Origin of the sequence: aff. Roholtiella sp. LEGE 12411, from assembly GCF_015206995.1 — a bacterium.
Classification (GTDB): domain Bacteria; phylum Cyanobacteriota; class Cyanobacteriia; order Cyanobacteriales; family Nostocaceae; genus Komarekiella.
Window position 1 is genome coordinate 1 of the sequence record NZ_JADEXR010000017.1, and the last position, 57,671, is coordinate 57,671.

The following is a 57,671-nucleotide window of genomic DNA, read 5'->3' on the forward strand; positions in this document are numbered from 1 at the left end:
GCCCCATGCCCCATCCCCAAGATTTTGCATCGGCAACCACTAAGGTAGCCGCATTGTCAAGTAATTTGTTTAAACTAAGAACACATGCTCAGTCTGTACAGTTTACCCTGTGTTAGATTGAGCATACTGACTATAAATTTTCCCTCTGACGCAGCTGTCATTATGGTGATTACAAAAAGTAGGCTTGTTTTGGGTGCTACGGCAGTGACACTCTCCACAATTGCTGTTACTAGTCTTGGCATTCACTCGCGAGGTCAGGCTTTATTTAAAGAAAGTCCTAAAGCATTGGTGGATGATGTATGGCAAATTATATACCGAAATTACGTAGATGGCACTTTCAATCAGGTAGATTGGCAGGCTGTTCGTAAAGAATACTTGGGCAAGTCCTACAGTAATCAACAAGAAGCTTATAAGTCCATCCGGGAGATGCTTAAAAAGCTAGAAGACCCATACACTCGGTTTATGGATCCAGAAGAATTCAAGAATATGCAGGTTGATACCTCTGGAGAATTGACAGGGATTGGGATCACAATCAGTCAGGATGAAAAAACGAAACAGCTGGTTGTAATTGCGCCAATTGAGGATACGCCAGCCTTTAAAGCCGGGATTTTGTCCAAGGATGTCATCCTCAGCATCAACGGCAAAAGTACTAAGGGAATGGATACCAATCAAGCGGTATCACTAATTCGAGGTGAAGCAGGAACGCAAGTTAACTTGACTATTCAGCGTAATGGTCAGACAAAACAGTTTGACATCAAACGAGCGCGGATTGAAATTCATCCGGTACGCTACTCCCAAAAGCAAACTCCAGCGGGTAACATTGGCTACATTCGCCTAAATCAGTTTAGCGCTAATGCTGGTAAAGAAATGCAGAATGCTATCAAAGATTTAGAAGCCAAACAGGTATCTGCATATATTCTGGATCTGCGTGGTAATCCAGGCGGCTTGCTATTCTCTAGTGTAGAAATTGCTCGAATGTGGATGGATAGAGGCACAATTGTCTCTACTATTGACCGTCAGGGTGAGCAAGAGCGGGAAGAGGCTAACGGTAGGGCTTTGACGAATAGACCAATGGTGGTGCTGGTGGATAAAGGTTCAGCCAGTGCTAGCGAAATTCTCTCAGGAGCGTTGCAAGATAATAAACGTGCCACTGTTGTAGGGACTCAAACCTTTGGTAAGGGCTTGGTACAATCAGTGCGTCCCTTGGAAGATGGCTCAGGATTGGCAGTAACAATTGCTAAATACCATACCCCTAGTGGTAAAGATATTAATAAGCATGGCGTTGATCCAGATGTCAAGGTGGATTTAACCGATGCCCAGCGACAGGACTTGTGGCTTAATGAGCGTGAAAAACTCGGCACACTAGCAGATCCTCAATTCGCTAGAGCAGTGGAAATATTACGTCAAAAAACTGCTGTTAGGGACACTGCCACACCAGTAAAGAATTAAATTTAGCTAAATTTAGAATTAGGACTAGCCCTTTTGAAAAAATAGGTGTTTGAGTTACCTCGTCGGTCTACAACAAATTGAAAGGGTTAGTCCTATAGCCTTGAAAGGCTATTCCCTGCTATGCAACAATGACAGCAAATCAAATACGCGATCGCATTAATCTTCCACAAGTCAAATAGCGCAGAGAAAAAATAAATCCTCTGCGCTATTTTGTCTTGAAAAGTTTCCTACGCTGGGTTTCCCGGCTTTCCTTCGGAACGCTTATGCGAACGCGGAACTTTTCGCTGCATTAATCCCTGCGCTCCTTTGCGTTTAAATCATTCCCACTCAATAGTTCCAGGCGGCTTGGAAGTGATATCATAAACAACCCGATTCACACCTTTGACCTCATTCACAATCCGCGTGGAAATCACTTCCAGCACATCGTAAGGCACACGTGCCCAATCAGCAGTCATACCATCTTCACTGGTAACAATCCGCAAGACGATTGGATAAGCATAGGTACGTTTATCCCCCATAACCCCCACACTGCGAATCGGTAGCAATACAGCAAACGCTTGCCAAAAATCATGATACATGCCGCGTTGGTTAATTTCTTGCCGCACAATCAAATCTGCATCGCGCAAAATGTTTAACCGTTCAGCGGTTACTTCGCCTAGGATGCGAATCGCTAAACCAGGGCCGGGGAAAGGTTGCCGTTGAACAATTTCTTCTGGTAAACCAATAGAACGCCCTACTTTGCGGACTTCATCCTTAAACAGTTTCCGCAGCGGTTCTACTAGTTTAAATCGCAGGTCTTTGGGCAAACCGCCAACATTGTGATGACTCTTGATTTTCACTGCTACCCGTTCACCAGTTTGCGGATCAACATTGGTGTCAGCCGATTCGATCACATCTGGGTAAAGAGTGCCTTGAGCCAAATAGTCAAACTGACCGAGGCGTTTAGATGTTTCTTCAAACACACTAATGAATTCATGCCCGATGCGACGGCGTTTTTCTTCGGGATCTGTAACACCAGTGACCATCGCCAAGAAGCGATCGCGAGCATTTACATACTCTACCGGAATATGAAATTGTTCTTTAAATAGTTTCAGTAATCGTTCTGGCTCTAATTTACGCATAAAGCCTTGATCGATAAACACGCAAGTCAGCTGATCCCCGATTGCTTTATACAGCAAGAAGGCCAGGGTAGAAGAATCTACTCCCCCAGACAGTGCCAACAACACCCGCTTTTCGCCAACTCTAGCGCGAATTTCCCGAATTGCTTCTTCGACAAAAGCCGCTGTTGTCCAAGTTGGTTCACAGTCGCAGATGTGGTAGACAAAGTTACGGATTAATGCCAAACCACCAATCGAATGTACTACTTCTGGATGGAACTGAACGCCATAAAGTTTCCTTTCGTGGTCTGCAATGGCAGCACAAGGAGTATTTTCTGTATGTGCCAGCAATTCAAACCCTGGTGGCATTTGTGTAACTGAGTCTCCGTGACTCATCCACATGGTAGTGCCATCTTCAACATTAGTCAGCAAGTCTGTGGGATCATCAATATATAATGATGCTTTGCCATACTCGCCTCGCTCAGCCTTGGCCACTTCCCCGCCGAGTTGGCTGACCATCAGCTGCATACCGTAGCAGACACCTAAAATAGGTATTCCCAAGTTCCAGATTTCTGGGTCACAATGAGGAGCATTCTCACTATAAACTGAACTCGGCCCACCCGAAAAGATGATCCCTTTAGGATTGAGTTGGCGTAAATGTGCAGCTGTAGTACGATAGGACAAGACTTCTGAATATACTTGAGTTTCGCGGATGCGACGGGCAATCAGTTCGGAATATTGAGAACCGAAGTCCAGAATCACAACCAATTGGCGATCAAGTCGCCTAATGTTTTCTAGTGCTTGAGGCGCTTGTTCTGTTAGTAGAGTCACCGCTGTATTCATGACCGGTAGATGTATGTCTGTTAGGGATAAATCGTCGCTCTGGGGTCTAACGTGTCACCATTTCGCTGCCTGGTCAGGCTGATAATGGGATGAAGAATTTCTGCAAACGCAAACTTAAGTACGTCTGCTGAGCTTGTGAATCTGAGATGGTATTAAAACGATAAATTTACCCTAGAGTGGCTACTGCAAAAATTATTTATTTGGATTGTTTACGATTATTCATAATAAATTAACATAGTTTCCCCATCAGCAGGCCAGCAGTTTTACTCTTCACGATAATTTTGCGATCGCGGTCAAACAGAATAGAGCCACACACAATTACCTGTACATCCCGGTCACTATGGCTTTGGATGTATTCTTGGCAACGAGCATCAATGGTTGAAGCGATCGCACTATAAACTTGATTTACCCAATCGCTGCCAGTTGAAGCATCGAGCGATCGTAAGTATGTCAGTGCTGCTTCAGCAGTAGCACTATCAAATACTACTTGTATATCTGACGAATTTAACCCGGCTAGGGCACAATGCGCTGCCAGAATTTCCCGGCGTCCATCAGCAACGTGGTGATGAGTGTGAAAAATCCCCCCAGCCAGTTTCATCAGTTTGCCGTGATAGCCAAATAATAAGATTTCTTTAACTTTCAGTACATCAGCTTCTACCAACATTGGCCCAAGCCAGTTAGCAGTTTTTACTAATTGCTCTGGATTAATACCTAGTTTCCGCGCCAAATCTAGGCCATTCTCCCCAATACAGAATACCAAACTTTCAAAACGACTGGCTTTATTTTGTAACTCGGCCCGAAAAGCTGCAAGCTGATCAGGTGTACTCAAAGGCTGAGAAATGCCGCTTGTTCCCAAAAGAGAAAGTCCTTCAACAACACCGAAGGCTGCATTTGAGGTACGAACAGCAAGCGATCGCCCCTCCGGTAAAATAATCGTCACCGTGATTTTCTCTCCCGGTGTTAGTAAACGACGCAAATTCTCTTGTAATAGCCGATGAGCATAAGCATAAATAGCCGGCTGATCACCTGCATTCATCTGCCTACCAATTCCTTCCCCCCCTTGAATAATTACAGCTTCTTCCCCCTCTTCTCGCCATTCCACCATTGACCAAATCGGTGTATTTCTAGTCAAGTCAAGATTATCACCCGGCTCACTGCGAGTAATTGCCAAAGCCATGCTCTGGGATAGTCCTGCTACCTGTTCAATTGGTATTTCAGCGATTTGGGCTGGTTCAATCAAATCTACCGATACTACGCTTAAGGATTGGCGATCGCATAACCAATGTAAAGCTGCAACAGCAGAAGCACAAGCAAATACGGGGAGTGTGTATCCAGAACGGGACATTTTTTAAATTTAAACCACGAGTAGCCCATACGCGATATTTTGTCACACACAGGACTTACGCAACTGGCATATTATTTGAAGTTCGTAGTAAGGACTTTAGTCCTCACTACAAACAAAAAATTGAGATTTTTGTGACACTTGCGTAAGTCCTGACACAGATCACTGTTGGTCGGTCAGATCCAATGCAGTGTTAGCCTGCTGAGTACTGCTTACTGCTGCTTCTACCTTTTGGCGAATCGCTACTTGAACCTTCTCATCAAAATCGGGATCGTCGGGGCTTGCAACAATCCTACGCGGACGCTTCTCAACAAAATCTGGTTTTTTAGTTGCGATGCCTAGGTTGGGCTACGCCTACGCATCCTGAAACAAGCTATATACGTCCTAGATTTTAGCACCTCACTGTTAGAGCGTTGCTCCCGCTTAAGTGTTGGCGATCGCGTAACCAATGTAAAGCTGCGACGGCAGAAGCACAAGCAAATACGGTGTTAGTTTTCTTGGATAATTTATTTCTTGGAAGTCCCTAAACACCTACTTCTGATAATAGAGCCTGCATAGCTTCCCAAGAGAGTCCTTGTTGAATATAACGAGGTGCTTCAGGATTGTAAGGACTTGCTATGCGGTCAATGCTGAGAATTTTTGCTCCATCTGGCAGCACAGGCACATCTGCATCAAATGCTGTTGGGCGCATTAAAGAACTGGAAAAGCCTCTAAAAACAGCAATTTCATCCTGTTCATCAGCAATTTCTACCGTAACAATTAAGACTTCTTGCTGACGTTTGGCAGTGTATTGTTCCAGTCGCTTGCAAATAAAATTCATTTTTTGAATTTTGAATATTTCAGTAGTGCAGCGACGATTACTGTTGTGTAGCTGAGCGTCCCTGCTTGCCCAGCTTGATCAGGACAAAGTAGCTTAAGTATATTACATAAACTACTAAACTAATTATGGCAAGAAAGCCTAAGAAACCAGGCTTGGTATTAGGATGAAAATATTCTTTGAATAGTGATGGAGCCTCGAACCAGAGACGACAATAGGAAGCATTAATCACATTTTTGGAAAAAGCACAACCTAGAAAAGGTATAAAAGCTAGCGTGTTCAAAATACAATAAACACTCACAGCCCAGCGCCAAGAAGTAAAAACCAGTTTTAATGCTCCACTAGTTTGATACTCAATCTCATCGTTTAGATCCACCCAGAACCATAATGAAATGGGGATCAGTATCAGACCCATCAACCCAGAGATAAAGCTAACTGGATACTGGGCAATCATTAAATAAATCGTGATTGCTAGTAAGCTTGATACTCGCCAGTAAATACCTAATAAGCGTTGTATCACTTCCACTTTTTGCACAAACGCCCAAATCAAGAGAATTAGGGGAATAATCACGGCAAATAACACTGCCAGTCGGTAGTCAATCCAAACAAAAGGGCGAAGCCAAATATCATTCATAATTTTTCTCAGAAGATAAATAAAATATTTTTAATCAAAAGCGAGTATCAATAACCGAGATATCTGTCAGCTGTTAGCTAGCCAGTAGTTTATGTATCTTACATAACAGTTTAATCAAATCAAACAGCCCAGAAGCTATCCGCATTACTGGGACTATATCCAAGTTATAACCAGACAGAGGTAGTACAGTTGTTTACGCCGATGAAGGAGAATAATTTTCTGAAATTTCACCTTCGTCTTTCTATATAAATAAAAAACAAGCAACTAGAGATCCCCAACTTAAATCTTGCTGTTATCTCTAGTAGACTCAAGGAGAGTTTCAAAACCCAACCTAATCTGTTCTAGATTCGGCACTTCCGGACAAACTATCTCTATTTTCTAGGAGCTAGAGGATCCTCTTAGAGAACAAAGTCCTCAAATGAACAGGACTTAAATTTCTCCAACTCCAGATAAATCACTGAGTTTTCACCATTTGGGTGAAAATATTTCGGAGAAAGTAAGATTTTGCGTGGGAGTGGCGTGAAGGAGCAAGGTATCGGTCAATAGATCTTTGGTTGCTTGCCGACCAAAGGATGCGAAAGTTTACCAAATAAATTTCTAGTCTTCGTAAACCCGGCACTCAGCTGCATCTGGGTTGTCATCACAGTACTGTTCTAGAGAGTTTTTTGGTTTACCTTGGCGCTTGTGAGAAGCTTCGGCTTGTAATTCTTCTACTGCATCCCAAGCCGCAGCACACTCTGGTGAGGTACTACCTGCCGCATCACAGACAGCACGAGCTTCTTCCACTTCTTCTTGGATTTTTTCTTGAATGTCGCTGTTTGCTTTTTCTTGGATGTTAGTCATTGCTTTAGTCTCTTTGTGAGTTGTTAATACTAGTATAGAAAAACTTCAAAAATGGCTGTTTTTGGCTCTATGTCTCACCATTCTAATCACTTAGCTGATAAGTTAGTGTTTTAGCCTGATAATCCATATACTAATACAGGAAACTGCCGCATCTATACTGCATTCACTTTTATCTTTTAAGATTTTGTGGAGCCAGTACTACAGATGAATAATCATACAATATATTTTAGATGCATATATTTAGAGAATGACAACCCCAGCTTCCTGGGATTGGGAGATACAAAGGGCTGGCGTCAACTCTTGTTAAGATGCAATTCTTCTCAAAATTAAAGAATCAAAAACTACTAGTCTAAACAGAGAAAAAAGCCCAAAACTCATGGCAGACCAAATGCAGTGGGCAAATGCCCTATCAACCCGTCATTCTTTGGAAGCAGCTGTTACAGATGTGGTGGAACGAGCTGTCTCATCGTTAACAGCACCTCCAGATTTAGGGCTGGTATTCATTTCCTCTGCTTTTACGAGTGAATATTCCCGACTTTTACCCTTATTGGCTGAGAAACTTTCTGTACCAGTGCTAATTGGCTGTAGTGGTGGAGGTGTGATTGGAACAACAGTTAGTGGACAAACTCAAGAACTGGAAGCTGAACCAGCCATTAGCTTAACTTTGGCGCATCTTCCAGGGGTGAAGGTGCAAGTCTTTCATATTATTGCCGAAGAATTACCCGACTTAGATAGTCCGCCAGATGCTTGGTTAGATTTGCTTGGCGTACCACCATCACCGACACCCCAATTCATCTTGCTGTCAAGTTCTTTCTCTTCGGGAATTAACGACTTATTGCAGGGGCTGGATTTTGCTTATCCTGGATCGGTGATCGTGGGTGGACAAGCTAGCGGTGGGGGTATGGGTGGTCGTATTGCCCTATTTTGTAACGATCGCCTGTATCGTGACGGCACAGTTGGTATAGCTTTAAGTGGCAATATTGTGCTGGAAACAATTGTGGCACAAGGATGCCGACCAATTGGTAAACCGTTGCAGGTCACAAAAGCCGATCGCAATATTATCTTGGAGTTGGATGAGCAAGTACCTCTGGTGGTATTGCGAGATTTGATTGCGACTCTCAGCGAAAAAGAAAAGACTCTGGCACAACACTCTTTGTTTGTCGGTGTAGCAATGGATGAATTTAAAGTTTCTTTGCAACAAGGAGACTTTTTAATTCGCGGCATACTGGGAGTAGATCCGACAGCAGGGGCGATCGCAATTGGCGATCGCGTCCGTCCCGGCCAACGCCTGCAATTCCATCTGCGTGATGCCGAAGCCTCCGCCGAAGACTTAGAATTACTCTTAAAAAGCTATCAACACCAACGAGAGACTGAACCCTCTCCCTCTGCCGTAGCTGCTTTGATGTTTGCTTGTCTAGGGCGAGGTGAAGGACTATATGGAAAACCCAATTTTGATTCTGAGCTATTTAGACGCTACCTTCAAGATATTCCTGTTGGCGGCTTTTTCTGCGGCGGCGAAATTGGCCCAGTTGGTGGTAGAACTTTCCTACACGCCTACACTTCAGCATTTGGAATTTGCCGCCAAATCAGTGCTGAGTGCTGAGTGCCTTTGCATCAGTCTTTAATGATCAGCATTCAACCAAACACGTATGATTCAGCTGACACGCTCAAATGTTGACCTGAAAGCAAGTTTTCATTTCAAAACTCATAACTAAAAACTCCGGACTGGCCACGCCCCGCTACCGCTAACACAACTCACTACTCAGTAACAATGTGCTGTTGTTATCAATCAGAGTAGGAATTCCACTAGTAGCAATGCCTGTTGTGGGCTGCGTAAACGCACCATACGTCTGAATGTAGCGCCGCACTTCTAATGGAAAGTGAGGATAGTCAAAAACAGCATCGCCATCAGCAATAGTTGCCCAGAAGTCGCGTAAACCAGGAGCTAGTTCTTTTGCTTGGGACAATGGTAAGTTTAAGGGCGGATGAGTTAGCAGCTTAATTATAAAAGGAAAAGAGCGATCGCCCATCCACTGCCGCGATGACTGTTGTAAGTCGGGAAAATCAGGTATTGACTCTACCCTATGTGATAAGATTTGCAACCATTCCCTACCTTGGTTATTTTGATGAAACTCTAATACCCGATAAGGATGAGGATAGCTGACTAAAGAACCAGTGGTGATATCATATACGCCTTCTGAGCAGGCAACATCCTGAACATGTAAATGCCCGGTAAACACTAGCCTGACTCCATAGTGTCGTAGCATCTGCAATAGTTCCGGCGCATTTTCCAACATGTAGCGATTTCCGATTGGGTGACGCGATTGATTGGGCAAATGCTCAACAACATTGTGATGCACCATCACCAAGACTAATTCATCACCAGCCGCCGCTAGCACTTCTTCTAACCACCTTAGCTGCTTGGTATCCAAACGCCCCACCTGCTCACCCTCGTCATTAAAAGAGTTAGAATTCAATCCAATTAGCCTAACTCCAGGTAACAACTGATGAGTGTAGTAAATTTGCTGTGGATTGTCATAGCCAAATTTAGGGTAATAATAGGGAAAATCGGCAAAAGCAATTGATTGCTGATCTGCCATCAGCACAGGAACGTCATGATTACCAGGAATCACATAGACGGGAAAAGGTAGATGGGCTAATCTTTGTTGTAACCAAGCATGGTTTTCCGGTTCGCCGTGCTGAGTTAAATCTCCTGGAAGTAAGAGGAAATCTAAATCGAGTTGTGTTAAATGTTCTAGTACACTTTCAAAGGCGGGGATACTAACTTCCACCAAATGAAAACGGCTGGGATGATTCCAGATTGTGTGGGGAAGTGCGAGGTGTAAGTCACTGACTATCGCAAAGCGAAAATTGAGAACCATTGATTTAATAAAATGTTAAAAGCAGAGGGTAAAACTACTCTTTTCCAAAGAATATAACCTTTGCTTTGTTTCCCTGCTAAGGAACGCGTCCATTTAACATTTATATACATAAAGCTTCAATTACACGGCAAGTCCAATTCAAAATCAATAAAGTTCCGATCATTGGAAGCGGATGCTCAGACCTTTATCAAAATTAAAAATGTAAAATCCTATTTCTGAATTTTAAAAAACGTGTGTACACGTTAACTAATCAGAACTTATTGTTTGTAACCTTTTTGAAATTATATGAGTTACATAGAAAATTCTTAACTACTTCTAGACTTAAAAAACTTTTGAAAGCGAACTTTAATATTATTTACCTTCAAGTTAAAGTAACGGCGTTGCAAAAATATTTGGCGCTGCCAACTTGATGCACTCCGCCAGCGCTCATAGGTAGGAGTAGCTATGTCTGTTAAGAAGTTTTGCCACCTTGTAGTTAATTGTAAAACCCCACTATGAGAGGCTCGAATATGACCATTTTCTATCATTGCCTGACGCAATTTATGGTCGTCACGCAGACGTTTCAGTGATGTAATTATTTCTTCCACGGAAGAGACTTCGATATAATCTAGTTCACTTTTGCGCTCATATTGGTAAGCAGATTCATGACCAAGAATGATCGGAACTCCAGTGTGCCAAGCATTATACAACTTAGAGGCTGGCTTCTGATTATATGTATTGTTATTAAAGCTACGCACGGCAACTACCACATCAACATCACTGTAGTCGTGCCAGCGTTCAAAGTTAACAATATTCCAATTTAAACCCAAGGCATTGACTTGGCGTTTCCAAGCATCTGTTTGCATTTCCGAAACCAAGTTATCTACTTGACCAAAGTAGGCAACATTTTCAAATCGATCACCACGTATATCATCACGAGGAATTAGCCCCGACTGAGGCCAGTGGGGCATAAAGTAGGTTTGCCAAAGACTGGCTGAGCGTCTTGTAATTTCATCTTGAGTATTTTGTATAATATGAAGCTGTGCATAAGGGTGATGACTTCTATCTGCACGCAAACAAACAATCAATAATTCTGGTGTTGGTTGTAGGTTGTCTGGCAAAAAATCACGATGCGCCAAGATAATTCCTTCGTGAGGTAAAGTTCCTACCAGTTGACATGGGAATCCATGATGTTTGAGGTGAAGATAAGTTTGTAGAGTCCAGTTGTAGCGCCCTTGACCGTAACGCAGAGAATTTTGCCACTGCCAGTAAAGATCCGCATTCTCTAATATGCGATTATCAGGCCATTGGCTTTGGGGAATGTAAAAATAAATGGGTGGTAAATTGTCAGTCATGGGAGTATATAATCGATTTTCCGATTGAGTATAGCTTTTGCTTTGTCAAACTGATAAGGGAAAAAATCAGGGGACGAAACTCTATTTAAGCTCAAGGAAATCAGAGGGTATTTTTACGTAAAGGAGAGTAAATTTTGGCAACTGTCCGAGTCCGCCAACATGTTAACCCACTTGCCAACAAGTATCAAACACCAGCGAGTCCCCTTGAATGGGAAAAAGTTTATGCAAAGCCAAACCAACCGCTACATCTAGATATTGGCTGTGCTAAGGGACGGTTTTTGTTGGATATGGCAAAGATAGAACCCAACTGGAATTTTCTCGGTTTGGAAATTCGGGAACCGCTGGTGGTGGAAGCGCATAAGTTACGCTCGGAATTGGGTTTGACAAATTTGCACTATTTGTTTTGCAATGTGAATAATTCACTGCGATCGCTCTTATCTTCCCTCCCCACAGGAACTTTGCAGCGTCTTACCATTCAATTTCCCGATCCTTGGTTTAAAACTCGCCACGCCAAACGTCGTGTAGTACAACCAGAATTAGTAGCAGAATTAGCTAATTATCTTGTGGTTGGGGGAGTTGTATTGCTGCAATCCGATATAGAATTTGTCGCAGTGGAAATGCGCGATCGCTTTGCTGCTCACCCAGCTTTTCAGAAACTTGGCACAGAAGAATGGCTAGCAAAAAATCCGCTACCAGTCCCTACAGAAAGAGAAACAAGTGTCAGATCGCGGGGTGAACCTGTTTATCGAGCTTTGTTTGTCCGGCGAGAAATTGTCAAACAAGAGTAGTTACGCAATGCGTCTAGTTCTGATAGTGTATGATCAGTGAATACACGGGGTATTCTCTAGCAAAGCTGTTTCATTCCCTAAAAAGCGCTGATTTACAAGCGGCCAAGGCAAAAAATCAAATGAAACGGACGATTAAAAAAGCCCTAACTTTCTTATCAGTATACTATGCCTATATTGTTGAGTATCGGGCAGAATTGCTTTTATGGGTTTTGGCTGGGTCTTTGCCAATTATCTTCATGGGTATTTGGATAAAAGCAGCCCAAGGTGGAAAATTTGGCTTAACACCTGTGGATTTTGCTCGTTACTTTCTCACAGTTTTTGTTGTTAGGCAAATTACAATCGCCTGGGTAATTTGGGATTTTGAAAAGGAAGTAGTGGAAGGCAAGCTTTCACCAAAATTGTTACAACCGATAGATCCGGTATGGCATCATCTGGCATCCCATCTTTCAGAAAGAGTGGCTCGCATACCGTTTATCTTGTTACTAATTGTATTGTTTTTTTTACTATATCCCCAAGCTCTTTGGGTGCCAAGTTTAGAAAAATGGCCCCTGTTTACATTGGCAGTAGTGCTAGCTTTTATTTTACGCTTTCTAATTCAATACACTTTAGCTATGTTCGCCTTTTGGACGGAGCGGGCTAGCGCTTTAGAAAATTTCTGGTTATTATTTTATCTGTTTTTGTCTGGAGTTATTGCGCCTTTAAATGTCTTTCCAGAACCTATACGGACAATAGTGCTATTTACACCTTTTCCCTATTTAATTGATTTCCCTGCGAGCCTTTTGGTGGGGCTACCTGTGGATGTAGCCCAAGGATTTTGCTCAATGGTGGGTTGGATATTAATATTTTTAGGTGCGAATCGCTTACTGTGGCGTGCGGGATTGAAACGGTATTCTGGGATGGGAGCGTGAACAATTCCAAAATTGCGATGTCTATAACGGGAGTAGATGCAGCAATTTACTGCTTTCTATAGGATTCCTATTTAGTTTTTGAAAAAACTGCGTACACCTCTAACTCCGTTTTTTCCTATCCCCTATCCCCTATTCCCTATGCCCTATCCCCTATTCCCTATTCCCTATCTCTACAAGTCAGTTCACGAATCAAATCTGATTACTATATATGAAATGTAGACTACAAATTACTTGGTATTGTTTTAAATTTTTCAGCCGAACCCAAAGAATAATCTTCTAATCTAAAATCAGCAAAAGGCTTCTGTTCTAACCTATTCCGCAGTGCTTCATCCAGAATTACATTTGGTGATTTTTGTTTGACACCAATAATTATAATACTTTGCTGATATGCGGTTAAATCATGATTGTCCTGGCAATCACTACGCTGAAATTGACCAAGATTTAATAAGCGATAACCCTTAACACTTGGGCTATTACTAAATAATTTTTTAGCTACAAGTTGTAATTGTTTAGAACGCTCCAAAGCCATACGGTGTTCAACCACCAAATCACCTTTACAAGCAGTGCCTACAGAGATAATTTCACTGGGAGCCTCCATTATTTTATGAATATCTTCTTCTACATTCAATTTTAAAAGATCGAGGCTAATAATTTGATCCTTATATTTAATTTGAAAGCTGCTGCCTAAAAGCCATTTATATTCTACCGATAAAATGGCTATGTTAAATTTGGCAATTCTACCCTGGCTATCCCTACCTTTTTCATAAGGAAAATAATTAGTCTTACCTATTTTTATCGGAGATTGCCCATATTTTGAAGTTGAAGAGAGTTTTGTGTGCCACAGCGTTAAAGCCATAATACTAACTAATCCTAAAGTTACTAAAAGTGCTGTTAAAAGTGCCCTTGCGGATACTTTTTTCAGATATTTATGTTGTTGGGTTATAAAAGTTTTATTAGTACTTGGAAAAGTTAAATTTTCAGACTTTGGACTCTCGACTAAATTCACATTTGCAGCAGTTTTTGCTATTAATTGACGCTCAATTTCTTCTAGATGATGCAAAATCTGCTGGGCATTGGCGGGACGTTTTTCTATATCCGATACCATGAGCCAATCAATTAAATTCAAAAGTAAAGGTGAGATGCGAATAGTATGATTCCGCCAGTGCAACAAATTGTGGTGGATATCGTACATATCCAAGGGATGGCATCCCGTTAGTAAAAATACAAAAGTGCGTCCTAAAGCAAATAAATCTGATTCTGGCACAGCTTCACCGCTCATTTGTTCTGGAGCACTGTAGCCGGATGACATAATTGCTGTCATATCTTTGTAGTTGCTGAGTTGGGTTGAGCATGATTTGGCTATTTTTCTGGCTGTACCAAAGTCTATTAATACAAGCTCTCCCCAACTTTGTTTGGTATGGGAGGAGCGGATTATGACGTTAGATGGCTTAATATCTCGATGCAAGTACTGCTTGCTATGGACGGAATCCAGAATTTCTAGCAACTGTTTTAACCAGGCGATCGCTTGTTCTTGGGAAATGGAGTGATTTTGTTGCTGCTTTAGCCACTGTTCTAAGTTGGGGCCGTCGATTTTTTCCATTGCAATGCAGTGCAACACCAAACCATTTCGGGTTTGATAATGGAAGTAACTACCCTGGTGGGGAATGCTGGGATGATTCATCTTTTCCAGTACAGTTACCTCTTGTTGAAATAGTTCTACAACTTCAGCATTGTTTGATAATTCCTCCTTGAGTACCTTGAGGATTTTGGGCGTATCTTGTTCGTATGCCTCATAAACTTTACTAAAGCCTGTTTCTTCATTTAACAGACGCATTACCCGATAACGCCCCAGTAACTCTAGCTGGGAACCACAACTTAGACAAAAGCGGTTTTCATCATTATTTTGGTGATTTGGTTGAGGGCAAACAGGATTGATACAAAGGCTCATGACTGGCTTATCCGTACTTGAAGAGGAGCGTAGACGTATAGCGTCGCTAGACATCGCTCATCTTCATTCTTCTGTTCCCGTTCAATAATCCCGTCCAAATAATAATGAGATTTTTCTCACCTGTGTTCTGCCAAGAAAGTTGCTACAGTCTGGTTAAATGCTTCTGGTTGCGTCAAAAAGGGCCAGTGATTGCCGGGAACTTGGCAGAGGCGTAAATTTTTCAGATAGGCTTTATAGGGTTGGAGTTGCCAATTTTGGCGGTTCAAACCTTGTTCTGGCTGCACAAAGAGGGCAGGGGTGTTAAGGGGAATTGTCAAACCAGGCACTTGCATTACTTCGTCAAAAATGCGATCGCGGGCAGCAAAAGTAAATTTGCTACCCCAACTACCATCAGGTTTTTGTTCTATTCCTGCCTGAAAGACTTGCTTTTGTAAAAGACTCCATCCCTGATATTGCTTTAACTGCTGAGCTTGTTGTTCGGCTTCTTCTTGACTGGCAAACGGGCCCATACTTTTAAGAAAAGGTAACAAGCGATACAACATTGGAAAAGTTACCCTCAGAAAGCTGGGCATCTTCCAAATGAAAATCGGATCGACTAGAATTATACTCCGCAAGCGTTCTGGGTTTTCCCTTGCCCAGATAGCAGCTAATTTACCTGTCCATGAGTGACTCACAATATGGGCAAAAGACCATCCCAGATGATCCATTAATGCTTCGAGATCTGCGATCGCACTCTCAAAACTATAATCTTTTATTGGCTTACTACTTTCGCCATGACCACGCATATCTGGCGCAACTATGTGGTAATCTGCCGCCAGGTAATCTCCCAAGCTAGACCACACTAGGGCGTGATCACCTAAGCCGTGTAACAGTAGTAAAGGTTCTTTACCTTGGTTCCACTCTAAATAAGAAAGTTGGATATCAGGCTTTGATAAAGTTTGACGTACAGGCATCATTGCAAATCCACCCGTGGAGAGATAGCTTTGCGCTTATGGTACTGCGAAAAAACGTCTTCGCTGAACAGGAAGAAGGGCTACGCTTCGGCTACACTCAGCGCTAGCGCTCAAAAACCGGTGCAGAGGGGCAGAGGGTAAGGACTTTCCCCCAATCCCCCACTTCCCAGTTGATTCGTTACCAATTACCACTTTGTGAGTTTGAGGATTGTACTAATTAAGACGAAATAATGAGGCTGATGAATGCCAAGATCAAAAAAAAGGACATACCAAGGATATTGAAATTACTATGCCAGAAATATATCAATCAATTGCCCAGCATTATCACGAACGTACTAAGTATGATCCTGAGACTCTTGCCTCTAAAAATCAGAGGTTAGACTGGGCTAAGCAGCCAGTGCCTTTTAAAGAGTACAAAATTGGCTCTACTTTTGATCTCAAACCTTATATCCAAGAAAAATCAAAGGCATTTACTAATAACCCAGATGCTCAATGGTGGCAAAGATTATCGCAGCTGCTGTTTCGCAGTTATGGACTAACAGCAAAAATGCCTTCTATGGGAAGTGCGGTGTATTTACGAGCCGCACCAAGTGCAGGCGGGTTATATCCTGCCGAAATATATGTGGTTTCCCGTGGAACGCCGTTATTACCACCTGGACTGTATAACTACCAGTGTCGGACTCATTCCCTGATGCATTATTGGGAAAGTGATGTTTGGCAAACTTTACAAGCAGCCTGTTTCTGGCATCCCGCACTAGAAAACACCCAGTTGGCAATTATTGTGACTGCGGTTTTTTATCGTTCAGCGTGGCGCTATGAAGATCGGGCTTACCGCCGAATTTTTCTAGATACAGGACACCTGCTGGGTAATATCGAGTTAGCTGGTGCGATTACTGATTATCGCCCCCACTTAATTGGTGGTTTTGTAGATGAATCGGTAAACGATCTGCTTTATGTCGATCCGCAACAGGAAGGTGCGATCGCTGTCCTACCTCTGGCAGACTTGTTAGATATCAAACAAAATCTGCCACTGGGATGTACTGCTTTACCTTCTGTCACCCAAACCAATTATCCGCCAATCCCTGATGGTGAATTGCTGACATATTTTCATCAGCACACCCAGGTTCAACCAGGTATAACTGGTAATCTCAATTTACCAACGGTCAAACAAGAAAAATCTTTAGAGGATAAATACAATTTTCCTTTCTGTCTGAAAATTCCCACCGCTACCATGCCGATGTACTGGGGAGAAAAGCTTGCAGAACTGGAAATCAACATGTACAAGCGACGTTCTACCCGCGCTTATAATGGTGATGATTTAACCTTTGATGAACTGAAGTCTTTACTTGATTTTACCTACCAACCACAAAATTATATTGACCAAAGTTTAGATACTTCTCCAGATTATTTTGACCTAAATTTAATAGAGACATTTATTGCTGTTTGCGGAGTTAAAGGACTGGAGGCAGGTTGTTACTATTACGCACCCAAAGCCCAAGAGTTGCGCCAAATTCGGTTTAAAAACTTCCGCCGAGAGTTGCATTTCCTCTGCTTGGGGCAGGAATTAGGGCGGGATGCAGCAGCGGTACTATTTCATACAGCTGATCTCAAATCAGCGATCGCCCAGTACGGCGATCGCGTTTACCGTTACTTACACATGGATGCTGGTCATTTGGGTCAACGGCTGAATTTAGCTGCAATGCGCCTAAATATCGGCGTCAGTGGTATCGGTGGTTTTTTTGATGACCAAGTAAATGAAGTTTTGGGTATCCCTACAGATGAAGCAGTTATCTACATTACAACATTGGGACGACCAAGATGAAACTAACCACATAGTCACAACAAGCGCATAGATTCTTTGTATCTGTGCAGTTCAATTTATTACCTGAATCTCTGGGAAGGTAGAACAGCAAATATTTCCGTGCAATTTCTGCACCCCCAGCCCATATTAATTTTCCTGTCGCACACCACCCACAACTGGCTTAACTTCAGAAAATGGATCTGTGCCCCCACTCCAGTTAAAGTCACTAATGCGGATAATGAAGCCACCTAATTCCAGCACTGGATTGTATCGCAAAGTGATGCCATAGGTACGGCGGCTATATTCTAAAAAGTAGTCCGTGCTGCTTTCTCTACCTGTATCTAAGTTAACTGATGTCTGAAACCCTAAGCGAAATGGCCCATAAATTTGCTGCGAGATCCCAGCGCTCAGCACTTGGTTATCAACAGAGCGATCAAACAGAAAGGGCGATAATCCATTGTTGAAACCTTGAGAATAGCTGATATTAAAGGCGGTATAGTCTAAATACGGCCGGGAGAAATGACCAATCTGTCCTACCAAGCCAATTGTACCAATGAGGGTACTTTGGTTATCACCATTGGTGTAATAGCTACTCGTACCTGTGACACCGGCAACTGCTTGCAAATAAGGAACAACTGGAGTGGCTGTGTATCGTAATCCCTGTGTGGCGGTTGGTGCTAATGGTTTTCCCTGCCACAGCAACAGCCCACTATTGAGACTAACACTGGCTTGTACACGACCTAATGAAATGCGATCATTTTCCCGATTTGGTTCTAGCAAGTCGAGGCGATCGGTGTTGGCTTCAATGTACTGAGCGCCTCCCTGATAACTGAGGTTAATACCGCTGTTACCTAAAGGAATCACTGGAGAAGCAATTACGCCGCCAAGACTACTCTGGACTGTTTGAAAACCTAGAGTGCCATTGTAAAGGCGATCGCGGTAGCTATATTCCAGATTCAATATGTGGGGGTTGCGATCGCCTAATGTCTGGCGCAATCGCAAACTAGCTCTTAGGTTCTCGTCTACCTTGTTCAAGTCAAAGCTAGTTAATTCCCCAGAACCCTGAAGTGTAGCTGTTGGACTCAAAACAGCATTCAGCTTTGTTTTCGCACCCAAAAGCGCGGCTAAGTCACTAGTGCCTTCTTGCACAAGTTTTTGCACGAAAAACTGAGGCGTAATAGTCAAGCTTGCTTGGTCTGTATCTATCAGTGAAAAGCCACGCTCAACAAACAAACCACCCCGCTTATCTCCATCAAAACCGGGGGAGATGATTGCGGGGGTAACTTCCCGCTCCCGACGATCGATGGTTTGCTGATCCACTGGAATTGGTACAGTGAAATTTTGGTCAAATACTAAACGTTGTCGCTGCGTGGTAATGCGGTCTACTAAGGGCGCTTCCCTAGTTGCAGTAACTTTATCTGCCCGGATCTCTAGTTCTGGAGGCGAAAAAGGGTCATTGGTGATCCGCACATCCCTAGCTTGCCAACCTCGCGGATAGAAGTCAATTTTTTGAGCTTCAAACCGGAGCCGATTCACTACCCCCCCTACTTTTGGTGGCGGGACGTTTCTAGCATCTGGTTGACCACCTAGTACAAAGTCAATGCCTCCAGGACTGCTCACACCTGAAATGGGCTGATTGGCTCTAATGCGATCGCTTGGTGGACGTCTTGGTACTCCACCCGCAGTCACATCCGTGGGCGAGAAAGCAAAATCTGTTTGCGTTGTGGGTACGTAAATTTCGCCCCCGCCATTGTACAGTTCCCCACTATCTTGAATAAAGTTATAGGTAAAGCGTTGTCCCCGCAATACCTGATCTCCCCTTGTCAACGCTACATTGCCTTCGCCCACGGCAATCAAATTGTCCAAATTTACTTGCAAGCGATCGGCATCCACAACCGCCCCATCAAATCGCACCACTACATTACCTTGCGCTGTGATAATTCGTCTTTGCTCGTCGTACTCCTGGCGATCTGATGTTACTTCTACAACTCTTGGTGTTGCTGGTATGTTAGTAGGTGCTGATCTACCAGGTGGTTGATTTTGTGGCTGATTGATAGCGTCATTCTGCGGTACAGGAACTGGAGTTTGAGATTGTTGGATCTCCGACTTGAATTCTATGGTAATCGGCGTTGAGGGCTGGTTTGTCGGGCTGCGAGACTTGAATTTTATAGTATTTTTTACTAATTGAGAACTCGGTGCATTATCGACGACAGCTTGAGACAGAGTGATTTTTCTGGGAGACTGTTGTACAGTTGCATCACTTTGCTGTTTTGATTGAGTTAATTTTTCAATTAAGACTTGCGCTTTAGACTGGTATAACTTCCTGCTGTTGGTGACGATTGGATCAGTTGGCAGCGCATCTGGGCTACTGGCTTCATGAAGATTAGAGGTTTTAATTTCCTGCATAGGATAACCAACTGTCAGCGGTTGTCCCAAAAGCGCAGCACTCTCAGAGGTGGTCAGAGGTGAAAATTCTGGTGGAAAGGTTTCTGGTGTATTGGGTGCAGATAGGACTTCGGCAACTACCAAGTTATCTTGAGTTGCATTTACAGGAGTTGGCAAACGCCGATAACTCCCAGTGTCGCTTGCAGGTGCTAAATGAGGCAAATCCTTTTGCTGCTTAGATTTGTCCTTGTTTTCCTGCTTTGTCCCAGTCTCGGTTTCTACAACTGAGGTAAACTTGGTCTCATTAGCAGATGATACAGAATTTGCAAGTTGTAAAGGTTCGCGGATGAGAGGCGGATCAGGCGGCAGAACTGGATGAAGCATACTTGAACACAATCGAGCTAACAAACAGCCAAATGGCCGCCGGAAGGATGAATTATAGACTTTGCCTTCCGATTTTCGCCTTCTACCTACCTATAACAAGCTACTCGAAGGAGGACAGTGCATTTCGCAAATAAGCTGGAGCGGCAAAAGCTGCTCCAAACTTTTCCTCACCGAAGCTGCTAAGGGCGATTGAAGGGCTTCCTAAGCCACTACATTGCTCTCACCAAGAGTTTTAGACACTCGGATGGTAGGATCTGGCGTTCAGTTACAGGCGAAATGTTTTCCTAATATTCCAAAACAGAACCTATGGAGTAAGGTAGCAAGCGCGTGGCGTTTAGGAGCTTCGACCTTCGGTCGGCAGTCGCGGATTATTTACCGTTCTTTTACTCCGCATCCCGGCGGCCTGGGTTACGAGCTGGGTCGTTCGACAAAAATCCGAAGACGAAAGTAGCCACAAACAAGGCAACAACAATATAAACAGCGATTTTTAAAGTCACCATAGAAATATCTCCAAGGGTGTGAAAAAAGCTTTCTCTCAGTATCTGCCATGCAGAAAAGATAGCTCCTTTATATTACCCAAATCTCGTCCCTTTTTTGGAGGACTCCGGTGATAGTGGAGAACCCTTTACTGTGCTCAAGAGTGAGCTTGGTTAACTATCTTACAGTAACCCATAAGGTTCTACCGCGTATTTGGCTATGGGTGCTGTGTATTGTCTGAATTGTAGATGCCTTTAACAAAGAGTTGTGGACTAGTTATTCTTGTGACGTTGAATGACGATAGAGGTTTCCCAGTCTGGATATAAAGTATTTTGTTATCAAACATCGCTGCTAGACCATACTAATTCGATTTTTGATTACTCGTGCAGGTAAACCTACAGCAACGGAGAAGGGAGGAATATCTTTATTAACAACTGCTCCAGCACCGATAACACTGCCTTTGCCAATGGTAACGCCATCTAATACCGTTACTCCGTGCCCTAGCCAGCAGTCATCCTCAATCACAATTCCCTTGCGAGTGACACCTTGATATTTCATCGGCTCCATCGGATCTGCAAAATTGTGATTATTGGCATATATTCCTGAGTGGGCAGCAATCATACAGTGCTTACCAATTTTGATGTCTCCTGGGCCCTCAATACACACGTCTGGCCCGATGAAGGTGTCATCCCCAATATGTATACAAGTATCTTCCAAACACCCTATATCAACGTTACGCTCAATTGCGACTCTATTTCCCAAAAAAACTTTGTTGTTTTGGTGTCCTTTCCCATCTATCCTTACACCTTTGAAAATATATACGCTATTGCTAATTTCAATACAAGAAGTCCCCATAAATTCTACGCCATTCTGAATGTAAACTTGGCTGCCTATCCGACTAAAAATACTACGATATCCCAAATTTCGTAACTTTACACCTAGGGCAATTGTGGGAATTTCTCCTAACAAAGTGATTAATAAAACTTCTCGCAAGCGTTGCAATTGTGACGAATAGTTCTTGTTATTCATGCCTACAGACTCTCGATGAATTGTTGTTAGCAGGATTGAACAATGGTTCTAAAAACAGCCTTATTTCTGCTAATACCAGTTTGCTTGATATCTTCAAACTCTGAATTTAGTTAGCAGGATGAGGAAAACTTTCTAAGATGTTTAGATGGGTTCCTAAGTACTTAGAAAACCAAACAGTCAAGGTTTGACTATATGAGCAATTCTCTAACCTAAACGTTGTGGAATCTCTCAATTGGTATGCAGAATTTCCTTGAAGCGCCAGAAGCCTTCGCACCAGTGTTCTTAATAGCAAAGTACGCAACAATATTGCTTCTTTATGACCAAACCTAATTAACAAAGCAATATTATAGTAATCCGATTTGATTCGTGAACTGACTTGTAGAGACAGGGAATGGGGGATAGGGGATAGGGAATGGGAAAGAAGGGAGTTAAAGGTGTACGCAGTTTTTTCAAAAATCAAATAGGAATCCTATAGTGGATTGCAAGGTCAAACCTTAGACTATTAAATTGTCAAAGGGGAAATTTTCCTGGTTGAAACAGGCTATTGTTTCGTTTTCTTGTAAAACTTGAAAAACTTGTTACACAACTAGCTATAAAGTTGTTTGCCTTAATAGTAATTACTATCAGGCTGTTTTACTCTTTTAAAACAACTCAGTTCAACAAGCTATTTTTCAACAAAAATACATCTATCTAGACTATTGTAAAGACCAAAAAAAATTGCTGCCTAGCATAAAAATGTAATTATTATTGAATTTGTATAGGTGTTTTTGCTTAAATAAAACCTAATTAAGGTGGATTATCTCCAACTTCAGCCATCACATTGAAGTTAACCATCGGTGCAAACAAGTAAGCGCTTCCCCGACTGCTATGACGACTTTCTTGCAACGAATTTCTAGAGTATGCTGCTCCAATCATGTTGCACACTGATGATTTACAGACTAACCCAATCACGCTTTTAATTACATGAACGGCTTTTAATAATAGTTGTTTCTAACAATAACACATTTTATTTTTATTGGATCACTCTCAAAACTTAAGTTGACTTTAAGATTGCTTATATAGAAAGAATAGATATTTGGATAAATTTATTACTAGAGCGATCGCAATTATCAATTAATTTTATATTTACAGAGAAAATATACATAAATCATATTTTGTAGCTTAATTACTGTCTAATAAAATACATATACTATTGCATTAACCCTATCAATTAATGTATAAACGTGAAAACCCAGATAAATTTGTATAAAACCAATAATCGGTAGCCATTAAGGCGATCGCTTGTCAAATTACAACCGGATACAGTTAACGCTTACGTATAATTTACTAAAACTCATGCTAAAAGCCGATGAAGAAATCAAGCGTGAAAGCTATTTAGATGTAACGGTTTTCTAGGTCGTTTTGTCCATATTTTTAGTGTTGCTTAGGTAAGGAACTCATTGGTTCCACGTTACACTCAAAATGATATTTACGATACTTTTCACATCCTGATCATCAAAGAGCCAAAAAGGTAAAAGTTTCCACGTTTTATTACTTATATTTGACAATTTGTAAATCACCCGATCGGATGAGCCAAGCGGGTGATGCGTGCTTGACACTGCCCATTATAGATTTTATATCAGAGAAAACCCAGATATATCTTAATTTCCCGGATAAGTCTACAAGACAACTATACAAGTGCCCAAATTCAGGTATCGGTTTCAACTCGTCAACTTGGTTTAAATTATGGTTTTAATTAAAGAAATAGTCCAACAAGCTTTAACCACCGGCTATCTAAGCGTTGTAGCCGAAGATCAGATGCGAGTGCTTATTCAAACTAACTATGACTCAGAAGACCTAGATGCCTGGATTATCTTGCAGCGAGCTGTTGTTACAGGTGATGTTAAGCAAGAGTCGCGTCGAAAAAAAGCTTCTCAGTCTGCGAAAGGTAAAAACGCTTCATCAAATCTCAAACTTGCTTACCAAATAGCAGCAGAGATTGCGAGTGCAGCAGCTATGGCTCTGAGTCTGCCAAAAAATACCAACGATCAGCCTTCGATGGGTGTATAAAATACCACGCTAGTAATGTATTTTACTGAAGCAAGATTGAGTTTTGATATCAAGCGGTTGGCGATCGCTTTTTTTTGTCAAACCGCTTGTTAATACTCTCAGGCTCTAAGAGGATGTTTGAAAAGTATTAGGCGAATAGAATTCGCTACTACACAAACAAAGTCCACCTCCGTGGACTAATGAAAATCAAGGGTTTTTAACCCACAGAAGTGGGTTTTGATTGTGTAGCCGCGACTTCCAGTCGCCCGGTGAGTAATAAATTAGACTTTTCAAACAACCTCTAAGGGCACAGCATTGCTGTGCCCTTAGAAAAGATATGGTTTTTAACCTTGATTCATATTTGGTATTTCTTGTCAATGCGTAAGTTCTATCAGTATAAAAATCCAGATTTCTTATAAATATATAAATGTCATCAAATTATTAAATTTTAATATGGAGAGCATTGGACTTAGGGGAACGCATAGAACTACAAACACCCTTGGTGTAAACTATAGCAACGAGGAGAAGAATAATTATCAATGCTTAACAAAGTCATCGCATCCTCACAAACACAGTATAAAGAATTGGCAACATTGGTAAAGACAGTAAACAATAACCTTAGCTAAACTTGGAGTTTTGCCAACCTATGCAGCCAATTCGTACATTCAACGTATCCCCTTCACTTCCGCCGCGACTCGAACCGCTGCGGCGGCTGGCACATAACTTGCACTGGGATTGGAACGTTGAAAGCAAAGATTTATTTCGCCGCTTAGACCCCGACCTGTGGGAGTCTAGCCGTCATAATCCAGTCTTAATGCTGGGTACTATCAGTCAAGCAAGGCTTTTGGAAGTTGTCGAAGATGAAGGCTTCCTAGCGCAAATGGATCGAGCTGACCGTCAGCTAGAAGATTATTTGCAAGAGCGCACCTGGTATCAGAAACAACGAGGACAGACGCCAAAGGAATGCTACGCATATTTTTCGGCTGAGTTTGGACTTGTAGATTGTTTGCCGGTTTATTCTGGAGGTTTGGGCGTTCTAGCGGGGGATCACCTCAAATCAGCCAGTGACTTGGGGCTACCGTTAGTCGGTGTAGGTTTACTGTACCAGCAAGGCTACTTTGCCCAGTACTTAAATGCCGATGGCTGGCAACAGGAACGTTATCCAATTAACGATTTCCATAATATGCCACTACATCTGGAGCGCAATCCCGATGGTTCAGAACTACGGATTGCAGTAGATTATCCAGGACGTAAGGTGTACGCCAGGATTTGGCGCGTACAGGTGGGAACTGTGCCGCTATATCTGATGGACACCAACATTGAACCCAACAAAGCTTACGACAACGACATCACAGATCAGCTATATGGTGGCGACATTGACATGCGTATCCACCAGGAAATTATGCTGGGGATCGGTGGCGTACAAATGCTCAAAGCTTTGGGGCTAAAAGTTACCGCCTACCACATGAATGAAGGTCATGCAGCCTTCTCTGCGCTAGAGCGTATCCGTCTTTTGATCCAAGAAGATGGGTTGAGTTATGCCCAAGCCAAACAAGTGGTGGCTTCTAGTAATATTTTTACCACCCACACGCCAGTACCGGCAGGAATTGACTTGTTTGCTCCCGACAAAATCTTGTACTACCTGGGGTACTATGCAGATATCTTTGACTTACCCAAAGAGCAATTTTTAGGGTTGGGGCGTGAAAATACAGGTGATTTATCCGGGCCTTTCAGTATGGCCGTGCTGGCTCTGAAGATGGCGACATTTTCTAACGGTGTAGCACAACTACATGGTGTAGTGTCCCGGCAAATGTTTCAGGGCTTGTGGCAAAAAGTGCCAGTAGAGGAAGTGCCGATCGCCGCAATTACCAACGGTGTCCATGCTCGTAGTTGTGTCGCCAAATCAACTCAAGAGTTGTATGACCGCTACTTAGGGCCCAATTGGTCATCAGCACCACCAGATAGCCAACTGTGGGAGCGGATGGAAGCCATTCCCGATGAAGAGTTGTGGCGGAATCACGAACGCTGTCGGTTAGACATGATTTTGTACGTGCGGGAGCATTTGGTTAAGCATTTGCGCGATCGCGGTGCTTCCCCCTCAGAAATTGTCCAAGCACAAGAAGTTTTAGATCCTTACGTTTTAACTATTGGCTTTGCTCGACGCTTTGCCACCTACAAACGTGCTACCCTCTGGATGCGCGATTTAGAACGCATCAAGCGGATTTTACTGGGCAACAAAGACAGAAAAGTACAATTTGTGATCGCTGGGAAAGCACACCCCAAGGACATTCCGGGTAAAGAACTGATCCGCGATATCAATCACTTCATCCACGAACAACACCTAGAAAAGCAGGTAGTGTTTGTTCCTAATTACGACATTCACATTGCTCGGTTGATGGTAGCGGGTTGTGACATCTGGTTAAACACACCGCGTCGTCCACGGGAAGCCTCTGGTACTAGTGGTATGAAAGCAGCAATGAACGGATTGCCGAATTTAAGTGTACTAGATGGCTGGTGGGATGAAGCTGATTACGTCCGCACTGGTTGGGCGATTGGACATGGAGAGAATTACGAAGATCCCAATTACCAGGATGAAGTAGAAGCAAATGCTTTCTATGATTTGCTGGAAAAGGAAGTTGCACCCTTATTTTATGAGCACCGGGATAGTGATGGTTTGCCCCGTCCGTGGGTTGCCAAAATGAAGGATGCAATTCGGTTGAATTGTCCCTTCTTTAATACAGCCCGGATGGTGGGAGAATACGCCGGGCGGGCTTATTTCCCAGCTAGCGATCGCTATCACACCCTGACAGTTGATAACTATGCCCCAGCTAAAGAACTAGCTGCTTGGAAAACAAAACTGGGCGCACACTGGTTCAACATCAAAATCAAAGATATTGACGTATCAGCAGTTTCAGAGATTGAAGTTAATCAAACTGTTGCCGTCAAAGCCAAAGTTGATTTGGCAACTTTGACCAATGATGATGTGCAAGTGGAGCTATATCAAGGTGCGATCGATGCCAATGGTGACATTGTGAACGCTATACCCGTGGTGATGGCTTACCAAGGAGAGGATACACATGGGTTAAGTATTTACACGGCAGACATCACATATACCACCTCTGGTTTACAAGGCTTGTCTTTGCGGGTATTGCCTAAACACCAATACCTGTCTAGTCCCTATGAACCAAGGCTGATTGCTTGGGCAGAATAATACAATGCTGAGTTTTTTAATACTCAATATTTAGCGCTGATTTGGGGATGACAATGTAACCAGTGGTGCGATCGCCTAGCACCAAGTTACGTTGCTCTCCCCAATACCACCAGTGTGCTGCCACATAAGCGCAGATTAGACTATCTAATTTGTCTTCAGCAGCTTTGAGGGCTGCGCCTGTGGTGGGGATTTCGGAAATGAACGAACTGCAAAGGTGTAAAGGACGCAAAGAAGGTTCAAGAGTGGGTAGAATCTCAAGAATGTAATTGTAGAGTTTAATTAATTCTAAGCGACGCTCATTCAGGCGTCCTTTTTTATATTTAAGGATGCGTTCTAAGGAGAATAGATTAACTATTGCTGGATGCGGAAATACTTCTATTTGATATCTGCCAAGTTTTTGCACTTCGATAATTGGTGCATGTGCAAAACCACGAGATTCCAATTCTAAGCCAAACTTAACAGTACGTTCTGCAAAGGCTAAGTTCTGGTTAGCTGGGTAACATCCCGCGTGATATTTACCAAAGTGCTTGTGGCTGAGTTTATCGGGTAGGCGACTTCCGGTAGCGTTGGGGATGAGAGTAGGTGCATCTACAGCAACGATGGCTGATTCATCTGGTTGTATGCATATATCGAGCCATCTAAAAATGTCTACAATGGCTTCTTTGCGATCTAGATCTAGTAGTTGAAGTTGTTTATTTGTCCATTCTAAGCAGCATAGTCCACTTGGCTGGGATTTCCAACCTAAGTCAATGCCAATAAATTTCATGATCGTAAACCTAAATGTGCGCTGATTATCGCATTTTTTTTGTTTGTATATTACAAGGTATCATCTGCTACTTTTGCAAGGAGGAAATGCTAAAAGACATTTACATTGCACAATCATTCATGAGGGCTGTCATGCGTCATTTGTCATTAGTCGAAAGTATTTACAAAGGACGCATGACAAATGATTAATAACGGTCTTAGCTAGTGAATGTGCAACTTAGACGCACATTAGCTTAGTAAATCTCTAATCTCTCAGCGGCGAGTTGACCGGGAAAATGTCAAAATTAAATGAGTTTTGCGTAGGCGCTTACTCCTGCAAAAAAGCAAGCTAAGCAGGGTGTCTCGTAGACAAGCGACTTGTCGCCAGACATCGCCACATTAACATAGCGCGGATTTGAGATAACTAAAGTTTAAATTTATGGGCAAGCAGCGTGTTCTTTCTGGAGTTCAACCAACAGGAAATTATCATCTAGGTAACTACTTGGGAGCCATTCGCAACTGGGTAGAAAATCAGAGCGAATACGAGAATTACCTCTTCGTAGCAGATTTGCACGCAATTACAGTCCCACAAGTGCCATACGACTCAACACGCTTGGCATCTGATACCTACACCCTCGTTGCGCTTTATCTAGCTTGTGGTCTTGATTTGAACCACTCAACTATTTTTGTGCAATCCCATGTTTCCGCTCACAGTGAACTCACCTGGTTGCTCAACTGCATCACACCTCTAAACTGGCTAGAAGACATGATCCAGTTCAAGGAAAAGGCTGTCAAACAGGGAGAAAATGTCAATGTGGGCTTGTTGGACTACCCTGTGCTGATGGCATCTGATATTTTGCTTTACCAGGCTGATAAAGTGCCAGTGGGTGAAGACCAAAAGCAGCACTTGGAACTGACACGAGATATTGCAGCCCGGTTTAATCATCAATTTGGCAAACCAGATCAGCCAGTGCTGAAGTTACCAAATCCTTTGATTCGCAAGGAAGGTGCAAGGGTGATGAGTTTAGCGGATGGTACGCGCAAAATGTCCAAGTCTGATCCTTCTGACTTAAGCCGGATTAATTTGCTCGATCCACCAGACCAGATTCAGTACAAAATTAAACGATGTAAAACTGATCCAATTCGTGGTTTGACTTTCGACGATCCAGAGCGTCCAGAGTGTAACAACTTGTTAACACTGTATATGCTACTTTCTGCTCAGACCAAGGAAGAGGTAGCAGCCCAATGTCAAGATATGGGCTGGGGACAATTCAAGCCATTATTGACGGACACAATAATTGCATCCCTGAAACCAATACAAGAAAAATATCAAACAATAACAGAGGACAAAGGCTATCTAGAGTCTGTGTTGCGTGATGGACGGCAAAAAGCCCAGGCGATCGCTAACCAAACTCTGGCACAAGTAAAAGCTGCTTTAGGTTATTCTGTGCCTCTATGAGGTTTCGCTTTCTGGTGCTATATGTTATGGGTGTATCCAGAGTCAGAAATACTCAATGTTATGCTTGATACGCAAAAACCAACTTATTTGACTGCCTTCCAAACAGCTGCTAAAGAAGGCAAATTCCTGATTACCGCCGAGGTTGCACCGCCAAAAGGTGGTAATCCAGCGCACATGATATCAATGGCGGCGACCCTTAAGGGGAGGGTTCATGCCGTCAATGTTACCGATGGTAGCCGCGCAGTGCTACGGATGTCTTCATTGATAGCTTCGGCAATTTTATTACAAAAAGGGATTGAGCCGATTTGTCAGATTGCCTGCCGCGATCGCAACCGCATTGGTCTGCAAGCTGACTTGATGGGCGCTCATGCTTTAGGTGTCCATAACATCTTAGCCTTGACTGGCGACCCAGTAAAAGCAGGTGATCATCCTGATGCCAAAGCCGTCTTTGACTTGGAAGCTGTGCGATTACTACAACTGATTCGGAAAATGAATCAGGGCGTTGATTGTAACGATAAGCCTTTGACTGATGGGGCGCTGGAATTATTCGCTGGCGCAGCAGTAGATCCGCAATGTGCCAGTTGGTCAGGTTTACAAAGTCGATTTGAACGCAAAATCGAAGCCGGAGCGCAGTTTTTCCAAAGTCAATTGATTACAGATTTTGAGCGGTTAGAAAAGTTTATGGACAAAATAGCCGCTGGGTACAAAAAACCAATTTTAGCAGGAATTTTCCTGTTGAAATCTGCCAAAAATGCTCAGTTTATTAATAGGTGTGTTCCGGGTGTAAATATACCAGAACACATTATTGATAGATTGGCACAAGCAAAAGATCCCCTTGAAGAAGGCATGAAAATTGCCGCCGAGCAAGTTCAAATAGCACGGCAATTGTGTCAAGGTGTCCACATGATGGCGGTGAAGCGAGAGGATTTGATTGCGCCAATTTTGGATTTAGCTGGAGTTGCGCCAGTTAATTTGATGGTAGTCAAGTAAACGAGTAATAGACTCAGGACTTACGCAAGTGTCATATTTTTTTCATTGAGGTTGTCCAGAGTCAAAGGTCAAAAGTCCAAAAAACCTTGATTCTTGACCGCCACTTGCTTCTCCTGTCAAAGACGCAAGCGGCGTTCAAGTCGGCAGAGCGCAAGGGCGCAGTGGCTCCCCTTGACCCTTGACTCTTGACTCTTATACCAGAAGCCTTGTGTGCCAGTTGCGTAAGTCCTAACTGAGTTTGTGATACATTCAACTGAGAGTCAGCAATTTTATTCATGGGGAACCTTATAAATACACCTGGAGTCTGTATTTTTTTGTAGGCGTTGCCTTTTAGCATATTTGTGGCTTGACATCAAAATAAAACATCTGCCAAAAGCTATGATGCTCCTATTAGCTGTGGTTCAGTTTCAGCAAGGTGTATCTGTCGTACTTCGACAGTGTGTTACTTACACAACCATCATCAGTCTTGCCACATTATCTGTCGCTTGCGGTTCTATACAGGCACAAAATAATCCTCGTGATGCTCCGGTAAAGACTGAAGTTGCTACCTCAAGTCGGGTAGTAGCTTTAGGAAAGTTAGTACCAGAAGGAGACGTGATTAAGATTTCTGTAGTCAATGCCCAAGATAGCCGTGTTAACCAAATCCTGGTAAAGGAAGGTGATTTGGTCAAGGCAAATCAGGTAATTGCTATTCTCCAAGGACAAAATAAAGCCGAACAACAACTCAGGGATGCTCAGGCAAATGTGACAATTAAGCGATCGCAATTGCTTAAAATTCAACAAGGTGATTTTAAACAGGGAGAAATTGTTGCCCAACGTGCTGCTATTACTGAATTAGACGCTCGCTTGCGAACTGAAACCAAACAACGACAAGCAACCATCGCCCAAGCCCAAGCAACTATCCGTAATACTCAGTTGCAATATCAACGCTATGTGATTTTAGCTCAGGAAGGAGCTATCAAGCGCTCTGAGCTAGACGACGCCCAAGAGAAATTTGATCGAGCAAAAGCAGTTCTTTTACAAAATAGAGCCGAATTAGACAACACCACATCCACCTTACAAGCACAACTTGCTAAAGAAAAGGCAAATCTGAAGCGATTACAGGAGGTGCGTCCCGTTGATATTGAGATTGCGAAAGCTGAATTAGAGCAAGCCCAAATCCAGGTAGAACAGCAAAAAGCTCAATTAGAAGATTCACAAGTGCGAGTTCCGCTTGCTGGTCAGATTTTGCGGCTTAATACCCGTGTTGGAGAACAGGTAAACACCCAAGAGGGAATTGCAGAGTTGGGACAAACAAAACAGATGTATGCGATCGCAGAAGTCTACGAAACTGATATTGTCAAGGTGCGTCTAGGACAACAAGCAATAATTAACAGCGAGTACGGCGGCTTTAGTGGCGACATCCGGGGTAAGGTTGATCAAATTGGTCTGCAAATTGGTAAAACCCGCCTCAATCAAGACCAAAATAACCCAACTAACGATGTCAATGCTCGTGTAGTGGAAGTTAAAATCCGCATTGATCCAGAAGATAGCCCAAAAGTAGCCACTTTAACTGGGATGCAAGTGCGAGTCAAAATTGACGTTGCGGCTTCCTAAAGTATGTCCTAACCATTAGTAAAATCTTCTCCTTCTAATGTTTGCGTGCTTCTCTACGAGACGCTCTGCGTTGGCGGAGCCTCTGGTAGAAAAGGTTAAAGGTAATTTGTTACCCAAATCACAAACCTGCAATCATGAAATTACCCCCGCTCAAATTCTTTTTTAACAATTTCCAATTAGAAACTCCCCTAGCTTGGTCGCAATTGTCTCATCAAAAAGTGCGCTTAGCTGTAGCAACCACAGGCGTGTGCTTTGCCAATATTCTAATGTTCACTCAGCTAGGACTCCTAGCAATGCTAACAGAAGGAACAACCAGACTTCATGAGAGTTTAGCAGGAGACTTATTATTAGTATCCTCATACAGTCCTAGTTTACAGTTTAGAATATCTTTTCCACGTGCTTACCTTTATCAAGCAACTGCGGTAGATGGTGTCTCTGCTGTCAGCCCTGTCTATATTAATAGGGCAAATTGGGTAAATCCCAATCAGTTATCTAAACCGAGTAACTCTAACCAAAAAATGCCTCGCAGACGGGGTTTCTTTGGTAACGAAGTTAGGATTATTGCTTTCAATCCTGCTCATCCTTCTGTGTTGAAATTACCAGAAGTGAATCAGCAACTAGCAAAATTGACTGCACCAGATACGGTGTTATTTGACCGTCTATCCCAACCGTCTTTAGGTGAAATACCTCAATTGCTTGCTAAGAAATCAGAGTTAGCAACAATCATGGAAAATCGCCGCACTTATGTAGTTGGACTTTTCAGCATGGGTAGCACCATGAATGATAAAGGAAACGTAATTATGAGTGACTGGAATTACGCTCAGCGCAATGGTCAAGATAGCCTCGACCAAGCGCGGCTAGGGGTAGTTACCCTTGAAAAAGGCGCAAATATAACCGCAGTCCAAGCAAAACTGCGTCAACGTCTTCCGTCAGAGGTGGAGGTATTTACTCATCAAGAATTAATTCAACGCGAGCAGCAATTTTACAGTTCACAGCCAGAGGGAATCATCCTCAAGTTTGGTACGATTGTTGGCTTTGTTGTTGGGGTAATTATTCTCTATCAAGTCCTTTACTCTGATGTTAGCGATCACCTGTCAGAGTATGCCACTCTCAAAGCTATGGGTTATGGCGATCGCTCTCTATTATTAGTAGTACTACAAGAAGCTGTGATTTTGGGTGTAATGGGATTTATCCCCGGCTTTATCGCCTCAGTTGGTATTTATGAATTACTCGTAACACTCACGCGAATTCCTCTGGCGATGAAGGCGAGTGTTGCTATTCAAGTGTTCATCCTGACTATTGTAATGTGTGCCGTTTCTGGTGCGATCGCCACTACTAAACTCCGTTCCGCCGATCCGGCGGATGTGTTTTAGGAGTAATTTATGGAACCGACTGTCGCTGTTAGCAACCTCAATCATGCTTTCGGTCAAGGGGTTTTGCGTAAGCCTGTGCTAAGTAATGTGGATTTGGTGATTTATCCGGGGGAAATTGTCATCCTCACAGGCCCTTCTGGTGGTGGTAAGACGACATTACTGACACTAATTGGCGGATTGCGATCGGTGCAAGATGGAAGCCTGAAAATCCTCGGTCAAGAACTACGGGGTTCTAGCAAAAAGCAGTTAACTCAAGTGCGGAACCAAATCGGCTTTATTTTCCAGCATCACAACTTACTTAAGTGCCTTTCTGCCTATGGTAATGTCCGCATGTCCCTAAAGCTACATCCAGAAATTCCCAAACAGGAGTATCGACACCGCGCTATAGCCATGTTAGCAGCTGTAGGATTAGGCGAGCTTGTGGATAATTACCCAGACAAATTATCGGGCGGACAAAAGCAACGAGTGGCGATCGCTAGGGCGTTGGTTGCTCAGCCCAAATTGGTGCTAGCAGATGAACCTACCTCATCACTAGACAGCAAAACTGGTCGCGATGTCGTTGATATTATTCAACGTCTTGCAAAAGAAGAAGGTTGTTCAGTTCTACTTGTAACTCACGATGCCCGTATTTTAGATATTGCCGATCGCATTGTTCACATGGAAGATGGACGGTTACAAAGAAAATGAAGATTATGACTGTATCTTAGATATAAAATTTACAGAAATAACAAAATGGTGTTATAAAAAATCTACCAATTTTAGATTATTGCTGTTTTAATCAGAGAAGCAGTTTCAAGTATTATTGGCTCTATTATTTCTTACCTCTGTAGCCACTTATACACTAATTAGAAATCATTTCGTATTGATTTATTTACTGTTAGCGACTTTAATTAGGGACTTACAAATTAAAAAACATTCATAAATCTCATACAACAATTCTCTCTATTCTTCATCTTTCTGTGCCCTCTGTGCCTCTGTGGTTAGTTTTCTTGGATAATTTATTTCTTAGAAATCCCTTATCTATTAAAAACCAATGCTGAAATCAAAAATCAGAAATTTTTTAGATTATCACTATGGTAATTCACGCCCAACAGTTGACGAATTGTCTGAGTGGTTAAGTTCTTCTGAAGTGAAAGACTGGGTTAAATATAAGCTTCAAAATATTTGCCCTGATTGGGAAGTTATGTTTGATAAATTAAAGACTGAATTTCTTAAAGATATTCATTATCATTGGTGTATTGAAAATAGACAATACTCCTATGTATGTTTAGGTATAAATCATCATAAATTGGTTTTGTGGGTAGCATTGAGCGAAGGAAAAGTTTTTCATACTCCAGATTGTCCTATTACATTTAAGGTTTTTCGAGAAAATAAACGCAAAATGGCAGTGTGAGTTTTAAGGTGATTAAACCTCACCTAAAAATTGGATATAAATGTTGAAGAAACAACTTTTATTCTTTAATTGCGTTTTGCGATCGCCACAGTCATTGCTCTGAAGCTTATTAATCGCTCAATGCCGATGGCAACCTGACATCTGTAGCCAATCAAGCGGCGACGTTTAGTGTAGGTGTAGCTACAGATGTAATATATGGTAATGGGCGAATGATTCTACTATAGGAATCATATTTGATTTCTGAAAAAAATTCAGTACATCTTTATTACTTCTTCTCCATGCCCCATGCCCCATTCTCCATTCCCTGTCTCTACGAGTCAGTTCACGAATCAAATCGGATTACTATAGTGGATTTGACGCTAAAACTGACGCCATCATTGAGATTACTGGTTATAGCGGTAATTTAGGTGCGCTGTTTATTGTTTAACCTGAGTTAGCTCAACTAGGCTGAAGGTAGTTAGACTTGTCCAAAAATTTTACGTCTGCTCAAATTAAACGTTTACACCCATCTACGATCGCCTTAGTTACCAACTCCATGCAAGTGGCTATCGCTTTTTTCTCTTTTAGCGTTCTGCTTTACAGTCAAGTCGCATCAGCAGCCTTGACTTTACCCCTACGCACCAAAAAGGGAATGGTGGTATCGGCTCATCCCCTCGCAAGTGAAGCAGGAATTTCGATGTTACGCAAAGGTGGTAACGCAGTTGATGCAGCTGTAGCCACAACTTTTGCTATTTCTGTAGTCGAGCCTTTTTCGGCGGGAATTGGCGGCGGTGGCTTTTTATTGATGCATTCTCAGAAAACTGGGGAAATCAAAGCCTTAGATTTCCGCGAACGCGCACCCCTGAAAGCTACAAGAAATATGTATCTGGATGCACAAGGTAAGGTGCGTCCAAATGCCAGTGTAAATGGTTATTTAGCCGTAGCGACACCAGGAACAGTGGCGGGACTTTATGAAGTGCATCGTCGCTATGGTAAGCTATCTTGGCAAGAGGTGGTAAAGCCTGCGATCGCTCTCGCTAAGGATGGCTTTATCCTTAGTCCTCAAGTTAGTTGGCGTTCGATCTCAGAGTACAAAAACCGCAAGCAAGCAATTCTCGACAATCCGGCGGCGCGGGCAATTTTTATTCGCAATGGCGAATTTTATCAACCAGGGGAGAAGCTGGTGCAGCGTGACTTAGGACGCACATTATCAGCAATTGCTCAGAATCCCCAAAGTTTTTATACCGGAAATATTGCTCAAGCGATCGCTGCCGATATGGTTAAAAACGGTGGTTTAATAAGTTTGGAAGACCTGAAAGCCTACAAAACAATTTGGCGGACTCCCGTTTGTGGAAATTTCCGCAAAGCTAAAATTTGTTCAATGCCACCACCATCATCAGGAGGTATTCACCTATTGCAGATATTAAATATTATTGGTGACACTGATTTAAAATCTTTAGGTTGGCATCATCCCGATGCTTTACATTTGATGGTAGAAGCAATGAAGATTGCTTACAGCGATCGCTCCCAATATTTAGGCGATCCAGATTTTGTCAAAGTTCCTGTACAAGAACTGCTCAGTCCAGCATACGCCAAAAAACGCCGTCAAGAAATTAATATGAAAGTGGCTAGACCCTCGACCGAGATCAAGCCAGGACTCAATACAATTCCAAATTCAAAATCCTCTGAATCTAATGAAACTAGTCACCTTACTGTTGTGGACGAACAACGTAATGCTGTGAGTTTGACTTTCACGATTAACTTGGGATTTGGGGCTGGTGTGGTGACACCAGGAACCGGGATTTTTCTCAACAACGAGATGGATGATTTTGCAGCTGCACCAGGAGTACCTAATGCTTTTGGTTTAGTTGGCAACGATGCCAACAGCATTGCACCTCGCAAAACTCCCTTATCCAGCATGACTCCCACAATTATCACAGAAAATGGACGCCTCCGCATGGCAGTGGGTGCGCCTGGAGGTAGCACCATCATCACCCAAGTCTTGCAAGTTATCCTGAATGTGCTGGAATACAACATGGATGTCGGTGCTGCGATTTCTGTCCCACGCATACATCATCAATGGCTTCCAGATGAGTTCCGCTCAGAATCCTGGAGTTTGGATGCTCTAACTCTGCAAGAATTACGCCGTCGAGGACACAATATTAAGGAAACTACTCCTTGGGGTAATGCTAACGCGATCGCCGTGACAACGGATGGAACTTTAGAAGGAGCGGCTGATCCCCGTGGTGAAGGTTCCCCTAGAGGGTGGTGAGCGGGAGTGGAGGAGTGGAAGAGTAGAAGAGTGGATTGAAGGAGGCAGGAGGCAGGAGGCAGGAGGCAGGAGGCAGGAGGCAGAAGGTTTTTTTAACTGGTTCCTAGCCTGTAGGCTAGGAACCCATTTTCGGAGGCTCCGCCTCCAGTGGCTTGACCAGAGGCAGCAGCCTCTCGGAATACATTCCCAGCCTCCAGGCTGGGAACGAGGCGACACAAGCCTTGACCCTTGACCCTTGACCCTTGACTCCTAACTACTGATTTTGAATTGTTGACTCTGCAAAGCTGCTGCCAAATTCATTTGCCCGTGCGCTATGTACTAATGTCCAGCCAGCTTTGAGAAGTTTTTGATAAGTTGCCCAACCTTTAGAACCGCCTGGTATTTGATAATCTGGCACTGCAAATTGCCCAAAAGCTGTGTAGGGACGCCAAGGTTGATTGGGTGCTATCTGCAAATGCAAAATTTTCTCTCCATCGCTGCCAAACTTAGATAGCCAGCACATTTGTCGATGCATTGCAAACTCCTTTGCTTTTATCTGATAAAGCATAATGGCAGACTTTTGTAAAGTCTAACCTCGCCCTTGTGGGAGACTTTTTTATCTAAAGTACTATGCATGAAAAATTAAGCACTATCTAACTACGGATAATTACTTAATATGTCAACCCATGAGGGCAGCTGATAGTAGGACATAAAGATAAACAGTTTTCCCTTCCCACCAGGGCAAGATTTCTCTAATGTTATCTGTGCTTTTTGCAATTGTATGTATCAAGAACTACTATTTAAGCTTAGGTTCGCAATCAAACTATTTGTTGTTCTGGTTACATCAGCGCGGCTTTTGGAAATTACTTATGAAGTTGCGTAAAATCATAAATCCGCGCTTGACATTAGAGCAATGGAGAATACAATTTATCACCGACAATCCCGCGAATTGTTTCTACTAACTGGATGTATGCAAAGTCAGACAAAACAGGTTTTGAACCTTGTATTTGAATTGATTGATCTAAATCAATCCATGATTTACAGCCACCGTACCCAGAGTGATAAGAAATTTCTTGCTCTTGAGCTAGTTTGTAAGTCCGCAGGAGGAGAATGTATAGGGGTTGACGTGCTTTCCATTTGAGGCGATCGCTAATAAAATGCTCGTTCCAAATATGGAAAGGGACTAAGGCATTAACAATAGATTCGTTACTGACTGGCAAAATATCAGTAATTTCAGCCCAACTGCCGATGCGAATTGTTTCTGGATGCCAACCTGATGTTACTGGATAGACAAGACTAGCATACTCAGTTTTCAGCATGAAAGCTTGCTGATGTTCATAAGTAGGATAAAGCAAAATCCGCTCATGAGCAACTTGGAAACGTCCATTCCGTTCATGGATACCGCCTTTACGGAGTAACATAATTGTTTTGCCACTTTCTAGGGCATTTACGGCAACTGCCCATTCTTTGAGAGCGTGGATAGTGGTTGCTTGCATTGGGTACTGGGTAATGGGTACTGGGTACTGGGTAATCGGGAATGGGGACTGGGGAAAAATTCCAAAATATGTTTGGGGTTAGAGCAAATTCCATAATTTTTCATTTGAATACCACTACCCCAATCCCTTTTACTCATAGGTTAACATCTGGTGTGTTGACTATCATCCACACCATTGCTACTCAATTAGGACTTACGCAATAACTCTCTGAAACTCTTATTACTTTGCGTCCTTTGCGGTTCGTTTTTTCATGATTTTGCATAAGTTCTGTTAATCATAGAAAATTAGCAATATCCTTAATTTAATTGCTTTTATAAATAATTCTGTTCCTTCTTTATTCTTTAATCAAAATCGAAATGATTAAATTCATACTATAGCAATTTGATTAAAAAAAGATGTAGGTAGTTTAAAAAATAAACTAGTTACAAATAAACGCTGTATTAAACATTACAAATTGTTGAAATTAACTCTACTCTAGACAGACGGAACGAGAAATTAACAAAGTTAAATTTTAAGATAAATGCCTACATACAATTTTTAAACTTCTGATTGACATTGTTAATTATATTCAGAAGTATAACAACAGTTGTGCTTACAGAAAATTGCTTATCAATTTAAGGAGTTTTTAGCTTTTAACTCAAGAGATATCGATGAGGAGAAACTCCCAAATGTTTCTGCCACTGAAATACAGGCATATCCAAATGTTAAGGCAATCATTCAAATTAGTTATTATAACTTCTGCATTTGTATTAAATTCTCATCCGGCGATACCATTAGCTTCTGAGATGACAGTTACTTCTCAAACCTCATCTAACAATTTAGTTGCTAATGATTCCAATACTTTACCTCTTCATCTCAAGATTAGTCTTAGCGATCGCCAAGTAACTCTCTATCGAGGAAAAACCCAAATTAAAAGTTATCCAATAGCAGTGGGCCGTCAAGGTTGGGAAACCCCAATAGGTAATTTTCAAATACTTAATATGTTGAAAAATCCTACTTGGATCAACCCTTTCACCGAGAAAGCTATCCCAGGAGGACACGCTGAAAATCCTCTTGGTAACTACTGGATTGGATTTTGGACAGACGGTAAAAATTGGGTTGGCTTTCATGGTACTCCTAATCCTGATTCAATAGGCAAAGCTGTCTCACATGGTTGTATTAGGATGTACAACCACGATATTAAGGAATTATTCCATCAGGTGGATTTAGGGACACCAGTCACTGTAGAACCATAGCTGAGGTAGTCTCCTCCTTTACAGCTATCGACTTCAGCTGCATAAGATGGAGAAGGAATTATCAAATCAAGATTTAAGCATGGAAAAGCGATCGCTAGGTAAATCGGATGTGCAAATCACACCCATTCTTATGGGAACTTGGCAAGCTGGTAAAAAAATGTGGGTGGGAATTGAAGATGCTGACTCTATTAAAACCATCCGAGCCGCTTATGAGTCCGGGATCACTACAATTGATACTGCTGAAGTATATGGTGAAGGGCATTCTGAGCGCATTGTAGCGGAAGCTTTATCTGATGTGCGCGATCGCGTGGAATATGCCACAAAAGTTTTTGCTAACCATCTAAAGCATGATCAAGTAATTGAAGCTTGTGAGCGCTCTCTAACTAACCTCAAAACCGATTACATCGACCTTTACCAAATTCATTGGCCTTCCGGCGCTTTCAATAGTGAAATAGTGCCAATTCAGGAAACTATGAGTGCTCTGACTTCACTCAAAGAGCAAGGTAAAATTCGAGCAATTGGTGTTTCTAATTTTTCCCGCGCTCAATTGGCAGAAGCAGCAAAGTATGGACGTATTGATAGTTTACAACCACCCTATTCTTTGTTTTGGAGACAGATAGAAAAGGATGCAATGCCTTATTGTGTAGAAAACAATATTTCTATCCTGGCCTATTCGCCTTTAGCACAAGGATTGTTGACAGGGAAATTTGAGTATGGTCATAAATTTGACCCAGCAGACAACCGTGCTAAGAACAAACTGTTTCAAGGCGAAAACTTTGAACGTGCCGAACAAGCTTTAGAAAAACTGCGTCCCATAGCTGCCCGCCACAATTGTACCCTGGCACAGTTGGCTTTGGCGTGGTTAATTGCCCAACCCCAAGCAAATGCGATCGCCGGCGCGCGTTATCCTGAACAAGCAACAGCAAACGCACTAGCCGCTGAGGTTAAACTTTCTGCTGCCGAACTGGTAGAAATTGATGCTATTGGACGCATCGTCACCGACCATTTTGATGACAGTCCAATTATGTGAAATCTCGAATGACTAATACTGATCGTCGCGGATCTGAAACCCGGATTGCTTGGTAAAGGTGGACGAAGGGCGACGACCTGGGAACCAGGGTGGAATAGTGGAAAAATGATCTTAAGTGGACGGTTTTGTACTTCTGAGTAGCTGCTTAATTTCTGCTGGGGTTTGTCCATCTGCGAGGGATTTTTGTAAATAATTTGCTAGATTGATTGGTCAAGTTAGTTGCAGATCTACTAGAGTGAACAACTAACATCCTCCGTAATATCAGCATCTTCAAAAGCAAAAAATATGACAATCAGATATTTGTTGCCATTAATCGCAGCTACTTTTTTATGCAGTGGTTCTGTTTTAGTAGATGCGCGTCAACCCAAACGTCCAGTTTCTCAAACTAAACCAACTGCTGCTCAACTAGTGCAGCCACAATGGAAGTTATTTACTGCTCCAGATGGGCGCTTTACTATTTTGATGCCCGGAATGCCTCAAAGAGAGACTCAAACCCAAAAAACCTACATGGGGGAAATTAACTTAGAAATATTTGTCGCTCAACCGCCAAAGCAGCAAGTGGCATATCTAGTAACTTATAATGACTTTCCTCACAGTTATGGTCAAATGTCTAACCCTCAAGAAATATTGAATAAAGCCCAGCTTATGGCTTTAAAAACTACGAAAAGTAATTTAGTACGTCAACGCAATATTCGTAGTTCAAATGGTCATCCGGGTAGAGAAATTGAGTATATTAACTCTGGCGGCAAAATCACTAAAAACAGGATGTATGTTGCTGAGGGACGCTTGTATCAAGTAATGGCTATAACTACGAAAAAGCAGCACAAGACTTTAGCTAGAACTATTACAGGTTATTTAAATTCTTTTACTGTAGTTTTGAAAAAGTGAAATCACCTACCCCCCTTGGACTTGTATTCAAGGTTAATAGCTTAAGTCCAATGTAAAGTACCTACACCTGCCGAGTCTGGCGATCGCATTGGTCAAAAGACAGTCGTCAACTCACGCGCATTCATGAGCCAGCGCTGTACATGGGTTTCCCGTCGCAGGCGACTGGCGTCCCACACTCATTCGAGTGAGTGTAGGACGAATGCTGAAGAAGTTAAATCTTGGAGTTTTTAACCAAACCTACAAAGCGATCGCAACCCTAACCCTTTAATAAGTAAAACTAATAGCTTCCATCAGTTTTACAAAAATTAAAAGCTTGATAAAGTTATGTAAATTAGTGTAAGTTACTATCACAAGCAAAAAAACAACTTGCTTGATTCATTCACAACTAAACGCACTTATAAAACCATGACAGCAACCTTACAACAGCGCAGCAGCGCCAACGTATGGGATAAATTCTGTGAGTGGATAACCAGCACCAACAACCGCCTATACATTGGCTGGTTCGGCGTGTTGATGATCCCCACCCTACTAGCAGCCACCACCTGCTTCATCATCGCCTTCATCGCCGCCCCCCCCGTAGACATCGACGGCATCCGGGAACCAGTAGCAGGTTCATTAATCTACGGAAACAACATCATCTCCGGCGCAGTAGTACCATCCTCCAACGCCATCGGTCTACACTTCTACCCAATTTGGGAAGCAGCTTCCTTAGACGAGTGGCTGTACAACGGCGGTCCCTACCAGTTAGTAGTATTCCACTTCCTAATCGGCATATTCTGCTACATGGGACGTGAGTGGGAACTATCTTACCGCTTAGGAATGCGTCCTTGGATTGCGATCGCCTACTCAGCTCCGGTTGCAGCAGCAAGCGCAGTCTTCTTGGTATACCCAATTGGACAAGGTTCATTCTCAGATGGTATGCCTTTGGGTATTTCGGGAACCTTCAACTTCATGATCGTGTTCCAAGCAGAACACAACATCTTAATGCACCCCTTCCACCAACTAGGTGTAGCAGGTGTATTCGGTGGTTCATTATTCAGTGCAATGCACGGTTCACTAGTAACCTCCTCGTTAGTTCGTGAAACCACCGAAAGCGAATCCCTTAACTACGGTTACAAATTCGGTCAAGAAGAAGAAACCTACAACATCGTTGCGGCTCACGGCTACTTCGGTCGGTTAATCTTCCAATACGCATCATTCAACAACAGCCGTTCACTACACTTCTTCTTGGCTGCATGGCCAGTCATCGGGATTTGGTTCACCGCCTTGGGTGTAAGCACGATGGCGTTCAACTTGAACGGTTTCAACTTCAACCAATCAATCATTGATTCTCAAGGTCGTGTGATTGGTACTTGGGCAGATGTAATCAACCGGGCTAACCTGGGTATGGAAGTAATGCACGAGCGCAATGCTCACAACTTCCCTCTAGATTTGGCTGCTCTTGATTCTGCTCCTGTAGCTATCAGTGCTCCTGCAATCAACGGTTAATTCTGAATTTAACTAAGTAGAAAGCGCTCTCCAGGAATGGAGGGCGCTTTTTTGTTGGAACAAGTTGCTTTACTGATGAGCTATCATAAGTCCTTTGTAAATAACCCTCTTGTGTCACTCTCCGGGAGGGCGATCGCTAGAAGCCTCATGAGGCAATCAATACAAGCTATACTTTTAGAAAAAAATAGGTCTTGTATTTGTTATTAGAAAAGAATCGCACGATTGCTTGCTATACAAAAGCTCTAGATTTTAGAAAAGGCAAATGTTTTCGGAGAGTGACAGAAGCTGTTCATGAGCGATCGCTCGCTATGGATGAAAGAAACCATTCTGTTTTCTTAGGAGAGGGTTACTTTCGACTAATGACAAATGACGCATGACAGCCCTCATGAATGATTGTGCAATTTAAATGTCTTTTAGCTTATGCAGCATTTATAGAGAATTGGTATTCTTTTTCAAGACTTTCTATAATTAAAATTTATTTGTCGTGCTATCACACGAAATTCAGTAAATCTTATAACTAATACAATGACAACAATAGCAGTCAATCCTTATTTAGATGGGAACTTTGCCCCAGTCCATGAAGAAACTACTGCTGACACATTGCAAGTAATAGGTGAACTCCCCTCTGAGCTATCGGGGATGTTTGTGCGGAATGGTCCTAATCCTCAATGGTCACCCATTGGTCAATATCACTGGTTTGATGGAGATGGCATGTTGCACGGTGTGCGAATTAGCAATGGTACAGCCACTTATCGCAATCGTTATGTGCAGACAACGGGATGGAAAATAGAGCAAAAAGCGGGTAAAGCTATCTGGAATGGGTTGTTGGAATCATCACAGTTAGATAACCCCCACGGTGCTTACAAAAATACTGCTAACACTGCCTTAGTGTGGCACGCTGGTCAAATGTTAGCGCTTAACGAAGGGGGTAGTCCTCATGCGATTAAGGTTCCTGAATTAGAGACAATTGGCAAATACACCTACAATGACAAGCTGGTTTCTGCTTTCACTGCCCATCCCAAGGTAGACCCGATTACAGGGGAGATGATATTCTTTGGCTACTCTCCGTTTGCGCCACCATACCTGCAATACAGTGTGGTTTCGGCAGAAGGCGAACTGTTGTGGACAGTGCCAATCATCCTACCAATGGGTGTAATGATGCACGATTTCGCCATCACTGAAAACTACACGATTTTTATGGATCTGCCGCTAACTTTCAGCCCAGAACGAATGCAACGGGGAGAACCTTTAATGATGTTTGAGCGCGATCGCCCCAGTCGCTTTGGCATTCTCCGACGTCACGGCGACAACCGTAATATCCGCTGGTTTGAAAGTCCCTCTTGCTACGTTTTCCATACTCTCAACGCTTATGAAGAGGGAGATGAAGTGGTAGTTGTCGCCTGTCGCATGAGTTCAACTACTGTCTTGTCTGGTGATTCGCAATCTGATCCAGAAGCCAATATCCCCCGCTTGTATCGCTGGCGGTTCGACCTCAATACGGGAACAGTGCGTGAGGAAATGTTGGATGATGTAGCTTCCGAATTCCCCCGCATCAACGAAAATCTGTTGGGGCGACAGATGCGATATGGCTATACTAACAAGATGGCGAAGAGTTCCTTACCTCTATTCGAGGGAGTAATTAAGTACGACTTTAGGAGTGGTCAATCCCAAACCCATAAATTTGGACAGGGGCGCTATGGTGGTGAAACTGTGTTTGCACCGCGTTCTGGTGGCATAGTTGAAGATGATGGTTGGCTTGTGACTTTTGTTCACGATGAGAATTCAGACACTTCTGAATTAGTAGTAGTTAATGCTCAAGATGTTACTGCTGAACCCGTAGCGCGGGTGATCATTCCCCAGCGTGTGCCTTATGGTTTCCACGGTGTGTGGGTTTCAGAGGAACAGTTGGCACAAAGATTAAACCAAAATCCTGGAGCATAAAAAAGCCTCCCACACAGGGAGGCTAGAAAAAGTTAGCAAAGACAACTTGTCAACCTACACCCAAACTACAGCGATCGCTCCTCCTAATGCAGAGAAAATAGCTGAGACAATCGCTGTGGCAAACAGCCACCAAGCCGCTGTAGCTGCGGCTTTACGGGTTTCTTCCGCTTGCCGCTGGGCTTGATGCTTCACAGATTCTAAGCGGCGTTGGGCTTCGTGTTGTAGGCGTTCTGCACGTTGTAACACTGTGTTGCGTGCCCGCTCAATTTGGTCGATGATGCGATTGGCATCTTCCTCAGAGATGTCCTCACGGGAACTCATGAGCGCCACTAAAGTATCACGATCGAAAGAAGACAGGCGATCGCGCAGAGCATCAAATCCTGCTTGGGGATCTTCAAAAACTGTGCGAACATCGCGCTTAATACCGTCATAGTTGAGTTCTGGACGATCCAGGGAGTTGAGATAGTTACGAATGCGGGCAAAAACTCCATCAATTGCATCTTGAATGCCTCGTTGGATACTCCGCACTTGTTCCACAAATTGATCACGCACCGAGACAATGTTGTCGGCAATCCTCGCTGCTTCTTCATCAGACATATCTTCCCGAATTTTCAGCAGGGCGATAATTGTCTCACGGTCAAAATGGGAAAGGCGATCGCTAAAACTTTCCACCCCAACTCGTGGATCGTGTAACAGTAGTTGTAAGTCGCGTTTGATACCTTCTGGGTTGAGTTCTTCTTTCCCCGTTTGTCGCAAATACTCTTGCAAATAAGCTTGGAAATTTTGCACTCTTTGTTGTGTGCGAGTGGCTAGGCGACGAGGCGCACGCACAAAGTTGCTAATCGATGTTTGCAAGGAATCAATAACTTCATTGACTTGTTGCTCACTCAAGTCTTGACGCTGGCTCAGTAATTTCACTAAGGTATCGCGGTCTACTTGCGACAACCGACGGCGCAGTGCTACGGCTCCCTCTTTGGGATTTTCAAACAATCTACTAAAGTCCCGTTGAATACCTTCAGGGTTCAGTTCTGTTTTGCCAGTATTCCGCAAGTAATCTGCAAGTGTGGTAGTAACAGAATCATATTGCTCCTTAGCTTTATCCACTACAGCTTGAGGTACATGGCGGACATTATACCACGAATGCTCAACATCATTGATGATTTGATTAACTTGGTCTTCGTTCAAATCTTGCCGTTGACTCAATAACTGCACCAAGGTATCGCGGTCAAAGCGAGACAAACGTGCCCGAATTGCAGTAATTCCTGCTTGAGGATCTTCCAACAACTTTTTTAGGTCGGCGCGGATAGCATCAGGATTTAATTCTCCTTTACCAGTGTTACGCAGATATGACTCTACATTTAACCAGAGGGTTTCTGCTTGATATTTTGCCTGCTCTGCTAGTCCTTTGGATTCTACCAAGACGCGATCGCGCTGTCTTTCTAACTCGTCAACAATCCTTTCTACTTCATAGACATCAATATCATTACGTTGCAGCAATATTTCCCGCATTTCTTGATGCTCAATTTGCGCCAGTCGCAGCACCAAGGTTTCATAATCTGCGTCTGGGTCTGCTAATAGCGGTGCAAAATCTCGCTGTATGCTTTCAGGGGTCGTCAAATCTGCTTTTGGGGTAACAAGCAGATAACTTTCCACTTTGCGTTGCAAGTCTTGTACTATCTCTCTTTGTTCAACAGCGGTAACTGTCACTAAGACTTCTTGGCGGACAGCTTCCAGTTGATCTGCAATGCGCTGAATTTGGGCTTGGGTAAGCAGTCCTCGCTGTTGCAGGATATTAGCAAAATCGTTGCGAGAAAGTCGCTCTAATTCTCTTCGCACTGTGCCAGGATCGGCTGCTGGGTCGTAAATAACATCACGAAATTCTTGAGCAATTTTTTCCTGGCTCAACTGCCAAGCATAGGTATTGTGCAAATAGTTTTCTACATCAGCTCGAATTGGGCTATAAGGTTGTGATGGTGTGGGCAACCCTAGCTTATCTGCTTGTTGAGTTACTTTGTCTTTAGCTGTGGTGAGCGATCGCAAGATTTTTTCCACATCCAAATCTGACAAATCAGTGCGTCCCATGACAATACCAGTTAAGGCGGTCAATCCTTGCTGGAGTGTTTGTTGAATGGGCCCTGCGGTTGCCTTTTGGTCAGTTTCTTTGGAACCACGCGTTTCGGCAATTAACCGCTCTAGTTTGGCATTGAGTTCATCTGTTTTGCTTTGTCCGGGTGGGAGTGATTTGAGATAGTCCATTAACTCACCCATCCGGTCTTGGGTGGGTGGTTGCTGACTTACTACCTGCTGCCAGACTTTATATAACGTATCGGTTATGCGGTTAACGTCTCGTTTGGAAAGGTCGGTGCGACTACTGACTAACTCAGTAAACTTCTGACGGTCAATATTGCGGATGTCTGAAGTCCCGGCGATCGCTTTTAATTGCGGATCGTTGAGTAAATTTTCAAAATCACCTCGAATTTTGGACAAATCTAGCTCTGGGGGACGCAGCCTGTCTAAGTAATCTTCAATGTTATCTCGGATACTTGTGGGGTCGATGGCGCTCCCTAGTTCCCGACGCACAGCGGCAGCGGCGGCTTCAGCTGTTGCCACTACTTGATTATTGACAGCCTTTGCACCTAGTGCAGCGGTAGCTGTCCCCATAATCGCCTGAAAACCTGAAGTTGCTGTACTGACTACTGACCCGACTACAGAACCCACAGCAGTGGAGCTTGCCAACATCAGTAGTAAAAAGTATGCAGCCCAAATAACTAACCCCAGAATCGCTCCCAGTCCTGGATCTAAAACCAGGAGGCTGAGTTTTACTGCGAGGAAAGAAGCGATTAATGAGGCGATCGTCACAGTGACTAATGTCCAAATCCCCACTGCTATACCAATTTTGCGAATCGTGCCCCCCAAACTTCCAACTTCTTCGCTACCTGAATCCGAAGTAGATGGACGACCCAGGTAGGAAATACCAGCCGCAACAGAAAGGTTTGTTAAAACCAATTGGAAAGCGAAGGCCAGGATCACACCGGAGATTAAAGCCACAAAAAAGCGCGGCCCCGAAGTGAGAACTGATGCCTGTGCTGGCGTAAAGCTTGAGCTATCTGCCGGGATCTGTGCCACCCAGAATAGTGGCTTGTAAAGACCCAGCATGATTTCCGCACTTTGAAACATGTATTTCCTTCCTCTATGTTTGTTTTAAATATGGGGGGATTAAGAACTACCTGAAAAGCAAATCTGGATCTATTTTGTGTACCTATGGCAATACTTAACTCTTGTAGCTCTCAGAATCCAGTAATTTAGGTGGTTAATGCATCTCTCCAAAGTTTGAAACCTCTATCCAGCGGAAGATAGAATTTTTGTTATCTATCGATAAAAATATTCCTTTAATTCCAAGTATTTTGAGGTCAAAACCTTACGAAACCTAAAATTAATATCGTTAATTTTTAATTACTTAGTCACGATAATTTATTTTGTTGAAATCTATGGTTCAGTTAATTAGGATTTACACTTATTTACAATTATCTTTGGTGTCACTCTCTTGAGGTGGATTTGTGTGTACCAATATATTTCTGATTATCGTCCACAAGAAGTGCTTAGAGATTGTACCCACAGGCAGAAAACAACTCAGTTTTAAATAGCTACATTAAAGTTAACAAACACATTGTTTAGGACAAAAAAAAATGGAACCTCGCTCTTCCACTGATTTGCCAACAATTGCAACAGAATACAATGGCAGCGATCGCAATGCTTTTCTATTTGGCTGGACTCCTCAAGCCGAACTATGGAATGGTCGTTTTGCGATGATTGGTTTTATTGCATATTTACTTTGGGATTTAGCTGGTTATAGCGTTCTCCGCGACGTTTTACACCTGATTGGCTACTAAAAATAAAGCATCTGGAAAACTACTGAATTTTGCAGGAAAAATCCAATGGAAACTAGAGAAACTCGTCCTGCTACTGATTTACCAAAACAATTGTCAATTCGCAATGACGCTCGTTTGCTCTTGGCGTCTCCCCTTGGGAGAAGACTCGGCTTAGCTGCGAAGCGAAAAAGTAAAAACCCAAGAGAAACCCTGGTTTTCGATATGTTCGTGAAATGTTAAAAATGCTTCCCGAAATCCCTGAGCCTATTTTATTAACCCAGATTTTTGCCAAGCTTACTGCTTTGGGACGTATTCATACCGTTTCCAACGGTGTTGAACCCTCGTAAATTGGCAGAGGTATTGGTAATCAGAAGGGATAGCTGAGAGAAATGGGGAAGGTTCGGGATTTCGAGAATGAGACAGTTCGGGGATCACTGCGGCGCTCATAAATGTCAATTTGGTATTTGTCACCACGGTGTAACAGGTAGTGAGCAAGTAAAACTCCGCTAGGGCCAGCACCAACGATCGCTACTTTCTTGACCATAATTTCTCTTCACATAATATTTAATGGATCTACATCTATGGTCAAGCTCACAGCATGAGGACAAAGCGATCGCACTTGTTCCCAATCTGGTAATTGTGGCAATACATCAGAATCAAATTTAATCAATATCTGCCAGCGATAACGATTAGCAACTCGTAAAATACTCGCTGGTGCTGGGCCCAATATTTCAAATCCCTCTTCTGAACTCAAAACTGTGGCGATTATTTGCGCTGCATTCTGCACTTGAATGGGATCGAGACTACTTAAGCGCAGCAAAATTAACCTTCCGTAAGGGGGATAATTAAGTGCTTGCCGTTGTTCTAATTCAGTTTCAGAGAAAGACTGATAATCGTGCGATCGCACTGCCTCAATTACTTGATGCTCTGGGGTATAAGTCTGCACAATCACCCTCCCCGGATCGTCGCCTCTACCAGCACGTCCAGCTACCTGAGTCAGGGTTTGAAATGCCCGTTCGCTGGCGCGATAGTCTGATAAATGTAGCAATCCGTCAGCGGCGACAACGCCCACAAGTGTCACCTGGGGCAAATCTAATCCTTTGGTGAGCATTTGTGTACCTACTAATAAGTCTGCTTCACCGTTGGCAAACTGGGTGAGTAGGGTACGGTGTGCGCCTTTATTGCGGGTGGTATCGCTATCAAAACGAATCAAGCGCAACTCTGGGAACTGTCGAGCTAATTCTTGGGCTACTCGTTGAGTACCGCTACCGAAAAATTTTAGGTAAGGAGAACTACAGTCGGGGCAGTATTGCGGATGCGATCGCGTATAGTTACAGTAATGACAGCGTAATGATTGCGGTGCTCCCTCTTCCGTATGGTGATACGCTAGTGACACATCGCAGTGCGGACATTCCAGCACATATCCACAACTGCGGCAAGATACAAAGGTGCTATGTCCCCGGCGATGGATAAATAAAATTCCTTGTTGCTGTGTCTGTTGCAACTGTTGTAAAGCTTCTTGTAGCGCTCTACTAAATATAGAACGATTTCCCTGCTGTAACTCCTGCCGCATATCTACTATTTCCACTGGCGGTAGTGGGCGGGAGTTGATGCGTTCGGGAAGGGAGAGGTAGTAGGAGGGGGAGAAATTGTGTTTGTTTGTTTGTGTTTGAGCTACTTTGACGCTTACCCAACTTTCCAACGATGGGGTGGCGGAACCCAACACTAACGGGCAATTTTCTAATTCGGCTCGCCACTGGGCGACGGTGCGGGCGTGGTAGGTAGGGATGGGAGAGTCTTGCTTAAAGCTGCTGTCGTGTTCTTCATCTAAAATGATTAAACCCAAGTTGGGCAAAGGGGCGAAAACGGCACTGCGAGTCCCAATCACAACTTGAGGTTCACCTGTGAGCATTTGTCGCCAAGTGTCGTAACGTTCACCGTCTGAGAGGGCGCTATGATAAACGCTAACTTTGTAGAGACAGCGCCGTGCGGGGGTTCCCCCCGTTGAGGTGAGTGCCGTGCCAAATCGGGCGCGAAAACGGTCAGTTAGCTGGGGTGTGAGTCCAATTTCTGGAACTAAGACGAGGGCGGATTTGCCTTGATTGAGTAAAGATGCGATCGCTTGCAAATATACTTCTGTCTTTCCTGAACCTGTCACCCCATGCAACAAAACTTGAGCAAATCCATCTATTGATTGTATTATCGCTAAAGCACTAGCTTGGTCAGCAGTTAAAGATTTAGGGCGATCGCCTGCTAATGCTGGTCCTTGTTCTGTTCGCAATATTTCCCGTTCTTCAATGACGATGTAACCCTTTTGTGTCAACGTCTTGAGAATAGAGGAACTAGCATTACAAATTTGCAATAATTCATTTTGCCACAACTCACCACCACTGCGCCGCAACACTTCTACAATCTCTCGTTGGCGAGTGGTTAAGTCGTGATCGATTGTATTTATGAGTGTTACTGCTTTTTGCAGCTTTGGTCGATTTAGTCGCGGCGGTTCTAAGTAACTTTGTACTAAACCAAATCGCAACAACTCACGAATTCCTCGGTAGGCGGATTTAACTTTCTGTTGTATATAAACGAAACTGTAATCTCCTGCTGGTTGCGCTTGCAGAAGTTCCAAAATTTGCCGTGCAGTTGGAGTTAGAAACGAGGAGATGAGCGGGAGAGTGGAGGAGTGGGAGCTAGAAGACTGTGGGGGAGTAAAAGTATTTTGGAATTTTGAATTGTTTGTTTCTTTGTCTTCTCCTCCTCGAATAAGGCGGATGCGACGTTGCGATCGCCCTAACAACCCTGGTGGCAAAGCAACCCGGATCACTTGAATAAGTGGTGTATAGTAATATGCGGCTACTCGATTGAGTAATTCCCAATAAGCACTTGGGAAAAACCCGACGCTGACTATATCTTCTACTTCTCGGATTTTTTCTAGTGGTATGTCAATATTTGGTTGTGCAAGCAAACGAATAGCGATCGCCCCTACTTGTTGTGCTCCAAATGGCACACTCAAAATATCACCTGGTTTTATTTCTAACTGGGCTGGCAATCGGTAAGTAAATAGTCCTGTGCTTCCTGGACAATCTACCAGTACTTCAATCCATTTGTTTAAAGTTGTCTGTGACTGATATGATTCCCCAGGCTCAGCTACCATAGGAGATAAATTTACGTCATTAATATACATAGTTTCTGACTTTATAGACAGATATTTCCCTTATCTAGCTGGTCAAAATTAACCTGGCTCACTCAACTTTGACTTTTCGCTTTCATAGACATAAACTGTATTTCGCAATACTTTTATCACCCATAATACTTGATAAGTTTCTTCTTATGTAATCTACTAGACAAATTCATCTCAACTATACGTGCAATAAATATTTTGTACCTACCAACAAATAAAATTACCTCGGTTATTTCCAGAACTATTGTCTATCTCCTAAATAGGGAATAGCCGTTTTCCGCCTATCGATAGATATTCAACCCTTGCTGTATATGAGATGCTCTTATACAAACAAGATGATCCGGAAATTAAGCTGCTACATTTGTAATTTGTTTCATTTGAGTAACCCTAATATAGAGATGCATAACCCCAGTAGCAAGTTTTCAATTTATTCAATGACCAAAATCGCCTAAAAAGTCAAAGATTTTAGCAAAATATAGGAAAATTTAACGTATTGGAATTATTACCTAAAATTTTGATATTTGTTAAGGTTGAGAAAGTTTGAGGGAGTTTGACATATTTGGTAATTAAGAAAAAAATGAGGAATATATATGTACGTATTTTATTGTAAGCCTGAAAAATAAGGTTTTATGGGGTGAGAAAGTCAGTATTTGTTGTTGGTTTTATCTATGTGTAACCTATAACAGGTAAGTAAATACCGATTTTCAATCCTAAAGAAAAATTAGCAGAAGTTCATATTCTGCTAGGTAAAAGGGTGCATCTGTCCATTAAGAAAACTACCAAGGTTTCAACAAGCATCTGTCACTAAATTATGCACCAAAAAAAGCAACAATCCTCAAGGAAACTATGAATATTGCTGAATTGGGAAAAATGGAAATTCTGGAGAATGCTGCTGATAATGAAGAACAATCACTCGATAGTTTAGATCCAGTGGCAGATGAAGAACCTCCAATTATAGAGATAGAGAATGTCGAATCAGAAGAACGCGATGGGGATGAGATGGCAGCAGCCCGCCCATCGGGATACAATAAAACCGAGCATGATGATGCTGTAGGCGCGTTTTTTAAAGAAATGGCGCGTTATCCACTGTTAAAACCTGACGAAGAGGTAGAATTAGCGCGGCGAGTCAGGTTTTTAGAAGAAGTTAGGGAAATACAAGCTTCATTACATTTAGAACTAGGGTTGCAACCTAGCAAAGAGCAAGTAGCATCCCAGCTAGAAATGACGGAAAAACAACTAGAAAGTCGCTTGTATCAAGGTCGAGTTGCGAAACGCAAAATGATTCGCTCTAACCTGAGATTGGTAGTTTCCATTGCCAAGCGATATCTCAATCGAGGAGTACCTTTTCTGGATTTAATTCAGGAAGGAGCAATGGGTTTAAATCGTGCTACAGAAAAGTTTGACCCAGATAAAGGATATAAGTTTTCTACCTACGCCTATTGGTGGATTAGACAGGCAATTACACGTGCTATAGCTAACGATGCGCGGACTATTCGTTTGCCTATCCATATTGTTGAAAAGCTGAACAAGCTAAAAAAAGCCCAACGGGAACTTAAGCAAAAACTCTGTCGCAATCCCTCTGAAGCTGAAATGGCCGAAGCTTTAGAAATTGGCGTCCAACAACTACGCCAACTACAACAACTGCGGCGTCAAGCGCTTTCCCTCAATCACCGTGTCGGGAAAGAAGAAGATACGGAATTGATGGATTTGCTAGAAGATGAAGACAACCTGTCTCCAGAAGCAAAAATGAATGAAAACATGATGCGTCAGGAGATTTGGGAAGTATTGGGTGACGTGCTAACTCCACGGGAGAAAGACGTAATTTCTCTGCGCTACGGTCTAACAACCAGCGAACCCTGTACTCTGGAAGAAGTTGGAAATATGTTTAATCTTTCCCGTGAGCGAGTGCGACAAATTCAAAGCAAAGCCATGCGAAAATTACGGCGTCCCCACATAGCCAAACGCTTAAAAGGTTGGTTGATCTAGATTGTCACTTTACACTTTATATGTTAAATCCTTTGGCTTGAGATAGAGATTTAACGCCTGACCTAATTAGCTCTACAAATAAATTTAGGGGCTTATATCTGTATATTTCTTCATCCTGACCTGTGGCAAGCCGTAAAACTGGGTGTTTTATACCTCTGCTTTGATCCTTTCTTTAGTTATTAGTTATTAGTCAAAAAACTTTGCACGGTTGACTATAGACTATGGACTATAGACTATGGATTAGGGACTAATGATATCGCGTAGCGATTTAATTTTGCGTTTTGCTGAACCAGCTGATTGCAATGTACTATTTGAATTAATTCAAGGGCTTGCAGAGTACGAAAAATTATCTCATGCTGTAACTGGCAATGCTCTAGCACTTAAAGAGCATCTTTTTAGCACGCCAAGATATGTGGAGGCAATTTTAGCAGAATATGCGGGGCAAGCTGTTGGTTTTGCCCTGTTTTTTCACAATTATTCAACTTTTCTGACAAAACCGGGAATTTATCTGGAAGATTTATTTGTGTTACCAGAATATCGAAGCCAAGGTATTGGAAAGGCTCTCCTGATAAAAGTAGCCCAGATAACTGTGGAGCGGGATTGCGGACGGTTAGAGTGGAGTGTGTTGGATTGGAATGAATCGGCTCAGGCGTTCTATCGTAGTATGGGAGCATCTATTTTAGATGATTGGCGAATTTGTCGCGTCACAGAACAGGCGCTAACACAGTTAGCAACTAAAGGTACAGGATGAGGGTTGAAATTAAAAGCAGCAAGAGATTTATTGATCCCCCATAAAACCCCATTCGCTTGTCAGTGGGGTAGTTGACTCTTTATTCTTGATCAATTATTGATCCTTAAGGCTAAGTTTGACAGCTTGTCTTTTGACGGGGAGAACTGCTCAAATAAGAATTATGGAGCGTATTGCAGTGAATCGGGTATTATTGTAGAGAGAACACAGAATGAAAAAAATCATTTCAACAATACTGTTAGGCATAACTATCTTCACCTTTGCCTTCAGTAGTCCAGCTTTTGCAGCAGACAGCGCTAGTGGAGCCAAGCTTTTTAGTGCTAATTGTGCTTCTTGTCATGCGGGTGGCAAGAATCTAGTTCAAGCTCAGAAAACTCTGAAGAAGGACGCTTTAGAAAAGTATGGCATGTACTCAGCAGAAGCGATTATCGCCCAAGTTACAAAAGGTAAAAATGCCATGCCCGCCTTCAATGGTCGTTTAAAACCTAATCAGATTGAGGATGTAGCCGCCTACGTGCTTGAAGAAGCAGACAAAGATTGGAAGTAAACTAATGGGCGTCTAAGTTGCACATTTTTTCGTTAAGACAGTCATTTGTCTTTTGTGATTTGTAATTACAAACAGAGAAGTCTTACGAATAAATATGCAAGTGTAAGGTGAGTAGAGTTAAAACCAACATCTCACTTCAAAAATTAACTTTTTGCGGGGCTTTTTGTCCCGCGAATTTTGTTGCTGCCGAAATTGTCAAATATGATGCTTATGACTGATTTACGGCGATTATTTCTCAGTGTGATTATTGCTTTGTTTCTAACTTTTTCGACTCCAAGGGCGCATTCATTACCTCTTATTATCACCCAAATTACAGCAGGCGATTTCTTCAAGTTGGGTGTAGACGAGATGCGGCGTGGTAATTACCCGGAAGCAATAGATAATTTTAACCAGGCGATTCAACTTCAGAAAGATTTTACTGTAGCTTATGGCGATCGCTGTCTTGCTTATCTTCAATTACAAGATTACCATCAGGCGATCGCTGATTGTACTCAAGCAATAAATTTTGCACCCAATAACTTTGAGGCTTATCTGAATCGGGGACTGGCGCACTACAGACAAGGGGATTATCGAGCTGCTATTGCTGATTACAATCAAGCGATCGCATTTAAACCTGATGATTTTCGAGCCTACTATAATCGAGGTATAGCCTTAGCTGGAGAGGAAAATTACTCAGAGGCTATTGTTGATTACAATAGAGCATTAACTCAAATTACTCAAATAACCAGTTTACTGCTTGCAGATATCTACAATGACCGAGGTTTGGCGCACTTGGTGTTGCAAAACCACCAAGCAGCTATGCTCGACTTTAATTTAGCAATTCGTCTCAATCCTAACGATGATAGAGCTTACTTTAACCGGGGTTGTGCTTGCGGTAGAAATGGGGATGACTTTGGTGCAGTAGTTAATTTTTCTGAAGTCATCAGACTTAATCCTAGTAACGCTTTAGCCTACGTCAATCGGGGAATTGCTCGCTATCGCCTAGGATATCATCAAGGAGCGATGTCTAGCGACAAGCTGCTTCGCATCTACGCTGATTTAAAAAAGGCGTCTGAGTATTTTGAGCACCAACAAAAGAAAGTCGCCTACCAAAAAACTTTAGATTTACTGAAGAGTCTGCGACAAGAAATTCAATTAGCAACTGAAGTTGCTATTCTGTAAAATTTGGTGTTATCTAGACTACTATTAATTAGATGATAGGTTCTAAATATATTTAGAACCTATTATTGTCAAAATTATACTACCTATGAATGGTTAACTATTTTTTGCTTATCCATTAGGAGGAATTGGCAACTACTGAATAATTAGATGACTATTAAATTGACGGCTAAATTTGAAAAGTCAACTCCAAAAACCTTGTTGCCTGATGTATTAGGCGAAGTATTATTAGATACTAGCTCAAGTACACCATCAAATATCGTAGATAGCAGTAGTTCTGGCGTACTACTACCTAGTATGGCATCTATTTGTACTGAATTTAGGTCATGCAAAAACTTCTTCGCATCACTAGGATGTAAGTCGGAAATTACTATTTTAGCCATTGTCTTAATTTATGGGTCAGGTGATGAACAGTTCTATTTTAGTGGGGCAAAATTGCCAGCAAATGATTCAGAAAATTATGTGGTCCACTTGAATAATAGTGAATTTAACTCTTAAATTCTATATCATAACTTAGAATCAAGCAGATGATTATGTAAAGTTATTATATAAAATTCAGTTTTTTTTAGACATAATTAAATGATTTTTATCTCTAAATTTACTATCTTTATAGTAACTATTAATACAGCCTTGATATAATTAAACTTTGTTGATTTTATACTCATTCAAATTAATCAAAATCGCAGCTAAATAAATACAAACTAAAGCAGTAACTAATAAGATTAAATTTACAGATAATCTAGTTGCTTTATTAGTCAAGAGGTGAATTGTGTAAATATGACAGCGTGTCTTTTGACACGATTTTACTGTTATAGCAACAATACTACGTGGTGACTGTTTTTACTGGTTGTGAGATAATAAGGTGAACAAGTATTTTTTTTTACTGCAAATTTCTTTATCGAGTTTACTAATAACATTTCCTAGCTTTGCTGCTGATACAGAGATTGAGCAGAGAAATACTGATAAATCAACCAAAGAAACTTCAAATATTCCTAGTCTGAGTGACATTGAGCTACCCACTATTAGCGCTGAATTATTAACTCAACAAGAAGTCACTCCAGAAAATCAGTCTGAAACAGAGCCAACTCCCGCCGATGATGCAGACATTTCTATAGAAGCGATCGCAGAACCAGATAACCTACCTCAATCTACACCAACTTACGTAATTG

The 57,671-nt window shown here is 42.5% G+C and carries 48 protein-coding genes (1 of these 48 running past the window's edge); 27 read left to right on the forward strand and 21 right to left on the reverse strand.

Annotated features, from left to right (window positions below; genetic code table 11):
* The first annotated feature begins 162 nt into the window (after positions 1-162).
* Complete coding sequence (gene ctpC / locus IQ246_RS05975) at positions 163-1,449, forward strand: carboxyl-terminal processing protease CtpC (RefSeq protein ID WP_194001057.1); 1,287 nt, start codon at positions 163-165, stop codon at positions 1,447-1,449.
* Positions 1,450-1,766: 317 nt separating this feature from the next.
* On the opposite strand, the gene guaA is transcribed toward ctpC, so the two are convergent.
* From guaA to IQ246_RS06000, 5 genes are all read right to left on the reverse strand, one after another.
* Complete coding sequence (guaA, locus tag IQ246_RS05980; protein ID WP_194001059.1) at positions 1,767-3,389, reverse strand: glutamine-hydrolyzing GMP synthase; 1,623 nt, start codon at positions 3,387-3,389, stop codon at positions 1,767-1,769.
* 229 nt (positions 3,390-3,618) lie between these two features.
* Complete coding sequence (cbiD, locus tag IQ246_RS05985) at positions 3,619-4,734, reverse strand: cobalt-precorrin-5B (C(1))-methyltransferase CbiD (protein WP_194001060.1); 1,116 nt, start codon at positions 4,732-4,734, stop codon at positions 3,619-3,621.
* 520 nt (positions 4,735-5,254) lie between these two features.
* Positions 5,255-5,551 carry a hypothetical protein gene (locus IQ246_RS05990; RefSeq protein ID WP_194001061.1) on the reverse strand — a complete coding sequence of 99 codons (297 nt, stop codon included), beginning with the start codon at positions 5,549-5,551 and terminating at the stop codon, positions 5,255-5,257.
* Positions 5,552-5,588: 37 nt separating this feature from the next.
* A complete protein-coding gene (locus IQ246_RS05995; protein ID WP_208492029.1) occupies positions 5,589-6,182 on the reverse strand; it encodes a DUF3177 family protein in 594 nt (197 codons plus the stop codon).
* A 597-nt stretch (positions 6,183-6,779) separates the two neighbouring features.
* A complete protein-coding gene (locus tag IQ246_RS06000) occupies positions 6,780-7,025 on the reverse strand; it encodes a Calvin cycle protein CP12 (protein ID WP_194001062.1) in 246 nt (81 codons plus the stop codon).
* Between the two features lie 376 nt (positions 7,026-7,401).
* On the opposite strand from IQ246_RS06000, the gene IQ246_RS06005 reads away from it, so the two are divergent.
* Positions 7,402-8,628, forward strand: coding sequence for an FIST N-terminal domain-containing protein (locus IQ246_RS06005; protein WP_194001063.1), 1,227 nt, complete (start codon positions 7,402-7,404; stop codon positions 8,626-8,628).
* 142 nt (positions 8,629-8,770) lie between these two features.
* Here the strand turns inward: IQ246_RS06005 and IQ246_RS06010 are convergent, their stop codons facing one another.
* Both IQ246_RS06010 and IQ246_RS06015 read right to left on the reverse strand, forming a co-directional pair.
* On the reverse strand, positions 8,771-9,907 hold the full coding sequence (locus IQ246_RS06010; protein WP_194001064.1) for a metallophosphoesterase: 1,137 nt from the start codon (positions 9,905-9,907) through the stop codon (positions 8,771-8,773).
* A gap of 305 nt (positions 9,908-10,212) precedes the next feature.
* A complete protein-coding gene (locus IQ246_RS06015) occupies positions 10,213-11,241 on the reverse strand; it encodes a hypothetical protein (protein WP_194001065.1) in 1,029 nt (342 codons plus the stop codon).
* Between the two features lie 134 nt (positions 11,242-11,375).
* Between IQ246_RS06015 and trmB the strand changes: the two genes are divergently transcribed.
* Both trmB and IQ246_RS06025 read left to right on the forward strand, forming a co-directional pair.
* Positions 11,376-12,029, forward strand: coding sequence for a tRNA (guanosine(46)-N7)-methyltransferase TrmB (trmB, locus tag IQ246_RS06020; RefSeq protein WP_194001066.1), 654 nt, complete (start codon positions 11,376-11,378; stop codon positions 12,027-12,029).
* A 119-nt stretch (positions 12,030-12,148) separates the two neighbouring features.
* On the forward strand, positions 12,149-12,937 hold the full coding sequence (locus IQ246_RS06025) for an ABC-2 family transporter protein (protein ID WP_194001068.1): 789 nt from the start codon (positions 12,149-12,151) through the stop codon (positions 12,935-12,937).
* A gap of 220 nt (positions 12,938-13,157) precedes the next feature.
* Here IQ246_RS06025 and IQ246_RS06030 read toward each other — a convergent pair whose 3' ends face one another.
* Positions 13,158-14,885, reverse strand: a complete 1,728-nt coding sequence (locus tag IQ246_RS06030) for a serine/threonine-protein kinase (protein ID WP_194001127.1) — start codon at positions 14,883-14,885, stop codon at positions 13,158-13,160.
* Between the two features lie 116 nt (positions 14,886-15,001).
* Positions 15,002-15,838 carry an alpha/beta fold hydrolase gene (locus IQ246_RS06035; protein WP_194001129.1) on the reverse strand — a complete coding sequence of 279 codons (837 nt, stop codon included), beginning with the start codon at positions 15,836-15,838 and terminating at the stop codon, positions 15,002-15,004.
* A 289-nt stretch (positions 15,839-16,127) separates the two neighbouring features.
* Between IQ246_RS06035 and IQ246_RS06040 the strand changes: the two genes are divergently transcribed.
* Positions 16,128-17,660 (forward strand): SagB/ThcOx family dehydrogenase, encoded by a 1,533-nt coding sequence (locus IQ246_RS06040; RefSeq protein ID WP_194001070.1) that lies wholly within the window; start codon positions 16,128-16,130, stop codon positions 17,658-17,660.
* A gap of 126 nt (positions 17,661-17,786) precedes the next feature.
* Here IQ246_RS06040 and IQ246_RS06045 read toward each other — a convergent pair whose 3' ends face one another.
* The 4 genes from IQ246_RS06045 to IQ246_RS30795 form a co-directional block, all read right to left on the reverse strand.
* The gene (locus IQ246_RS06045) at positions 17,787-20,408 is read right to left on the reverse strand and encodes a DUF3769 domain-containing protein (protein ID WP_194001072.1); all 2,622 of its coding nucleotides are present in this window, start codon (positions 20,406-20,408) and stop codon (positions 17,787-17,789) included.
* Positions 20,409-20,791: 383 nt separating this feature from the next.
* A complete protein-coding gene (locus tag IQ246_RS06050; protein ID WP_162394642.1) occupies positions 20,792-20,908 on the reverse strand; it encodes a photosystem II reaction center protein I in 117 nt (38 codons plus the stop codon).
* 328 nt (positions 20,909-21,236) lie between these two features.
* A complete protein-coding gene (locus IQ246_RS06055) occupies positions 21,237-21,914 on the reverse strand; it encodes a DapH/DapD/GlmU-related protein (protein ID WP_194001074.1) in 678 nt (225 codons plus the stop codon).
* Between the two features lie 786 nt (positions 21,915-22,700).
* On the reverse strand, positions 22,701-22,829 hold the full coding sequence (locus IQ246_RS30795) for a hypothetical protein (RefSeq protein ID WP_255515472.1): 129 nt from the start codon (positions 22,827-22,829) through the stop codon (positions 22,701-22,703).
* Positions 22,830-23,639: 810 nt separating this feature from the next.
* Here IQ246_RS30795 and IQ246_RS06060 point away from each other — a divergent pair.
* Positions 23,640-23,963 (forward strand): hypothetical protein, encoded by a 324-nt coding sequence (locus tag IQ246_RS06060; RefSeq protein ID WP_194001076.1) that lies wholly within the window; start codon positions 23,640-23,642, stop codon positions 23,961-23,963.
* Between the two features lie 625 nt (positions 23,964-24,588).
* Entirely contained in the window at positions 24,589-27,153 is a 2,565-nt protein-coding gene (gene glgP / locus IQ246_RS06065; RefSeq protein WP_194001077.1) for an alpha-glucan family phosphorylase, read from the forward strand.
* Between the two features lie 16 nt (positions 27,154-27,169).
* Here the strand turns inward: glgP and IQ246_RS06070 are convergent, their stop codons facing one another.
* The gene (locus IQ246_RS06070; protein WP_194001079.1) at positions 27,170-27,919 is read right to left on the reverse strand and encodes a DUF429 domain-containing protein; all 750 of its coding nucleotides are present in this window, start codon (positions 27,917-27,919) and stop codon (positions 27,170-27,172) included.
* A 417-nt stretch (positions 27,920-28,336) separates the two neighbouring features.
* Here IQ246_RS06070 and trpS point away from each other — a divergent pair, with 417 nt between their 5' ends.
* On the forward strand, positions 28,337-29,356 hold the full coding sequence (gene trpS, locus IQ246_RS06075; RefSeq protein ID WP_194001081.1) for a tryptophan--tRNA ligase: 1,020 nt from the start codon (positions 28,337-28,339) through the stop codon (positions 29,354-29,356).
* A gap of 60 nt (positions 29,357-29,416) precedes the next feature.
* The gene (locus IQ246_RS06080; RefSeq protein WP_194001083.1) at positions 29,417-30,346 is read left to right on the forward strand and encodes a methylenetetrahydrofolate reductase; all 930 of its coding nucleotides are present in this window, start codon (positions 29,417-29,419) and stop codon (positions 30,344-30,346) included.
* A gap of 61 nt (positions 30,347-30,407) precedes the next feature.
* On the opposite strand, the gene IQ246_RS06085 is transcribed toward IQ246_RS06080, so the two are convergent.
* On the reverse strand, positions 30,408-30,623 hold the full coding sequence (locus tag IQ246_RS06085) for a hypothetical protein (RefSeq protein WP_194001085.1): 216 nt from the start codon (positions 30,621-30,623) through the stop codon (positions 30,408-30,410).
* A gap of 101 nt (positions 30,624-30,724) precedes the next feature.
* On the opposite strand from IQ246_RS06085, the gene IQ246_RS06090 reads away from it, so the two are divergent.
* The 6 genes from IQ246_RS06090 (at position 30,725) to ggt (ending at position 36,959) form a co-directional block, all read left to right on the forward strand.
* Entirely contained in the window at positions 30,725-31,942 is a 1,218-nt protein-coding gene (locus IQ246_RS06090; protein ID WP_244141938.1) for an efflux RND transporter periplasmic adaptor subunit, read from the forward strand.
* Positions 31,943-32,076: 134 nt separating this feature from the next.
* Positions 32,077-33,315, forward strand: a complete 1,239-nt coding sequence (gene devC / locus IQ246_RS06095) for an ABC transporter permease DevC (RefSeq protein WP_194001087.1) — start codon at positions 32,077-32,079, stop codon at positions 33,313-33,315.
* A 9-nt stretch (positions 33,316-33,324) separates the two neighbouring features.
* Positions 33,325-34,002, forward strand: a complete 678-nt coding sequence (locus tag IQ246_RS06100) for a DevA family ABC transporter ATP-binding protein (protein ID WP_194001089.1) — start codon at positions 33,325-33,327, stop codon at positions 34,000-34,002.
* A 346-nt stretch (positions 34,003-34,348) separates the two neighbouring features.
* On the forward strand, positions 34,349-34,708 hold the full coding sequence (locus IQ246_RS06105) for a hypothetical protein (protein WP_194001091.1): 360 nt from the start codon (positions 34,349-34,351) through the stop codon (positions 34,706-34,708).
* 328 nt (positions 34,709-35,036) lie between these two features.
* The gene (locus IQ246_RS31200; RefSeq protein WP_370588456.1) at positions 35,037-35,135 is read left to right on the forward strand and encodes a bluetail domain-containing putative surface protein; all 99 of its coding nucleotides are present in this window, start codon (positions 35,037-35,039) and stop codon (positions 35,133-35,135) included.
* A gap of 108 nt (positions 35,136-35,243) precedes the next feature.
* Positions 35,244-36,959 carry a gamma-glutamyltransferase gene (gene ggt, locus IQ246_RS06110; protein WP_194001133.1) on the forward strand — a complete coding sequence of 572 codons (1,716 nt, stop codon included), beginning with the start codon at positions 35,244-35,246 and terminating at the stop codon, positions 36,957-36,959.
* A 253-nt stretch (positions 36,960-37,212) separates the two neighbouring features.
* Here the strand turns inward: ggt and IQ246_RS06115 are convergent, their stop codons facing one another.
* Positions 37,213-37,473: a hypothetical protein gene (locus tag IQ246_RS06115; RefSeq protein ID WP_191758991.1), complete on the reverse strand. Its 261-nt coding sequence runs from the start codon at positions 37,471-37,473 to the stop codon at positions 37,213-37,215.
* 370 nt (positions 37,474-37,843) lie between these two features.
* The gene (locus tag IQ246_RS06120; protein WP_194001093.1) at positions 37,844-38,434 is read right to left on the reverse strand and encodes a DUF1802 family protein; all 591 of its coding nucleotides are present in this window, start codon (positions 38,432-38,434) and stop codon (positions 37,844-37,846) included.
* A 701-nt stretch (positions 38,435-39,135) separates the two neighbouring features.
* Here IQ246_RS06120 and IQ246_RS06125 point away from each other — a divergent pair.
* The 5 genes from IQ246_RS06125 (at position 39,136) to IQ246_RS06145 (ending at position 45,016) form a co-directional block, all read left to right on the forward strand.
* Entirely contained in the window at positions 39,136-39,669 is a 534-nt protein-coding gene (locus IQ246_RS06125) for a L,D-transpeptidase (protein WP_194001095.1), read from the forward strand.
* A gap of 79 nt (positions 39,670-39,748) precedes the next feature.
* Positions 39,749-40,699, forward strand: a complete 951-nt coding sequence (locus tag IQ246_RS06130; protein ID WP_194001135.1) for an aldo/keto reductase — start codon at positions 39,749-39,751, stop codon at positions 40,697-40,699.
* A 285-nt stretch (positions 40,700-40,984) separates the two neighbouring features.
* Positions 40,985-41,587, forward strand: a complete 603-nt coding sequence (locus tag IQ246_RS30180) for a hypothetical protein (protein ID WP_244141939.1) — start codon at positions 40,985-40,987, stop codon at positions 41,585-41,587.
* 405 nt (positions 41,588-41,992) lie between these two features.
* Positions 41,993-43,075, forward strand: coding sequence for a photosystem II q(b) protein (psbA, locus tag IQ246_RS06140; protein WP_194001097.1), 1,083 nt, complete (start codon positions 41,993-41,995; stop codon positions 43,073-43,075).
* A 525-nt stretch (positions 43,076-43,600) separates the two neighbouring features.
* Complete coding sequence (locus IQ246_RS06145; RefSeq protein ID WP_194001099.1) at positions 43,601-45,016, forward strand: carotenoid oxygenase family protein; 1,416 nt, start codon at positions 43,601-43,603, stop codon at positions 45,014-45,016.
* Between the two features lie 54 nt (positions 45,017-45,070).
* Here IQ246_RS06145 and IQ246_RS06150 read toward each other — a convergent pair whose 3' ends face one another.
* The gene (locus IQ246_RS06150) at positions 45,071-48,193 is read right to left on the reverse strand and encodes an MFS transporter (RefSeq protein WP_194001100.1); all 3,123 of its coding nucleotides are present in this window, start codon (positions 48,191-48,193) and stop codon (positions 45,071-45,073) included.
* 509 nt (positions 48,194-48,702) lie between these two features.
* Between IQ246_RS06150 and IQ246_RS06155 the strand changes: the two genes are divergently transcribed.
* Complete coding sequence (locus tag IQ246_RS06155) at positions 48,703-48,906, forward strand: chlorophyll a/b-binding protein (RefSeq protein WP_194001102.1); 204 nt, start codon at positions 48,703-48,705, stop codon at positions 48,904-48,906.
* 45 nt (positions 48,907-48,951) lie between these two features.
* Entirely contained in the window at positions 48,952-49,125 is a 174-nt protein-coding gene (locus IQ246_RS06160; protein WP_194001104.1) for a hypothetical protein, read from the forward strand.
* Between the two features lie 127 nt (positions 49,126-49,252).
* Here the strand turns inward: IQ246_RS06160 and IQ246_RS06165 are convergent, their stop codons facing one another.
* Entirely contained in the window at positions 49,253-49,429 is a 177-nt protein-coding gene (locus tag IQ246_RS06165) for an NAD(P)-binding protein (protein ID WP_244141940.1), read from the reverse strand.
* 9 nt (positions 49,430-49,438) lie between these two features.
* Positions 49,439-52,066: a primosomal protein N' gene (gene priA / locus IQ246_RS06170; RefSeq protein ID WP_194001106.1), complete on the reverse strand. Its 2,628-nt coding sequence runs from the start codon at positions 52,064-52,066 to the stop codon at positions 49,439-49,441.
* An 843-nt stretch (positions 52,067-52,909) separates the two neighbouring features.
* On the opposite strand from priA, the gene IQ246_RS06175 reads away from it, so the two are divergent.
* The 4 genes from IQ246_RS06175 to IQ246_RS06190 all read left to right on the forward strand — a co-directional run bounded on the left by IQ246_RS06175 (position 52,910) and on the right by IQ246_RS06190 (position 56,505).
* Positions 52,910-54,049: an RpoD/SigA family RNA polymerase sigma factor gene (locus tag IQ246_RS06175; protein WP_194001108.1), complete on the forward strand. Its 1,140-nt coding sequence runs from the start codon at positions 52,910-52,912 to the stop codon at positions 54,047-54,049.
* Between the two features lie 250 nt (positions 54,050-54,299).
* Positions 54,300-54,800: a GNAT family N-acetyltransferase gene (locus IQ246_RS06180; RefSeq protein ID WP_194001110.1), complete on the forward strand. Its 501-nt coding sequence runs from the start codon at positions 54,300-54,302 to the stop codon at positions 54,798-54,800.
* A gap of 208 nt (positions 54,801-55,008) precedes the next feature.
* Positions 55,009-55,344: a cytochrome c6 PetJ gene (petJ, locus tag IQ246_RS06185; protein ID WP_194001111.1), complete on the forward strand. Its 336-nt coding sequence runs from the start codon at positions 55,009-55,011 to the stop codon at positions 55,342-55,344.
* A 210-nt stretch (positions 55,345-55,554) separates the two neighbouring features.
* Positions 55,555-56,505, forward strand: a complete 951-nt coding sequence (locus IQ246_RS06190; RefSeq protein WP_194001113.1) for a tetratricopeptide repeat protein — start codon at positions 55,555-55,557, stop codon at positions 56,503-56,505.
* 143 nt (positions 56,506-56,648) lie between these two features.
* On the opposite strand, the gene IQ246_RS06195 is transcribed toward IQ246_RS06190, so the two are convergent.
* Positions 56,649-56,885 carry a hypothetical protein gene (locus tag IQ246_RS06195; protein WP_194001115.1) on the reverse strand — a complete coding sequence of 79 codons (237 nt, stop codon included), beginning with the start codon at positions 56,883-56,885 and terminating at the stop codon, positions 56,649-56,651.
* Between the two features lie 479 nt (positions 56,886-57,364).
* On the opposite strand from IQ246_RS06195, the gene IQ246_RS06200 reads away from it, so the two are divergent.
* Positions 57,365-57,671: the 5' portion of a TonB-dependent receptor gene (locus tag IQ246_RS06200; protein ID WP_194001117.1), read on the forward strand. 1,775 nt of this gene lie beyond the right edge of the window; 307 of the gene's 2,082 nt are visible here — the first part of the coding sequence; it begins with the start codon at positions 57,365-57,367; its stop codon lies beyond the right edge, outside the window.

What these genes read in the sequence shown, in the direction of transcription:
- ctpC (WP_194001057.1), top strand. Translation starts at nt 163, where the DNA reads ATGGTGATTACAAAAAGTAGGCTTGTTTTGGGTGCTACGGCAGTGACA.
- guaA (WP_194001059.1), bottom strand. Translation starts at nt 3,389, where the DNA reads ATGAATACAGCGGTGACTCTACTAACAGAACAAGCGCCTCAAGCACTA.
- cbiD (WP_194001060.1), bottom strand. Translation starts at nt 4,734, where the DNA reads ATGTCCCGTTCTGGATACACACTCCCCGTATTTGCTTGTGCTTCTGCT.
- IQ246_RS05990 (WP_194001061.1), bottom strand. Translation starts at nt 5,551, where the DNA reads ATGAATTTTATTTGCAAGCGACTGGAACAATACACTGCCAAACGTCAG.
- IQ246_RS05995 (WP_208492029.1), bottom strand. Translation starts at nt 6,182, where the DNA reads ATGAATGATATTTGGCTTCGCCCTTTTGTTTGGATTGACTACCGACTG.
- IQ246_RS06000 (WP_194001062.1), bottom strand. Translation starts at nt 7,025, where the DNA reads ATGACTAACATCCAAGAAAAAGCAAACAGCGACATTCAAGAAAAAATC.
- IQ246_RS06005 (WP_194001063.1), top strand. Translation starts at nt 7,402, where the DNA reads ATGGCAGACCAAATGCAGTGGGCAAATGCCCTATCAACCCGTCATTCT.
- IQ246_RS06010 (WP_194001064.1), bottom strand. Translation starts at nt 9,907, where the DNA reads ATGGTTCTCAATTTTCGCTTTGCGATAGTCAGTGACTTACACCTCGCA.
- IQ246_RS06015 (WP_194001065.1), bottom strand. Translation starts at nt 11,241, where the DNA reads ATGACTGACAATTTACCACCCATTTATTTTTACATTCCCCAAAGCCAA.
- IQ246_RS06025 (WP_194001068.1), top strand. Translation starts at nt 12,149, where the DNA reads ATGAAACGGACGATTAAAAAAGCCCTAACTTTCTTATCAGTATACTAT.
- IQ246_RS06030 (WP_194001127.1), bottom strand. Translation starts at nt 14,885, where the DNA reads ATGAGCCTTTGTATCAATCCTGTTTGCCCTCAACCAAATCACCAAAAT.
- IQ246_RS06035 (WP_194001129.1), bottom strand. Translation starts at nt 15,838, where the DNA reads ATGCCTGTACGTCAAACTTTATCAAAGCCTGATATCCAACTTTCTTAT.
- IQ246_RS06040 (WP_194001070.1), top strand. Translation starts at nt 16,128, where the DNA reads ATGCCAGAAATATATCAATCAATTGCCCAGCATTATCACGAACGTACT.
- IQ246_RS06045 (WP_194001072.1), bottom strand. Translation starts at nt 20,408, where the DNA reads ATGCTTCATCCAGTTCTGCCGCCTGATCCGCCTCTCATCCGCGAACCT.
- IQ246_RS06050 (WP_162394642.1), bottom strand. Translation starts at nt 20,908, where the DNA reads ATGGTGACTTTAAAAATCGCTGTTTATATTGTTGTTGCCTTGTTTGTG.
- IQ246_RS06055 (WP_194001074.1), bottom strand. Translation starts at nt 21,914, where the DNA reads ATGAATAACAAGAACTATTCGTCACAATTGCAACGCTTGCGAGAAGTT.
- IQ246_RS30795 (WP_255515472.1), bottom strand. Translation starts at nt 22,829, where the DNA reads ATGATTGGAGCAGCATACTCTAGAAATTCGTTGCAAGAAAGTCGTCAT.
- IQ246_RS06060 (WP_194001076.1), top strand. Translation starts at nt 23,640, where the DNA reads ATGGTTTTAATTAAAGAAATAGTCCAACAAGCTTTAACCACCGGCTAT.
- glgP (WP_194001077.1), top strand. Translation starts at nt 24,589, where the DNA reads ATGCAGCCAATTCGTACATTCAACGTATCCCCTTCACTTCCGCCGCGA.
- IQ246_RS06070 (WP_194001079.1), bottom strand. Translation starts at nt 27,919, where the DNA reads ATGAAATTTATTGGCATTGACTTAGGTTGGAAATCCCAGCCAAGTGGA.
- trpS (WP_194001081.1), top strand. Translation starts at nt 28,337, where the DNA reads ATGGGCAAGCAGCGTGTTCTTTCTGGAGTTCAACCAACAGGAAATTAT.
- IQ246_RS06080 (WP_194001083.1), top strand. Translation starts at nt 29,417, where the DNA reads ATGCTTGATACGCAAAAACCAACTTATTTGACTGCCTTCCAAACAGCT.
- IQ246_RS06085 (WP_194001085.1), bottom strand. Translation starts at nt 30,623, where the DNA reads ATGAATAAAATTGCTGACTCTCAGTTGAATGTATCACAAACTCAGTTA.
- IQ246_RS06090 (WP_244141938.1), top strand. Translation starts at nt 30,725, where the DNA reads ATGATGCTCCTATTAGCTGTGGTTCAGTTTCAGCAAGGTGTATCTGTC.
- devC (WP_194001087.1), top strand. Translation starts at nt 32,077, where the DNA reads ATGAAATTACCCCCGCTCAAATTCTTTTTTAACAATTTCCAATTAGAA.
- IQ246_RS06100 (WP_194001089.1), top strand. Translation starts at nt 33,325, where the DNA reads ATGGAACCGACTGTCGCTGTTAGCAACCTCAATCATGCTTTCGGTCAA.
- IQ246_RS06105 (WP_194001091.1), top strand. Translation starts at nt 34,349, where the DNA reads ATGCTGAAATCAAAAATCAGAAATTTTTTAGATTATCACTATGGTAAT.
- ggt (WP_194001133.1), top strand. Translation starts at nt 35,244, where the DNA reads ATGCAAGTGGCTATCGCTTTTTTCTCTTTTAGCGTTCTGCTTTACAGT.
- IQ246_RS06115 (WP_191758991.1), bottom strand. Translation starts at nt 37,473, where the DNA reads ATGCATCGACAAATGTGCTGGCTATCTAAGTTTGGCAGCGATGGAGAG.
- IQ246_RS06120 (WP_194001093.1), bottom strand. Translation starts at nt 38,434, where the DNA reads ATGCAAGCAACCACTATCCACGCTCTCAAAGAATGGGCAGTTGCCGTA.
- IQ246_RS06125 (WP_194001095.1), top strand. Translation starts at nt 39,136, where the DNA reads ATGTTAAGGCAATCATTCAAATTAGTTATTATAACTTCTGCATTTGTA.
- IQ246_RS06130 (WP_194001135.1), top strand. Translation starts at nt 39,749, where the DNA reads ATGGAAAAGCGATCGCTAGGTAAATCGGATGTGCAAATCACACCCATT.
- IQ246_RS30180 (WP_244141939.1), top strand. Translation starts at nt 40,985, where the DNA reads ATGACAATCAGATATTTGTTGCCATTAATCGCAGCTACTTTTTTATGC.
- psbA (WP_194001097.1), top strand. Translation starts at nt 41,993, where the DNA reads ATGACAGCAACCTTACAACAGCGCAGCAGCGCCAACGTATGGGATAAA.
- IQ246_RS06145 (WP_194001099.1), top strand. Translation starts at nt 43,601, where the DNA reads ATGACAACAATAGCAGTCAATCCTTATTTAGATGGGAACTTTGCCCCA.
- IQ246_RS06150 (WP_194001100.1), bottom strand. Translation starts at nt 48,193, where the DNA reads ATGTTTCAAAGTGCGGAAATCATGCTGGGTCTTTACAAGCCACTATTC.
- IQ246_RS06155 (WP_194001102.1), top strand. Translation starts at nt 48,703, where the DNA reads ATGGAACCTCGCTCTTCCACTGATTTGCCAACAATTGCAACAGAATAC.
- IQ246_RS06160 (WP_194001104.1), top strand. Translation starts at nt 48,952, where the DNA reads ATGGAAACTAGAGAAACTCGTCCTGCTACTGATTTACCAAAACAATTG.
- IQ246_RS06165 (WP_244141940.1), bottom strand. Translation starts at nt 49,429, where the DNA reads ATGGTCAAGAAAGTAGCGATCGTTGGTGCTGGCCCTAGCGGAGTTTTA.
- priA (WP_194001106.1), bottom strand. Translation starts at nt 52,066, where the DNA reads ATGTATATTAATGACGTAAATTTATCTCCTATGGTAGCTGAGCCTGGG.
- IQ246_RS06175 (WP_194001108.1), top strand. Translation starts at nt 52,910, where the DNA reads ATGAATATTGCTGAATTGGGAAAAATGGAAATTCTGGAGAATGCTGCT.
- IQ246_RS06180 (WP_194001110.1), top strand. Translation starts at nt 54,300, where the DNA reads ATGATATCGCGTAGCGATTTAATTTTGCGTTTTGCTGAACCAGCTGAT.
- petJ (WP_194001111.1), top strand. Translation starts at nt 55,009, where the DNA reads ATGAAAAAAATCATTTCAACAATACTGTTAGGCATAACTATCTTCACC.
- IQ246_RS06190 (WP_194001113.1), top strand. Translation starts at nt 55,555, where the DNA reads ATGACTGATTTACGGCGATTATTTCTCAGTGTGATTATTGCTTTGTTT.
- IQ246_RS06195 (WP_194001115.1), bottom strand. Translation starts at nt 56,885, where the DNA reads ATGGCTAAAATAGTAATTTCCGACTTACATCCTAGTGATGCGAAGAAG.